The organism is Catellatospora sp. NPDC049133 (assembly GCF_040648455.1).
Lineage (GTDB): Bacteria > Actinomycetota > Actinomycetes > Mycobacteriales > Micromonosporaceae > Catellatospora > Catellatospora aurea.
Genome location: NZ_JBEZDT010000034.1, coordinates 6,052 through 60,502, shown reverse-complemented (window position 1 = coordinate 60,502; position 54,451 = coordinate 6,052). Strand labels below are relative to the sequence as shown.

Here is a 54,451-nt window from a genome sequence, read left to right as displayed (position 1 = left end):
CGACTACGCCGCACACCACCAGAGCCTGATCTCGCATCTGGCCACCGGCAGCGGCGCGGCCGACATCGAGGCCGTCGAGATCGGCTACCTGTCCAGCTTCACCGCCACCCCGAACCGCTTCCACAACCTGCTCGACCTGGGCGCGGGTTCGCTGGAGAACCAGTGGCTGCCGTGGAAGTGGCAGCAGGGCCTGTCGACCGACAAGAAGACGCTGATCGGTCTCGGCACCGACGTGGGCGGCATGGCCATGTGCTACCGCACCGACCTGTTCAAGGCGGCGGGCCTGCCCACCGCCCGCGACGAGGTGTCCAAGCTGTGGCCGACCTGGGAGGAGTACGTCGCCACCGGCAAGAAGTACAAGGCCGCCGCGCCGAAGTCGTACTTCATGGAGGCGTCGGGCAACATGTTCCGGGCCATGGTCGAGCAGGCCCCGACCGGCGTGTACGACGACGCCGACAAGCTCATCGTGGACAGCAACGAGTCCGTGAAGAAGGCCTGGGACCTGACCGTCGACGCGATCGCCTCCGACCAGTCCGCGAAGCTCGCGGCCTGGACGCCGGAGTGGAGCGCGGCGTTCGGCAAGGGCACCTTCGCCACCATCGTGTGCCCGGCGTGGATGACGGCGTACATCGAGACCAACGCCAAGGACGCGGCCGGCAAGTGGGACATCGCCGCGGTCCCGGGCGGGGCCGGCAGCATGGGCGGCTCGCACCTGGCGCTGCCCAAGCAGGGCAAGAACGCGCAGGCGGCGTACGACCTGATCAAGTGGCTGACCGCGCCGGAGCAGCAGAAGAAGATCTTCAAGGCGACCGGCAACTTCCCGTCGACCCCGTCGCTGTACACCGACCCGGACCTGACCGGGTTCAGCAAGCCCTTCTTCAACAACGCGCCGCTCGGCAAGATCTTCACGGCCTCGGCGCAAGCGGTGCAGCCGCAGCACCAGGGCCCGAAGCAGGGCGACGTGTTCAACACGATCGGCGCCGGGCTGGGCCGCATCGAGCAGGGCAAGCAGTCCGCCGACGACGCCTGGAAGCAGGTCCTGTCCGACGTGGCCAAGCTGGGCTGACGCGTTTCCACCGATTTCCGGGGGCCGGGCGGCGCACACCGATGCCCGCCCGGTCACCGGGCCCTTCAGGGAAGGGGAGCGCTCCGTGCGCACCTGGCTCTACAAGGCGGACACGCAGCTGTCCCCGTACGTCTACATCTCGCCGTTCTTCATCCTCTTCGCGGTCTTCGGCCTGTTCCCGCTCGGCTACACCGCCTGGGTGTCGCTGCACGACTGGAGCCTGCTCTCCGACGAGCACTCGTTCGTGGGCCTGGGCAACTACTCGGAACTGCTGGCCGACCCGTACTTCTGGAACGCACTGCGCAACACCCTGTCCATCCTGGCCCTGTCCACCATCCCGCAGCTGATCCTCGCGCTGATCCTGGCGCACCTGGTGAACCGGCCGCTGCGGGCCAAGACGCTGTGGCGGCTGGGCATGCTGCTGCCGAACGTCACCAGCGTGGTCGCGGTCGTGGTCATCTTCAGCCAGCTGTTCGGCCGCGACTTCGGCCTGATCAACTGGCTGCTGGAGAGCTTCGGCCTCGGGCGTATCGACTGGCAGGCGGGCGTCGCGTCCTCCCACGTGGCCATCGCCGCGATGATCACGTGGCGGTGGACCGGGTACAACGCCCTGATCTTCCTGGCCGCGATGCAGGCCGTGCCCAAGGAGCTGTACGAGTCGGCCACGCTCGACGGGGCGACCGCCGGCCAGCAGCTCCGGAAGATCACCATCCCGTCGATCCGGCCCACCATCATCTTCGTGGTCATCGTGTCGACGATCTACGGCCTGCAGGTCTTCGCCGAGCCCCAGCTGTTCGCCGGGGGCGGGCCCAACGGCATCATCGGCGGCCCCGACCGGCAGTTCCAGACCCTGACCCTCTACATGTACGAGCACGGCTTCAACCGCGGCTTCGAGTTCGGCTACGCCTCGGCCACCGCCTGGGTGATGTTCGGCCTGATCGTGCTCGCCGCCGCCGTCAACTACCTGATCACGCGCCGGATCCGGAGCTCCCGATGACACGCAGACTCGTCTACCTGACGCTGACCGGGGTCCTGATGCTGACCGCGTTCCCGCTGTACTTCAGCGTCGTCGTGGCCAGCCAGGACAACTCGGCCCTGGCGCAGGTGCCACCGCCGGTGCTGCCGGGCGCGAACCTGATCGAGAACATCAAGCGGGTCTTCGAGACCGTGCCGTTCGACCAGGCACTGCTCAACTCCGTGATCGTGTCGGGCATCAACACCGCGTCGGTGGTGCTGTTCTCGACGCTGGCCGGGTTCGCCTTCGCCAAGCTGAAGTTCAAGGGGCGCACCGCGCTGCTGCTGACCGTGGTCGGCACCATGATGGTGCCGATGCAGCTGGGCATCATCCCGCTGTTCATGCTGGTCACCAAGCTGGAGTGGCACGACACGCTGCTCGCGGTGACGGTGCCCGCCCTGGTCAACGCGTTCGGCGTGTTCTTCATGACGCAGTACCTGTCCGAGGCGCTGCCGACCGAGCTGCTGGAGGCCGGGCGCATCGACGGCGCGGCCACGCACCGGCTGTTCTGGCACGTGGTGCTGCCCGTCGCCCGGCCCGCCGCGGCCGTGCTCGGCATGCTGACTTTCCTCAACGTCTGGAACGACTACCTCTGGCCGCTGGTCGTGCTGGCCTCGCCGGAGAACCAGACGGTGCAGGTCGCGCTGTCCCAGCTACGGGCCGGCTACGTGCAGGACTACTCGCTGGCGCTGACCGGCACGATGCTGGCCACGCTGCCGCTGCTGCTCGTGTTCGGCCTGCTCGGCAAGCAGCTGATCGGCGGCATCATGCAGGGCGCGGTGAAGGGATGAGCACAGTGCGGGTGCAGGCATCGGCGGAGGCGCTGCGGTTCCCGGAGGGCTTCCGGTGGGGGGCCGCGACGGCGGCGTACCAGATCGAGGGGGCCGCGGCCGAGGACGGGCGCGGACCGTCCATCTGGGACAGCTTCGCCCGCCGGGACGGCCGGGTCTTCGCCGGGCACACCGGGGACGTCGCGTGCGACCACTACCGGCGCTACCGCGAGGACGTCGCGCTGATGGCCGAGCTGGGCATCGGCACGTACCGGTTCTCGATCGCGTGGCCGCGGGTCAAGCCCGACGGGACCGGGCCGGTCAACGTGCGCGGGCTGGACTTCTACGACCGGCTGGTGGACGAGCTGCTGGCGCACGGGATCGAGCCGATGGTGACGCTCTACCACTGGGACCTGCCGCTCGCGCTGCAGTCCCACGGGCGGGGCGGCTGGGGGGACCGGGACACCGCGGCGTACTTCGCCGAGTACGCCGCGGTGACCGCGTCCCGGCTCGCGGACCGGGTCGGCACCTGGACGACGCTGAACGAGCCGTGGGTCTCGGCGTTCCTCGGCTACGCCAGCGGCGACCACGCGCCGGGGCACACCGACAACCGGCAGGCCTTCCGGGCCGCGCACCATCTGCTGCTCGGGCACGGGCTGGCCGCGCAGGCGCTGCGCGCGGCGGGCGTACGCGAGCTGTCGCTCACCCTGAACCTGGCCCGGGTCAGCCCCGACGACCCGGGCGACCCGCACGACGTGGCAGCGGCCTGGCGCGTCGACGGGGTGCTCAACCGGATCTTCCTGGACCCGGTGCTGCGCGGGCGGTACCCGCTGGACATGCTGGGCCTGTTCGAGCGGTTCGGCGCGGCGGAGGCGATCGCCGACGGGGACCTCGCCGTCATCGGCGCGCCGATCGACCTGCTGGGCATCAACTACTACCAGCCCGCCCTGGTGCGGGCCCAGGTCGGCGCGGCGGCGCACCCGATGTACCCGGGCAGCGAGGGGGTGGCGTTCCTGCCGCAGCCCGGCCCGGTCACCGACATGGGCTGGACGGTCGACCCGAGCGGCCTGTCCGACCTGCTGCTGCGCCTGTCCAAGGAGTATCCGGGCACGCCGCTGATGGTGACCGAGAACGGCGCGGCGTACGCCGACGCCCGGGCCGGGGACCGGGTGGCCGACCCGGAGCGGATCGCGTACCTGGACGGACACCTGCGGGCCGTGCACGCGGCCCTGTCCGGCGGGGCGGATGTGCGCGGATACCTGGCCTGGTCGCTGCTGGACAACTTCGAGTGGGCCTTCGGCTACGACAAGCGCTTCGGTCTCGTCTACGTCGACTACGAGACTCAGCGGCGCTTCCCGAAGGACTCGGCGCTCTGGTATCGCGACGTCACCCGGGCCAACGTGCTCTGACGCGCAGCGGCGATCCCGCGCGGGAACGGTGCGACGACGTGTCGACCGGCCCGTGCGGGATCGCCGCGTCCGGCCGTCAGTAGACGGAGACGTTGTACTTGCCGAGTGCCTCCACCACGGGCTGGAAGTAGGTGATGCCGCCGGTCCGGCAGTTGCCGGAGCCGCCGGAGGTGAGGCCGAGCGCAGTGCTGCCGGAGTAGAGCGGGCCGCCGCTGTCGCCGCCCTCGGCGCAGATGTCGGTGCGGATCATGCCCTTGACCGTGCCCTCGGCGTAGTGCACTGTCGCGTTCAGGCCGGTCACCGTGCCCGAGCGGGTGCCGGTGGTGCTGCCGCGACGGGTCGCCGACTGGCCGACCACCGGGTTCGCGGCGGAGCTGAAGCCGCCGGTCTTGGTGACGGACGTGTTGGTGTACCGCACGATGCCGTAGTCGTTGCCCGGGAAGCTGGTGCCGGTCCGGTCACCGAGCTTGGTGGTGTGGGTGGCGTTGGAGAACCATTCGGTGGCCAGGTCGGTGCAGTGCCCAGCGGTCAGGAAGTAGTACGTGCTGCCGTTGCGCACGTTGAAGCCGAGCGAGCAGCGGTATCCGCCGCCGTAGATCGCGTCGCCGGCCCCGATGGTCGGTGTGAGCCGCCCGGCGACCGCCTGTAGTCGGGCCGCGCCGCCGGAGCGGGCGATCGCCTGCGCCAGGCCCGTGTAGCGCGCGCCGGTGACGGTGCTGTCGACGTCGACGACGATCTGGTTGCTCACCGGGTCGACGGACCAGGCGGTGCCGACCAGGCCGCGGTCCAGCGCCGCGATGAGCCGGTCGAGCTGCCGGGTGCTGCGGGTGACGAGGCGCGCCTGCGCGCCGGTGGCGCGTACCGCGTCGGCGGCCGCGGCGTCGGTGACGTTGACGACGGTGCGGCCGGTGGCGTCGATGTGGCTGCCGGCGCTGCGGTCGTCGCCCAGCGAGGCGGCGAGGGCGGCGCCGTCCACGGGGGACGGTGTCGCCTGGGCGGGTGCGGTGATCCCGACGAGGCCGGCTGCCACGGTGGCGGCAGTGGCGATCGCCAGGGCGATTCTGGTGGGTTTCACATGTCCTCCCCTGATGAGTTCCACCCGGTGGGGCGGATGCGCATCGATTGATGGACATGCTTGCAAGCTGATGGGCGGGTGCTCAACCGGCCTTCGGGGGGTACGCCGTCACGCCGCCCGCGACACGGGAGGTGTCACGGGCGACGTCGGGACCAGGTGGGCCGGTCGCGCCACGACGCCCGGCGCGGTGGTCCTTTTCCCAGGTGATCCCGGAGGTGAGGTTAAGAAGGTGCCCTTCCTCTACGTATGGCGATGGGAAGGTGCCCTTCCTTTGGCCTTATGCGTCGAAGATGAGGCAGGAGGAGGTGGCGTGGGCCAGGAGGCGGCCTCGGTCGTCGGTGAGCTGGGATTGCGCGAGGGCGGTGCGGCGACCGCGGGAGATGACCGTGCCCTCGCAGCGCAGCATGCCGGAGTCGACGCTGACGGGGCGGAGGAACTTCGTGGTCAGGTCCAGGGAGGTGTAGCCGACGCCGGCGGGCAGGGTGCTGTGCACGGCGCAGGCGGCGGCGGTGTCGAGCAGGGTGGCCAGGATGCCGCCGTGCACGCCGCCGAGCGGGTTGTAGTGGAACTCCTGGGCGCGCATGGTGACCACGACGCGGCCCTCCTCGGCCTCCAGGCCGTCCATGCCGAGCAGGTGCATCACCGGCGGCGCCGGGAGCTCACCGCGCGACATCGCCTGCAGCAACTCCAGGCCGCTGAACCGGCCCAGCTCGGCGGCGTTGCGGCGCGGGTCGGACCAGGAGAAGGTGCGCGTGCGCTCCGCGGTCGCCAGGGTCGCGGTCGGCTCGGTCTGGGTCTGGGTCATGGACTCAGCCTGGCAGGCGGTTGCTGAGTCTGTCAACGAGACTTAGCCTGGTGGGGTGAGACCTACCGCACTCGACTGGTCGGCCGAGAACTGCACCGTCGCCCGGGCCATGGCCGTGCTCGGCGAGCGCTGGACGCTGGTGGTGCTGCGGGAGGTCTTCAACGGCATCCGCCGATTCGAGGACATGCGCGAGCACAGCGGCATGCCCCGGCAGGTGCTGACCAACCGGCTCAACATGCTGGTCGAGCAGGGCGTGCTGCACCGGGTGCCGTACCGGGAGCCCGGCGAGCGCGAGCGCCACGAGTACCGGCTGACCGAGAAGGGCTTCGACCTGTATCCGGTGCTGGTCGCCGTACGGGAGTGGGGCGACCGGTATCTCGCCGATCCGGCGGGGCCGCCGGTGGACATGGTGCACCGGGACTGCGGGTCGGCCGTGCACGTGTCGCTGGCCTGCGCCGACGGGCACGAGGTGGGCTCGCCCCGGGAGGTGGTGACCCGGCCCGGGGCGGGGGCGATCCGGCGGGGGCGTACGCCCACCGCCGCGGAAGCGGCCTGATCCGGCCCGGCGGCGGACCGCGGCGCCCTCGCCCGTGCTCGCCGGTTGACCGGCGTCGGTGTGCCGCGACCGGTCTGCGACGACCTGGCATCGGGCTGGCCCCGCGCCGCGCGGGCTGGCAGCATGGCGCGGCGTGGAACGAGTGCTGATCCTGCCGCCGCGAGTGACCGAGACCGGGCTTGCCTTCTCCGACGCCGCGCGCCGGCGCGGCATGCGCGTCGAGACCCTGCACACCTGGCGGCTGCCCGAGCACCTGGCGGGGCACCCCGGTGCGCACCTCTATGCCGGGCCGCTGTTCGCCGACGCGGTCGGGGCGGAACTCGGCGCGGGGCTGCTGGAGCCTGATCAGGACTGGCTCGCCCGGCTGCCGCGCGAGGCGACCCGTCGCGAGATCGTGTTCACGACGCTCGCGCGGGCGCGCCTGCTGGACCGGCCCGCGTTCGTGAAGCCGCCGGACGACAAGAGCTTCCCAGCCGGGGTCTACGTGTCCGGGGCGGGCCTTCCCGGGCCGGACGTACTGGCGGACGACGCTCCGGTGCTGGTCAGTGACGTGGTGCGGTTCGAGGTGGAGTTCCGGCTGTTCGTGGCGGCGGGCCGGGTATGTGCCGTCAGCAGGTACGCCGTGGACGGGGAACTGGATCTCGCCGCGTACGCGGAGGACCCGCGGTGCGCGGAGGCGGCGGCTTTCGCGTCGGAGCTGTTCTCCGCGGGGATGCCTGAGCTGCCGAGCGCGGTGGTGGTCGACGTCGGGCTGCTCGCCGACGCGGGGACCGGGCGTCCGGAATGGGCGGTGATCGAGGCGAACGCGGCCTGGGCGAGCGGGCACTATGCGGCCGACCCGGACGGGGCGCTGGACGTCGTGCTCGCGGCGAGCCGCCCGGTGGCCGGGATCGCGCCGGATGACCGGCGTTTCCTGCGCCGCCTGTCGTCGGTGACGCGCTGATTCGCTCCGGTCGTCCGGCCCCGCGCCGTGCCTGGCCGGCGGGGCCGATACCGGTCAGGCGCGGGTGCTGCCGCCACACGGGGTGACGGTGATGGAGGTGAAGCCCTGCTGGGCGGTGGCGCCCTGAACGGTCACGGTGACGAAGATGTTGGTCGCCGCGCCGGTGAAGTGTTTCTTCTCCAGCTTGGGCAGGGTCGCGGTGTACCGGGCCATGGTGGCGTCGCGGGTCAGCGTGACCTCGCCGGTGTAGTTGCCGCCGGTCATCGCGTACCGCGCCATGGCGGTCACCGGCGTGCCGCCGTCGGCGATCTCCGCGGTCACCGCGACGGTCTGGGGCAGGGCACCGCCGCAGGTCGGGTTGCCGACGGCGGCCACATTGGACTCGACGCGGCTGATGGTGGCCCCGGCGGACGTCGTGGCGGCGGCCGGGCTCCCGGTGGGCTGCGCGGCGGCGGGCGAGGTGGCGACATCGGGCGCGGCCTGGTCGCGGGTCCACGAGTCGCCGACCCCGATGCAGCCCTGCAGGCTGAACATGGTCACCACCGCGAGCACCGCCGTCACCGGCGCACGGAATCTGATCACCGTCTGAGCTTAGCCAGGCTAACGGCGTTCGTGGGATCACCACCGCATCCGATCCCGCCACCGGGCTACCTGTCCGGACCTACCCGCCCCCGCTAAGTGATCATGAAGTTGTGGCAGCGACACGCCGTCGAACACGGCCATAAGTTCATGATCAACGCGACGGGTGGGGGTGGTGGGTGAGCCAGCGGGTGTAGGCGGGGGATTGGTGGGTGGCGTCGGTGTAGGACTCTTCGGCGTAGCGGATGAGGCGGGGGGCCACGCGGGCGGCGGGGGAGTCGGGGTGCCAGCCGAGGAGGTGGCGCCAGTGCAAGGGAGTGCCGGCCAGGGGGACGGTGCGCACGCCGGCGATCTCGCGGAAGGTGGGCTGGCACAGGGCCACGACGCTGCCGCCGCGGACCAGGTCGGAGCAGCCGCCGAGGTCGCTCTCGTGGATCGGGCTGGGGGTGAAGCCGGCCCGGGCGCAGGCGGCGGCGAAGCAGTCGGCGAAGCAGCCGTCGCCGGGAGTCGCCGCCCAGCGCGAGCCGGCCAGGTCGGCCAGCTCGATCTCGTCGGCGTCGGCGTACGGATGCGAGGCGGGCAGCAGCACGAAGACCGGCGCGGTCGCGACGGTGTGCCAGATCAGGCGGCCGTCGTCGGGCGGGCTGGTCTCGCCGCAGGCCCCGATGAACGCGAAGTCGAGCCGGGCGTCGGCCAGCATCGCCGCCAGCTCCGCCGACGACCATGACGGGTACGTGCTCAGCAACGCGCTGGGCTGCGCGGCGGCCAGCCGGTGCACGACACCGCCGATGAGCGGGCCGTTCACCGCGCCGATGCGGTAGCCGGGCAGTCCGTCGCCGCCGGAGTCGCGGGCCAGCCCGGCGAAGCGGGTCGCCTCGTCCTGCAACCCCTGCACCGCGGGCAGCAGCACCCGGGCGCGGGCCAGCACCAGCTCGCCGAGCGGGGTGGGGCGGGCGCCGCGGCGGTCGCGTTCGAACAGGCGGCCGCCGAAGGCCTGCTCGATGCGCTGCAACTGGGTGGTGAGGGCGGGCGCGGCCAGACCGAGGACCGCCGCCGCCTTGGTCACGCTGCCGGCGTCGGCTATCGCGCAGACCACCCGCAGGTGCCGCAGCTCCAACCTCACCCGCTGATGTTATGGCCGCACCGGCGGTCCGGGAAGGTGCTGGGCGCGATCACCCGATCGGCCGATATGGACGGAGATCGAAACACGTCGGTAGGGTCGATCCGCACGACGGCCCGGCCGGGCCTGGTCCAGGAGGTGGCGATGCGGCGCAGAGCGGCACTGATCGGGCTGCTCGGCGCCGAGCTGGTGTCGACCGTCGGCTCGCGCATGTCGTTCCTGGCCATTCCATGGCTGGTCCTGGTGACGACCGACGACCCGACGAAGGTCGGCGTGGTGGCGTTCGCCGAGGCGCTGCCGTACATCCTGGCCGGGATCTTCGGCACGCCGCTGGCGGACCGGTTCGGGGTGCGCGAGGTGTCCATCGGCACCGACCTGGGCAGCGCGCTGGTCGTCGGTGCGATCGCGGCATTCGGCGGCAGTGACTTCACCGTGCTGGTGGTGCTCGTCGCGACGCTGGGCGCGCTGCGGGGGGTGGGCGACAAGTCGAAGCGGGTGCTGCTGCCGCCGGTGGTGGAGGCGTCGGGCACGCCGATGGCGCGGGTCACCGCGGTCTTCTCCGCGCTCAACCGGATGGCGATGGTGATCGGCGCGGCGGTGGCCGGTGTGCTGATCGCCTGGCTCGGCCCGGTCGGCGCGATCTGGGCCGACGCGGCGACCTTCGCGGCCTGCGCGGGCGTCGTGGTGGCGCTGGTGCGCGTCACCCGGGAGCAGAACCACCCGGCCCGTGGCACGCAGGAGTCCTACTGGCAGGGGCTGCGCACCGGGTTCGGCTTCGTGCGGCGGGAGCGGCTGCTGCGCAGCCTGGTCGGCATGATGTTCGTGACGAACCTGTTCAACCAGGCCAGCGCGGTCGTGTTCATTCCGATGTGGGTACGCGAGCATCTCGGCTCGCCGGTGGCGCTGGGCTGGATCGGCGGGGCCTTCGCGCTCGGCGCGATCGCGGGCGGGGCGGCGTTCGCGGCGCTGGTGACGCGGCTGCCGCGCTACGCGACCCTCGTCATCGGATACTTCGTCGGCGGCGCGCCGCGCTTCCTGGTGCTGGCGCTCAGCGACGACCTGCGGGTGGCGCTGGCCGTGTCGTTCGTGTCCGGGGTGGCCATGTCCTCGGTGAACCCGACGTACGGGCTGCTGATGTTCGAGCGGGTGCCGCGGGCGATGCAGACCCGGGTGTTCGGGCTGACCGGCGCGATCACGTTCGGCGGCATCCCGCTCGGCGGCATGGTCGGGGCGTGGGCGGTGGAGACGCTCGGCCTGTCCGGCGGGCTGTGGCTGGCGGGGGCGGCGTACTTCGCGGCCACGCTGACACCGGTGGCCGGGTGGCGGCTGTGGCGGCAGATCGACGACATCAAGCCGGGTAGGGCCGCCCCGGACCTGCCCCTGTGGCAGGAGTACCTGTCCGAGCTGGGCCGCCGGATGGGCCTGGTGGACACCGGGCCGGCCGTGCCGGTGTCGGTGACGCTGGTGTACGCCGGGGGCGGCTGGACCGTCACCGCACGCCGGGGCAGGCGGCGGCTGGCACGGCCGTACGCCGTCACGTCCGCCGCGGCGCTCCAGCACGTCGCCGCGCTGGAGCTGCCCGAGGTGTACGAGACGGTGGAAGAGGTGCACCTGGCCCGCCGCCGGGACGCCGAGCGGCGGGTGGCGGTGGTGCGGGCGAACCTGCGCGAGCTCGAGTCGACGCTGACCGAGCTGCGGGCCGCGTCGGCTCAGTGGCCGTCCGGCCAGCCGGGGGAGCGGCCCAGGTAGGCGACGAGCCGGTCGCCGGGCGAGGCGTCCGCGGCCGGTTCGACCATGACGCCGAAGGCCTTGCTGGGGCGGTCGGTGGGCCAGCGCAGCGCGATCTTCATGGCCGACGCGCTCAGGTCAGGGTCGAGCGTGGCGTCCGCGCCGGTCGACTTGGCCACGTCCCAGGCGTGCACCAGGAAGTCGACGAAGTGCATGCCGAGCACCGTCTGCGCGGTGAAGGTCCCGTAGCCGTACACCTCGATCTTGCGGTCCAGCAGCGTCTTCGCGCTGAACGCCTTGGTGACCAGGGTGACGGAGTCGGCGAACGCCCGGCGCGGGTCGGCGGGCGGGGTCAGGTCGTCCCAGACGGCCGGATCGGTGGGCTTGCCGGCCGCCGCCGCGGCGAAGCCGCGATTGTGGCCGATCATGTGCCCGATCAGCTGGCCGAGGGTCCAGTCGCCGCACGGCGAGGGCCGGGCGAGATCGGCGCGCTTGACTCGGTTCACGGCCGAGGCGGCCGCGGCGAGCGCACGCCGGTCGAGGTCACGAAGGTCCATATCTCGCACCATAGTGGCGCAGCTCGGTGCGCTCCACCGCTCACACCGCCAGGCGGTAAAGCTGTCCGGACCGTCCAATCAGCTGAGTCGGCAGATATTGACTAGTGCAAACATTTCTTCGTAATTTGGGTGCCGCACACCCCCCACGACGGTGCGTGGCTCGCTGCCCGCCCAAGGAGGTTCTCCCCTGTGAAGCACCCCTCGACGCGGCGGGCGCTGCTCGCCGCGGCCCTGCTGGCCACGACCCTCGGCGTGCTGGCCGGGCCCGGTGGCGGGGCCACCGCGGGCGCGAAGGACGAGTGGGTCGGCTCCTGGTCTGCCGCGCCCACCGGGGCGGGCGCGGGCCTGTCCGGCACCGGCTTCGCCGACCAGACGATCCGCATGATCGTGCACACCTCGGTGGGCGGCAGCGCGGCGCGGATCCGGCTGTCCAACACCTTCGGCGCCGGCGCGGTGACCATCGGGCACGCCACCGTGGCCCGCCCCGACGCGGCCACCCCGGCGCTCACCGACGTGCTGCCCGCCAGCGTCGCCGAGCTGACCTTCAACGGCGCGCCCGGCATCACCATCCCCAAGGGCGGCCAGGTCGTCAGCGACCCGCTGCCGGTGGCCGTGCCCGAGCTGTCCGACCTGGTGGTCAGCATCTACCTGCCGGTCGCCACCGGCCCGGCGACCTGGCACTGGACCTCGCGGCAGGCGACGTACTACGGCAGCGGCGACACCGTCGCCGAGCCCACCGGCGCGACCCTGACCGGCACCCGCAACTCGTGGTTCTTCCTCACCGGCGTCGACGTGCTCAGCCGCAGGTCGCCGGGTTCGGTGGTGGTGCTCGGCGACTCGATCACCGACGGCAGCCAGTCCACGATCAACGGCAACGCCCGCTGGACCGACCGGCTGGCCGCGCGCCTGCTGGCCGGGCACGCCCCGCACACCGAGGTCGGCGTGCTCAACCAGGGCCTGGCCGGCAACGCGGTGAGCCACGACGGCACCGAGATCGGGTACGCCGAACTGGGCGTCAACGGCCTGGCCCGGCTGCAGCGCGACGTGCTCAGCCAGACCGGCGTGCAGACGGTCGTGCTCGCGCTGGGCATCAACGACCTGCAGATCTACGCCGACCCGGCCGACAAGGTGATCGGCGGGCTGCGGCAGCTCGCCGCCCAGGCCCGGCTGGCCGGGGTGGACGTGGTGATCTCCACGATCACGCCGTTCGAGGGCTTCTCGTCCTGGACGCCGGAGAAGGAGCAGAGCCGCCTGGCGATCAACGAGTACCTCCGCACCCACCGGGCCGAATTCACCGGCGTGGTCGACTTCGACCAGCTGCTGCGGGACCCGGCCGCGCCGTCGAAGCTGCGGGCGGAGTGGGACAGCGGCGACCACATCCACCCCAACGACGCCGGATACCAGGCCATGGCCGAATTCGTGCCGCTGTGGCTGCTGTCGTGAGCCGCCGCGCTCGCACCTAGATACATCGACGGCGGTTGACATCACGGGATCGGCGCGTGAGGCTGTGCGTGCCGATCCCGCATATCGGACACCAACGGGGTCGAGAGGAAGAGGCATGGCCGTCCACGACGATCGTCCGCTGCTGCTGATGGTCCGCACCGGCAAGCGCGAGTTCCGCGAGTACCTGCTCCGCTCGCTGGCCCCGGCCTACCGGGTGCACGTGTTCACCGGGGTCGCGCCGACCTGGGAGCTGGACTACGTCACCGGCGCGACCGAACTGGGCAGCCTGCTGGATGTGACGGCGATGGCCGAGGCCGCCCAGCGGCTGCCCGACGGCCCGGTCGCGGGCGTGTTCACCTGGGACGAGGCGCGCACGCTGCAGACCGCCGAGCTGGCCGTGGCGCTGGGACTGCCCGGCGACCCGGCGGTGACCGCGCGCTGCCGCGACAAGCTGCTGACCCGCCGCGCCCTGGCCGCCGCCGGGGTCGCCCAGCCCGCGTCGGTGCCGGTGGGCTCGCTGTCGCAGGCCTTCGCCGAGGCCGCCCGGATCGGCTACCCGGTCATCCTCAAGCCCAGCGACCTAGCGCTCAGCGTCGGCGTGATCAAGGTGGCGGGGCCTGAGGAGCTGGCTGCGGCGTACGAGTTCACCAGCGCGGTGCGGCACGGAGCGCTACCGGACTGGCGGCCGCAGGTGCTGCTGGAGGAGTACGTCGACGGCGAGGAGATCAGCGTCGACGCGGCGGTCCACGACGGTGTGGTGACGCCGCTGTGCCTGGCCCGCAAGGAGATCGGGCACCCGCCGTACTGCATCGAGATCGGGCACTACGTGCACGGCGACGACCCGCTGCTGCACGATCCGCAGCTGCTGGGGCTGCTGCAGGACGCGCACACGGCGCTCGGGTTCCGCGACGGGGTCACCCATACCGAGATCAAGCTGTCCTCGCGTGGGCCGCGCATCATCGAGGTGAACGGGCGGCTGGGCGGGGACATGATCCCGTACCTGGGCCTGCGCGCCACCGGCGTCGACGTGGCGCTGGCCGCCGCCGCCGTGGCCTGCGGGCTGCCCCCGGCCGCCGTACCCGACCGCAAGCTGGTGGCGGCGGTGCGCTTCTTCTACCCGGCGCGGCCCGGCACCGTCATCGAGACCCTGGCGTTCGACCGGGCCGGGCTGCCGAGCGCCGTGGACGAGCTCGCGCTGCTGGCCGAACCCGGCGACCGGCGCTCACCGCCGCCGCAGGGCACGGTCAACGGCCGGGTGGCGTACGCCACCGCCGTCGCCGCCACGGCGGCCGAGTGCGAGCGGGCGCTCGACGCCGCGGGCGCGGCGCTGCGGGTCAACGGCGAGCCGCCGGCCGAGCACGGCTGACGCGCCGGGTCACCACTCGTAGCCGAGGCGCTCCACGAGGTCGCCGTAGCGGGCCCGGAACGCGGCGAGGTGCTCGGCGGCGAGATGGTTGCGCCAGTCGCCGGCGACCCCGCGCCGGTAGTGGCTGTGCACGTCCTCCTGGCCCGGCTCGCGTCCCTTGGCCAGGCGGCTGAACGAGAACCGGGCGCAGGCGTCGGCCACGTACGCGCCGGGCAGGCGGCGCAGCGGCAGCCGGGGCAGCACGTGGCGCGGGTACGCCAGTGCCTTCGGGATGCCCCGGCGGGCGGCGACGTTCCAGCGGACCGCGGCCATCCGGGCCTGCTCCGGGCCGGAGCCCTCCGGCGTGAGCAGGTCCAGGTGGTGCAGGATCTGGGTCCAGGACTTCACCGGGTCGGTGATGGCGTCCTCCATGCGCACCTCCAGCACCCCCGGGCGGGCGTAGTCCCACTGCGCCATCGGGTCCAGGAACATGCCGCTGAACTCCACCTCGGCCAGCAGGCCGCTGGCCTCATCGAGGGCACGCAGATTGCGCCGGTGTGTCACCAGCTCGGGCCAGGGCACCCCGCCGACCACCTCGGGGTGGCTGTTGAGGTGGCTGAAGTAGCCGGAGACCACGATGTCGCGCGGGTCGCGGATGAGGTGGAACGCCCGCGTCTCGGGCAGCGTGTCGACCCATTCCGGCTTCGCGTTGGTCATGATCAGGAGATCGGGGCGGGTGGCCCGCACGTAGTCGCCGAGGCTGTCGTGGGGCGCCCACTGGTCCGGCACGTGAATCGTGTCGACCTTGAGGTTCAGCGCGAAGGCCGCCTCGTGCAGGATGGATCTGGCCCAGGTCGACGCAGACTTGTGGCGCGCGAAATACGCACGAAGCACCGGTTCACTCCCTGACGAAAGTCCTGATGGGACGCATTGTCGACGCGGCACGATAGCTGCGTTGACAATAAATACATCTATGCAGGAAGTGTTAACAGTGTCAAGAACGTGAATATGGTGCGGCGGTCAGTCCGGCGCCAGCCCGGCGGCCTTGAGGATCTTCTTGCGCTCCTTGGCGGTCAGCCGGTCCACGTAGACCGTGCCGTCCAGGTGATCGCACTCGTGCTGCAGGCACCGCGCGACCAGCTCCGCGCCCTCGATGCGCACCGGCTCGCCGTGCATGTCCACCCCGGTCACCGCCGCGACCGCCGTACGCGCCACCTCGCCGCGCTGGCCCGGCACCGACAGGCAGCCCTCCCCGGACACCGCCAGCTCGCGCGGCGGCGGGGGCAGCTCCAGGACCGGGTTGACTACGTGGGCCACCACGTTCGGACCGCCGGTCGTGTCGGGGCAGTCCATCACGAACACGCGCAGGCCGACGCCGATCTGGTTCGCGGCCAGGCCCACCCCGTTCGCCGCGTACATGCTGGCGAACATGTCGGCGACCAGCCGGTGCAGGTCCGGCCCGAAGTCGGTGACCTGCTCCGTGGGCCGGTGCAGCACCGGCGTGCCGTACATGGTGATGTCCCGGGCGACCCCGGCCCCGACGGCCTGCCCGCTCATGCCGCGGTCCCGGCGGGCGGCAGCTCCCCGGTCTCCCGGGTGCCGCCCGAGCACGGCGCGCCGACCTCGGGCGCGGCGTTGCGGCGGGCGGCGTTGATGAAGAAGTCGATGCGCGGGTCGTCCGCGCTGTCCACCTTGAGCTGGTAGCCCCAGGCCTGCAACGAGATCGCCTTGTCCTGGCTCGGGTACGGGCTCAGCATCAGGTAGTCGCGCCCGGACACCTTCGCCGCCAGCGCCCGGACGTCGCCGTCGCCGAGACCGGGCCGGTAGGTGATCCACACCGCGCCGTGCTCCAGGCTGTGCACGGCCCGCTCGCTGGCGATCGGCGCGTCGTAGACCGCCCCGGAGCAGTTCTGCCAGGTGCCGTTGTGCTGCCCGCCGACCGGCGGCTGCTGCGGGTAGACCACCGCACCCGGGGCGTGGTCCTGACTCAGCTCACCATCGGCCAGGTAGTTGCGCACCCCGTCGATCCCGGCGAGCTGCTGCTGCCACGTCCCGGTCGGCGCGACCGCGGTCGTCCCACCCGGCTTCTCGGTCCCGGCCCGCAGGTAGTAGAACAGCGCCCCGGCCACCCCGAGGCAGCAGCAGAGCAGCACGGCCACCCCGCCCGCGACCCACGCCCACACGGGCACCGCCGGCTTGCGCGGCGTGTTCGTGTAATCCACCATGGCGCGGCCTCCCCAGGAACTCGATTCGCCGCGCCGATCCTATCGACCCCCACCTAGCTGTGCGGAAAGGAAGGGCACCTGCACATCGCCATAGGTAATGGAAGGGCACCTTCCCAACCTCGCGGGGCAGGAGGGGCAGGTCAGGCGGTGGGGCGGATGTCGAAGCCGGACAGGCCCTCGGGGCTCTCCTCGAAGACCGCCACGTCGTCGACGATGGCCAGCTCGGGGCCCTGCCGGGTCCAGGCGACGAGGCGGTCACGCCGTCGGGCGTACCCTCGAAGACGGCCTCCACCGTGCGGTCGGGCCGGTTGCGGACCCACCCGGCGACGCCCGCCGCCCGCGCCTGCTGCCGGCAGGTGTCGCGGTAGTAGACGCCCTGCACCTCACCCGAGACCACAACCCGCCTGCGGATCATCCATCAACCGTAGACTGGCGGCATGGCCCGGCCAAACGAGGTCGTCGCGGCGGCGCTGCAGGAGTACGCCGATCTCATCGCGATCACCGGTGGTGACGCCTTCCGGGCCCGCACCTACGAGAAGGCCGCGCGGGGCGTGGCCGGTCACGCCACCGACGTGGCGACGCTCGACCTGAAGGGTCTGGAGCAGATCCCCGGCGTCGGCAAGTCGACCGCCGAGAAGATCGTCGAGTTCCTCGCCACCGGCCGGATGGCGGCCCTGGAACAGCTGCGGTCGAAGGTGCCCGCGGGCGTGCTGGAGCTGATCGCGATTCCGGGGCTGGGCCCGGCGAAGGCCATGGCGTTGCATCGCGAGCTGGGCGTCTCCTCGGTTGACGAGTTGGTGCACGCGATCGAGGCGGGACGGCTGAGCGGCCTGCGCGGGTTCGGGGCGAAGACCGCGGCGAACATCCTGCACGGCATCGAGGTGCTGCGGCACAGCGGCGGCCGGGTGCTGGTCTCCGCGGCGCTGGAGGTCGCCGAGGAGGTCATCGCGGCGCTGTCGGCGCTGCCGGGGTGTGAGAAGTGCACGTATGCCGGGTCGCTGCGGCGCGGGCGGGACAGCATCGGCGACGTCGACATCCTGGTCGCCTCCCGCGACTCGAAGCCGATCATGGCAGCGTTCACGGAGCTGCCGCTCGTCGGGGAGGTCATCGCGGGCGGCCCGGCGAAGACGTCGATCCGCACCACGACCGGGCTGCAGGTGGACCTGCGGGTGGTGCCGCCGGAGTCGTGGGGCGCGGCGTTGCAGTACTTCACCGGCTCCAAGGAGCACAACATCCGGGTACGCGAGATCGCCGTGCGCAAGGGCCTGAAGCTGTCCGAGTACGGGCTGTTCCGCGCCGAGGACGACACGCTGCTCGTCTCGGAGACCGAGGAGGAGGTGTACGAGCGGCTCGGCCTGCCCTGGATCGCGCCCACCCTGCGCGAGGACCGCGGCGAGGTGGCCGCCGCCCGCAACGGCACCCTGCCGGACCTGGTCACCGAGGCCGACATCCGGGGCGACCTGCACACGCACACGAACCTCACCGACGGGGTGTCCACGCTGGAGGAGATGCTGGCCGCGGCACGGGCGCGCGGCTACCGCTACTACGCGGTCACCGACCACGCCAAGAACATGCCGATGCAGCGGATGACCGACGCGAAGATGCTCGCCCAGCGCAAGAAGCTGCGGGCGCTGGCCGGGGACGGCAAGATGGCGCTGCTGCACGGCAGCGAGCTGAACATCGACCCGGACGGCGCGGTGGACTGGGACGCGGACTTCCTGGCCGGGTTCGACATCTGCGTCGCCTCGGTGCACTCGCACTTCACGCAGACCCCGGCGGAGCTGACCGAACGGTTCGTGAGGGCGTGCGAGAACCCGTACGTCAACATCATCGGGCATCCGACGACGCGGCTGATCGGGCGGCGCAAGTCGGTCGAGCCCGACTGGGACGCCGTCTTCGACGCGGCCGCGGCGACCGGCACCGCGATGGAGGTGAACGCGTTCCCGGACCGGCTCGACCTGCCCGACGAGCTGATCATGCGGGCGCGCGAGCGCGGGGTGAAGTTCGCGATCAACACGGACTCGCACTCCACGGTGCACCTGGACATGCTGCGCTTCGGCATCGCGATCGCCCAGCGCGGCTGGCTGACCCCCGCCGACGTCATCAACACCTGGACGCTGACCAGGCTGAAAGCCTTCATCGCCGCCAAACGCCGAGGCGCCTGACCGGCGACAGCCACGGACCAGCCGCCGACTAGCACTGCCACCTGCGCCGTCATCGGCAAGAGGTTAAGAAGGTGCCCTTCCTCAACGAAAAACGATAAGAAGGTGCCCTTCCTCCGGTCAGGTGAGGTGGTCCGTTAGCCAGGTGGTGAGTTTGGTCCAGGCTTGGGCGGCGGCGGGGGCGTTGTAGCGGGCACCGGTGTCGTTGAAGAAGGCGTGGTTGACGTCGGGGTAGGTGACGATCTCGTACGTCAGGCCGGCCTTGCGCAGGGCGTCGCGGGCGGCGTCGCGGCTGGCGTTGACCCGGTCGTCGAGCTGGGCGTACACGCCGAGCACGGCGGCCTGGGGGGAGCCGGACAGGGAGGCGTCCGCGGGGAACGGGCCGTAGAAGGGGACGGCTGCCGACAGGCGGGGTTCGCCCGCGGCCAGCAGGGACCAGACCATGCCGCCGCCGAAGCAGAAGCCCGTCGCGCCGACGGTGTGCCCGGGGTTGCGCCGGAGCAGCTCGTCGATGCCGGCTCGCATGTCGGCGATGAACCGGGCCGGCGGGGCGGCGTTGAGCGCGGCGGTGGCCTGGGCGGGGTCGGTGAACGTCGCGGTGCCGCCCTCCTCGGAGAGCAGGTCGATGGCGAGCGCGGACCAGCCCGCCGCGGCCAGCCGGCCCGCGATCGAGGCGATGTGCTCGGTCAGGCCTTTGTTCTCGTGGACCACCAGCATCGACCCCTTGGGGGTGGGCGCGGCGGCCCAGCGGCCTTGCAGTTGCCCGTTCGGGCCGGGGAAGGTGATCGGCGTGGTGGGTGCGGGGCTGGGACCGGCCGGGCCGGTGATCGTGGGCGTCGGCGCTGCCTGCGGAGGTGTGGTGGTGCCGCGCTGTGCGTCGCACGCGGCCAGCAGCGGGGTCGCGACCGCCGCGCCGACGCCGAGCAGGCCCAGGCGGCGTAGCGCCTCGCGGCGGGAGATCAGACCGTCGGCGTAGTCGACGACGACCTCGCTCGACAGATATTCGCCCAACTCAGACATGTCTCATTCATACTCCCCCGACCGGGCGGGGTGCGGGAGCCGGGCCCCGCGCACGCGGCGCGGGGCCCGGCCGAGGCCGCCGGCGAGCGGATCAGCGCTCGTCGAGGCTGTCGACGATGTTCTGTCGCCAGGTGGCGTGGTAGTCGACGAGCGGGTCGAACTTCGGGCCGGTCCTGGGCGGGGTCAGGCGCAGCCGGTCGTCGAGGCTGATGCTGCGCCGGCCGACGGCCCACGCGGTGACCGGGTCGAACAGGATCTCGATCGCCGAGTTCCCGTCGGTCTGGCGGATCGCGACCAGCTCGATGTCATCGATCATGACCGTGCCGGCGGTGAGCCCGTCCATGCCCTGGAACGCGCGCAGCAGCGCGGCCCGCAGTTGCGGGCTGAGCAGGATGTCGCAGCTCTGGTAGAGGTAGGTCATGGCGTCCCAGAGCTGATGGTCCTTGGTAAACGTCTCGTTGTCGGGGACGTCGGCCCGCAGCAGGGCCAGCAGCGCCTGCGGTTCCGTTGTCAGTCCGGCAAGCCACTGCGGGGTCGGCGACGCGATGCTCGGGCCGTTGTCGCGCAGGAAGTTGCGGGCGTGCTCCAGGTCGCCCTCGCGGTCGGCGCGCCCGCTGTCGAACATGTTCTCGTCGCCGTTCAGCACCTTCAGCGGGATCATGCCCTGCGGGTCCAGCCACAACTCGCGCGGCTGGAACTCCACCGTCCCGGTCCAGCCGTCGGTGAGGTGGACGGCCCAGCCCTCGATGAGCACATGTACGAACTGCCCTGCTCGCAGGTCTACGGTCTGGGCGCGCGCGGCGGTGCGGGCGAGCTCTTCCAGCGCCGTGATCGCCTCCGGGGTGGTCCGCGTCAGCGCGGGGTTCGTGCCCCGCGCGGTGGGCAGCGGCTGGTGGGAGGCCTCGACCAGGGCGATGTTCGGGGTGGCGAACCGGTGGCCGCCGACGCCGCCGATGGTCACCGCGCCGAGCGCGACCGCCGTCACGGTCAGGCCCGCGGCTACCGGGACCAGCCATCGGGCCAGCCGCCGCGGAGCCCGGCCGCGTGCGGCGGCCTGCCGGGCGCTGAGCAGGTACCAGGTGCGGGAGACGGACTCGTCGGACGGGTCGGGCGAGCCCGGGGGCAGGTCGCGGACCGCGGTGAGGTCGGCGTCGGTGCGGGTCATCGGGAACCTCCGGGGGCGGCGAGCGCGGACTTGATCTTGGTGCGGGCGCGGTGCAGCGCCGACTGCACCGAGCCCAGCGGGATGCCGAGCGCCTGGGCGATCTCGGCGTACTCCAGCTCGGCGACGGCGAACAGCAGCAGCACCTCGCGCTGGCGGCGGGGCAGCTTGGCCAGGGCCGTCGCGACGCGGGCCACGGTGCGCTGCGCGTCGACGCGCTCCGCGGAGCGGGCGTCCGGCGCTACCTCGTCAGCGGCGTGGGACTGGGCCGCGGCCACGGCGCGCAGCGCTCGGACCTCGGTGCGGCGGTGGCGGCGCAGTAGGTTGCCGCAGATGCCGTACAGCCAGGGCAGCATCGCGCCGCGGGTGCTGTCGTACTGGTGGCGCTGCTCGTACGCGACGAGGAAGGTCTGCGCCACGACGTCCTCGGCGACCTGCTCGCCGACCCGCTGGGCCGCGTAGCGGAGCAGGTCACGCGCGTACGCGTCGAACATCGCGCCGAGGTCCGCCGGGTCGGGCGGCACCGCGGTCTCGGCCGGCGGGGCGGCACCCCGCGGCGGGTCGTGCTGGGTCGTCACGGTCATGCCAGTACTTGCCCGCACGTGTCGGCCATGTTCCCCGATTCCCCTCCAAGCGGTCGGCGCGGGCCGCGCACTTGCGTGGCCGAGATCGCCTCCGTGCTCCAGCCGCATCCGGTTGCCGGGACGGCGAGGTTACCGGGTCCACGCGGGTCCGCGCTCGCCCGGTTTCGCGGCGCGTTTTCCGGACGACTGTCGTGTTTCCATGGACCGGCGGACGGGCGATGCGGGAGGCTGGACGGCATGAGTGCGGACGAGCGGGTATTCGTCATCGTCGGTGCGTCGCTGGCCGGGGCCAGGGCCGCCGAGGCGCTGCGGGCCGAGGGGTTCACCGGCCGGGTGCTGCTGATCGGGCAGGAGGAGGAGGTGCCCTACGAGCGCCCTCCGCTGTCCAAGGGTTTCCTGCAGGGCAAGGACCCGCGCGAGAAGGCGTACGTGCACCCGCGCGAGTGGTATGCCGAGCAGGGCATCGAACTGATGCTCGGCCGTCGCGCGCTGGCGGTGAACCCGGCCGCCCGCACGGTGACGCTCGACTCCGACGAGCAGGTCTCGTACGACAAGCTGCTGCTGGCCACCGGCTCGAAGGTGCGCACCCTCGACGTGCCGGGCGCGGACGTGTCCGGGATCCACTACCTGCGCGCCTACCCGGACTCGGAGGCGCTGCGCCGGGCGCTGACGGTCGATCCGCGGCCCCAGGTCCTGGTCGTCGGCTCGGGCTGGATCGGTATGGAGATCGCGGCCGCGGCCCGGGGCTACGGCTGCCCGGTCACCGTCGTGACACCTGACCGCGCCCCGCTGCGGCACGTGCTCGGCGACGAACTGGCCGCGCTGTTCCGGGCGCTGCACGAGGCCAACGGGGTCGAGTTCCGGTTCGGCACCGGGGTGCGCGAGTTCGGCAGTCTGGACGGCGCGGTGCGCAGCGCGGTGCTCGACGACGGCAGCGAGCTGGCTGCCGACCTCGTGGCCGTCGGCGTCGGCATCCGGCCCGCCACCGAGCTGGCCGAGCAGGCGGGACTGGCGGTGGACAACGGCGTCGTCACCGACGCGGGCCTGCTCACCTCGGATCCGCACATCTACGCCTGCGGCGACGTGGCCTCGTCCCTGAACCCCCTGCTGGACAGACATCTGCGGACGGAACACTGGGCCAACGCCCGCGCCGGCGGCAAGGCGGCGGGCAAGGCGATGGCCGGTCAGGAGGTGTCCTACGCCCAGGTGCCGTACTTCTTCACCGACCAGTACGACCTGGGCATGGAGTACTGCGGCTGGGCAGGCCCCGGCGACTATGCGCGGGTCGTCTTCCGCGGCGACCCGTCCCTGCGCGACGGCAAGGCCCCCGAGGTGATCGCCTTCTGGCTCACCGACGACGACCGCGTGGTCGCCGCCATGAACATCAACATCTGGGACGTCCAGGACGACCTCGCAGCCCTGGTCAAAGCCGGCTTCGCCGGCACCCCCGCCGACCCCGCCCGCCTCACCGACCCGTCCGTCCCCCTCCCCGCCACCCTGCGTTGATCATGAACTTATGGCACGGGTCGGCGGCGTGTCGCTGACCTAACTTCATGATCATCGCGGCGGCCGTAGCATCTGTCCGATGGGGACGCGGCTGATCTTCGTGCGGCATGGGGAGTCGGTGCACACGGTCGAGCGGATCGTGGGCGGGCGTGCGGGGTGCCGCGGGCTGACGGAGCGGGGGCACGAGCAGGCGGCGGTGGCGGCGCGACGGCTGGCGGACGAGGTTTCGGGGCCGGTCGCGGTGTATTCGTCGGTGCTGCGGCGGGCGGTCGAGACGGCGGCCCCGATCGCGGCGGCGCTGGGGGTGGAGCCGGTCACCGACTGCGGGCTGTGCACCTGGCACTATCCGGCGTACGCCGACGGGCGGCCGCTGGCCGTGCTCAAGGGCGCCGAGCTGCCCGGCGGAGGTGTGCACCGGCCGTTCCAGCGGGAGAACGAGAGCTGGGCGGAGCTGGTGGTGCGCACCGGGCGGGCGATCATGGACATCGCGTACCGGCACGCGGGCGAGACGGTGGTGCTGGTCGGGCACAGCGAGACGGTCAACAGCTCGTTCCACGTGCTGGGGATGCAGCCGCTGCTGCGCGCGTTCGACACCGCGGTCGCGCCGGGCTCGCTCACGGAGTGGACCACCGACGGCGACCCGGCCACCTCGCCGCCCACCCGCTGGACCCTGCGCCGTTTCGCCGCCTGACCGGCGCGGCCCGTGACGACATGGCCGGTGGCCCGCGTTTCCGCAGGCCACCGCCCATGTGATGTTAAGAAGGGCACCTTCTACAACGCGGAGCGTTGTGAAGGTGCCCTTCCTTGCCTCAGTCGCGGGGGTAGTCGAAGTTCTCCGGGGTCCACTGCTTCTCTTCGACGAGGACCAGCCAGTTGCCGGAGTTGTCGCGCATCACGGCCTCGACGCCGTACGGGCGGTCGGCCGGCTCCTGGAGGAACACCACGCCCTTGGCGCTGAGCTCCTCGAACGTCTTGCGGCAGTCGTCGACGCTCAGGCCGAGCCCGCCCATCTCGCCCTTCTCCAACTGGCGGCGTACGAAGTCGGCGGCGTCGGCGTCCAGCGGCGGCCCCGGCGTCATCAGCGTGACCTGGAGTTCGGGCTGGCTGGGGTGGCGGACGGTCACCCAGCGGAAGCCCTCGCCCATGGTGATGTCGGTGCCGGGCTGGAAGCCGAGCACGTCGACGTAGAAGTCGCGGGCCTTGTCCTGGTCGAGGCAGTACACCGTGACCAGCGAGATGTTTGTGATCATGTTGGCAAGCCTAGGACTCGGCGCTGAGCTGGGGCTTCTCCGAGATTGCACTGTCTCGCTGGTTCCGGTTCGGGTGGCCGGTGGTGCCACCGAGGTCGAAGACGCCCCGCATGAACAGATAGCAGCCAGGCACGTGCGGCCCGCCCCGGGCGGCCCACCGGTCGCGGTAGCCCGTCGGGGTCTCCCCGGTCAGCGCCGAGAACCTGGTCGAGAACGAGCCGAGGCTGGCGAACCCGACGATCATGCACACCTCGGTCACCGTCAGGTTGGCCAGGCGCAGCAGGTCCTGGGCCCGCTCGATGCGGCGGCGGGTGAGGTAGCGGATCGGGGTCTCCCCGTACGCCGCCTCGAAGCAGCGGACGAAGTAGAACTTCGACACCCCGGCGACCCGGGCGAGCCGGTCCAGGTCGAGCGCTTCGGCATAATGGCGGTCGATGTGGTCGCGCGCCCGTCGCAGGTGGGGAAGCAGTTCCACCGCCACCGGCCGGTTCAGCCTCGCCATGGGTCCGAGCCTAGAGCGGGCCGCCGACGAAACCGGTCCGATCGCGGGGGCGGGCCTGTCGGTGGGCTCGCGGGGCAACCATGGGCTCCGCAGCGTGGTGGGATCCGGGCGAGATGGCAGACTCGCGCGATGACCGACGGACTGGTGCTCCCCGAACTCGACGCGGGCCCGTTCCTGCTGCGCGCCTTTCGGCCCGGCGACCTGCCGTTGCTGGAGGAGGCCGCGGCGGACCCGTACATCCCGGTGATCAGCTCGGTGCCGGTGCCGTACACCGAGGCCGAAGGGCTGGCGTTCGTCCGGCGGCAGCACGACCGCGCCCGCGAGTGTGTCGGGTACTCCCTGGCGATCGCCGACCGAGCCGAGGGCCGGGCGGTCGGCCAGATCGGGCTGTGGCTCACGGAGATCGGGGAAGGCCGCGCGGCGACCGGGTACTGGATCGCGCCCTCGGCGCGCGGGCGCGGGGCGGCCGGGCACGCGCTGGCGGCGGTGGCCCACTGGGCACTGGCCGACCTGGCGATCCCGCGGGTGCACCTGCACGTGGAGCCGTGGAACACCGCTTCGATTCGCACCGCGGAGCGGGCCGGGTTCCGCCGCGAGGGCCTGCTGCGCAGCTGGATGGAGCTGGGCGGTGAGCGGCGGGACATGCTGCTGTATGCCCGCTTGGCCGCCGATGGTCAGGCCGCGTCCACGCCCTGACCGAAGAGGCCGCTCGGGCTCAGCCGTTGAGGGCGTCGAGCAGCAGGTCGCGGGCGGTGGCGTCGAAGGCGACGAGGCGGATGCGCGCCACGCGAGTCGGGGTGGACCGCAGGGTCGTGACCGCGATGCGGGCCGCGCGCTCGGCGGGGAAGCCGTACACGCCGGTGGCGATCGCGGGGAAGGCGATGCTGTCCGCGCCCAGCTCGTCGGCCACTTCGAGGCAGCGGCGGTAGCAGGAGGCGAGGGTGTCGTCCTCGCCGTACGTGCCGCCCTCCCAGACCGGGCCGACCGTGTGGATCACGTGGCGGACCGGCGGATCCAGGTCGAACGCGGGAGTGGCCTTGGCGTCACCGGGGTCGCAGGGCGCGATCGCCCCGCCGGCGCGGGCCAGTCCGGGCCCGGCCGCGCGGTGGACCGCCCCGTCCACCCCGCCGCCGCCCAGCAGCGACTCGTTGGCCGCGGTCACGATGGCGTCGACGTCCTCGGCGGTGATGTCGCCGAGCACGACCTCGATGACGGTCATGCCGTCGATGATGTCACCGGAAGTCGGCGGGTGCCGCGCGGTATCGTCGCCGGATGGCCGCACCCCCGCAGCGATGGCCGCTGGCACCCCGTGAGCTGGACGAACCGCATCCGTCCCGGCTCCGCGAGGATCACCCGGAGCGGGCCGAGATCCTGGCCCGGCATACGGAGGCGCTGCGCGAGGGCTCGCCGGGTTACCTCGATCCGTCGTCCGGGCTGTTCGTGCTCAGCGCCGGCTTCCTTGCCAAGCGCGGTTTCTGCTGCACGCGGGGGTGCCGGCACTGCCCGTACGTGACCTGATCGGCAGGGCCTGGAGCGGGCCGGTCGGCGGGACGGACGCCGGGCGGCGGTTCGGCTAGCCTGCGGTTCGTGATCGAGGTGCGGCGAGCGGTGACGGGGGACGGGGCGGAACTGGTCAGGCTGCGGGCGGTGATGCTCGGCGCGATGGCGGGGCAGCCGGTCGAGCCGGGGCCGTGGCAGCGGGAGGCCATGGCGCTGCTGCGGGCGCGGCTGGAGGAGCCGGATCCGGTCATGGCGGCGTACGTGGTGGACGTGCCGGGTGGGGCGGGGCTGGCGGCGTGCGCGGTGGGCACGATCGATCTGCGGCTGGGCGGGCCGGGCAACCCGTCCGGGCGGACCGGGTACGTGTACAACGTGGTGACCGACGAGGCGTACCGCCGCCGGGGTTTCTCGCGGGCGTGTATGGAGGCGTTGCTGGGCTGGTTCGCCGAGCGCGGGGTGGCGACGGTCGACCTGCGGGCCACGGCCGACGGTGCGCCGCTCTACCGGGCGCTGGGGTTCGCGCCGGTTTCGCACACCGCGCTGCGGCTGGCCGTCGGGCGGCGGTGAGCTCGGCCGAAGCCCGCGCCGCGCATGGTCGGTCGGGGGACGCGCCGGAAACCGCCGGGTGTGATGATGACGCCAGATCTCAGCCGCGCCGGCGGCCGGGTCCCACGAGGTCCCCGGACGCGGCGTACCCACGCTGGGCACGACCTGGAGGCGTCAGGCGGGACCTGTCTCTGCATGGTGAGACAGGTCCCGGACTGTAAGCCCGTCGTTGCGCCATCCCGCCGCAGACCGGCCCGCATGCCGGGTTAATAAGGTGCCCTTCCTCTACGCATTTGGTTGGGAAGGTGCCCTTCCTTTGGGGGGAGGTTGAGGCGGCCGGTGAGGGTGGCGCGGAGGCGGAGCGTGGTGCCGGGGGGAGGGCTGGTGGGCAGGGTCGTGGCGGGGGCGGCGATGTCGAGGGCGATGGCGGGGTGGACGCTCAGGCGCAGCCAGTGGAAGGGTTCGCCGGTCAGGGTGTTGGTGCGTAGTTCGGCGAGGCGGACGGTGCCGTGCAGGCGGGCTCGGGGGGTCGGTGTCCAGGCCGGGTCGGCCTGGTGGGGACGGGTGAGGTCGTCGCAGACGAGGCCGGGCGGGGTGGGGCCGTCCGGGGTGGGCGGCGGCTGCGGTTCGAGGGATTCGGCCAGGGCGGACAGGGTGACCTGACCGCGCGGGAGGGCGCCGCCGGCGACGTGCAGGGCGGTGTGGTCCTCCAGGTGGACCGCGACGGGGCAGAGCAGGCCGCCGTCGGTCTCGTCGAGCAGGTCCATGACCGCGGTGCGGTCGTCGATCAGGCGGATGTTCTCGCAGGCCACTGCCACCGCGCCGCCGGCCAGTGAGGGCTGCATGTGGTGGATGCGGCCCCAGCGGGCCCGGGCCACCACCCGGGCGCCGGAGGCGTCGGTCCATACGTGGTCGCAGAAACGGCGGGAGTGGGGCACCGCCACGCCGTCGGTGACGACCGCCATGGTGAACCGCCGCAGGCCCTCTCGGGCGAGGTCGACGCCTATCGAAGCGAAAAGGCCTGTCACCTTGCCCTCCCCATCAAGGTCGGTCGGCCTTCCAACGTACCCCGCAACCGAGGGCTGTCCCGTTGAACGCGCCACGGTACGGTGGGCACTCGGCGCACGCGGGAGACGGAGGCAGAGATGTTCTGGTGGAGGAGGCGAAAGTCGGCCGCCGGCAAGTGGATTGTCGTGGTCAGCCGCGTTCGTCCGCTTGACCCGAATGGTGGCGGACGGGACGAGCTGCGCTGGCCGGAGCAGCGCGATGCCGAACACACCACCGAGTCCCGCGACGCCGCGGACAGCCTCGCGGGTCGGCTGACCGCCGCGGACGGCGTGCAGCAGGGCCAGCACCGGGTGAAGGTCCTCTTCACCGGTCACTGACCTGAACGGACACTCGGACAGCTCGTCCGGAAACGACCTTTTGCCCGTTTTGGAGTGACGGTGGCCGGCCGGGCCGCCGTCACTGGTCGGCGGGGCGCAACCGCCGCGGATCGGGATCGCGTTCGGGGAACCGCTGCAGGTACTCCAGCTCCAGCTCGCGGCTGCGCTGATCATGGTTGGCCAGCGCGTGGTCGGAGCCGTGCACGAACGTGTCGTGCCGCGTACGGTGCAGCGACGCCAGCTCGCGGGACAGCTCGTGGTTGCTCAGCGCGGCGGCGGGTATGCCGCTGCGGTCGGCCACGTCGGACCTCATCATGCACCTCCGGGTGGGTCAACCGGGCCGAACGGGCACGTCCGGCTCGGTACGATCACAGTGGGCATGTACCCACCGGTCGCGGTGGCTCACCTCTCCAGTCTGGCCTGCTCGGGTGGGCCGCACCGGCCGAACCGGGGCACGCCGGCCGAACGAGGCCGAATGAGGGGGTGCGCTGATGACGGTGCGGACCGTGCGCGAGGTGATGTCCGCGCCGGTGATCAGTGTGGGCACCGCGACGCCGTACAAAGAGATCATCGACCTGCTGGCCGAGCACGGGATCAGCTCCGTGCCGGTGCTGGACCCCGGCGGCCTGGTGGTCGGCATCGTCTCCGAGGCCGACCTGCTGCACAAACTGGCGCTGTCCGGCGAGGAGCCGCAGCGGCACCTGTTCGAGCGGCGGCGGCGCGCGGTCGCCCGCGCCAAGGCCGAGGGAGACCAGGCCGAGGACCTGATGACCAGCCCGGTGATCACGGTCGCGCCGGACGCCTCCGTCGTCGCGGCCGCCCGCCGCATGGAGGACGAGCAGCTCAAGCGGCTGCCGGTGGTGGACGCCGAGGGCATGCTGGTCGGCATCGTGTCGCGGCGCGACCTGCTGCGCACGTACCGCCGCTCGGACGAGGCGATCCGGCACGACGTCGTGCACGACATCATCCAGGGCATGCTCTTCGTGCAGCCGCCGGAGATCGACGCGACCGTGGACGAAGGCGTGGTGACCTTGACCGGCGGCACCGGCCGGCGCAGCTCGGCCCAGATCGCCGAGCGCCTGGTGCGCGGCGTGCCCGGCGTGATCGACGTGGTCAACGCGCTGACCTATGAGTACGACGACACCCCGCGCCTGGACAAGCGCTACGAGTTCAACGCAGAGGTGGATGGGCCCGAACGTCCCCGCGACGGCACGCTGGGGATCGTCGAGTAGGCAGGATCGAAGGAGCGGGAGGCCCGATGCCGATCCAGCGGGAGATGCGCAGCAAGCTGCGCTACCAGTCGAGTCAGACCAAGGAGCAGCTGCTCGGGATGGCCAAGAAGCTCAACGTCACCGGACGCTGGCACATGACCAAGGCCGAGCTGGTGCGGGCCATCGAGAAGGCGAACAACACGGCACGCCGCCACCGCGGCGACCAGGACTGATCAGGAGGACCACGGCCGGTGCTGATTCCGCTCGTTCCGGGCGACCTCGCTCCGGGCTCACCCGTGCTGGCCGAGCTCGCGCAGCTGTACGCCGGCAACGCCGCCTTCCACCGCCTCAGCGGCGAGTTCGGGCCCGACCCGGAGACCGTCAGCCCCGCCGAGGTGGCCGGCGCGCTCTCCGGTGAACTGGCGATGCCCGGCGTCGAGGTGCTCCTCGTGCGTGTGTCCCACCCCGAAGCCGCCCCCGACGCCGCCACCGAGCAAGGCGGCGCGGTCGAGGACGGCGGCGAGCCGCTGGCCGGTGTCGTGGCGCTGCTGGACACGCACCCGGTCGACGGCTTTCCGTGGATCGGGCTGCTGATGGTCGACGCGCGGCGGCAGGGCCGCGGGCTGGGTCGAGACGTGGCCGAGGAGGTCCACGAACGGCTGCGCCGCGCGGGCAGGCCCGGGGTGCGGCTGGCGGTGCTGGTGAACAACCCGGCCGCGCTCGCGTTCTGGAGCAGGCTGGACTACACCGAGATCGACCGCCGACCGGACCTCCAAGCCGGCCGCGACTGCGTCGTGATGCACCGCGACCTGTGACCCCGGCGCGCGACTAGGCTGTCGAGGTGCAGCAGCGAATCCTCGGCCGGACGGGCCGGAATGTGAGCGTGGTCGGGCTCGGCGCATGGCAGCTCGGCGCGGACTGGGGCAGCGTCAGTGAGGACGACGCCCTGGCGGTGCTCGCCACCGCCGTCGACGCGGGTGTGAACTTCATCGACACCGCCGACGTGTACGGCGACGGCCGCAGCGAGACCCTGATCGGAAGGTTCCTGCGCGAACGCGGACCCGACCACGGGATCACCGTGGCCACCAAGATGGGACGCCGGGTCGCCCAGGAGGCCGCCAACTACAACATGGACAACTTCCGGGCCTGGAACGACCGGTCCCGGGCCAACCTCGGGGTGGACACGCTGGACCTGGTCCAACTGCACTGCCCGCCGACCGCGGTCTACTCCGACGAGGCCGTCTACGACGCGCTGGACACCCTGGTCGAGGAGAAGCGCATCGCCGCGTACGGCGTGAGCGTGGAGACCTGCGAGCAGGCGCTGACCGCGATCGCCCGGCCGCACGTGGCGTCCGTGCAGATCATCTTCAACGCGCTGCGGCTCAAGCCGCTGGAGCGGGTGCTGCCCGCCGCTGCGGCCGCCGGGGTGGGCATCATCGCCCGGGTGCCGCTGGCCAGCGGACTGCTGTCGGGGCGCTACGACGAGCACACCACGTTCGCGGCGGACGACCACCGCACCTACAACCGCCACGGCGAGGCGTTCGACGTCGGCGAGACGTTCTCCGGCGTCGACTTCGCCACCGGCCTGGCCGCGGTGCGCCGCCTCGCCCCGCTGGTGCCGTCCGGCGCGACCATGGCCCAGTTCGCGCTGCGCTGGATCATCGACCAGCCCGGCGTCACCGTGGTCATCCCCGGTGCCCGCAACCCCGAGCAGGCCCGCGCCAACGCCGCCGCCGCCGACCTGCCCGCCCTGCTGCCCGACCAGCTCCGCGTCGTCACCGAGGTCTACGACGACCTCATCCGCCCCCAGATCCACCACCGCTGGTAGCCAGGAAAAGGAAGGGCACCTTCTTGACGCTCCGCGTCGCAGAAGGTGCCCTTCCCCTCCTTACGGGGCCGCGACCTGCGGGAATGGGCCGCGTGGCGGCCGGTGGCGCTGTTGCGGCAGGGCGGCCGAAATCGCCCCGTCTCAGTGCCCCGGTGCGAGGGGCAGCCGGAGCACGTTCCAGGACAGGGGCGGCAGGACGGCCGTGAGGCGTCCGTTCTCGACTTCGGGTGCGCCCAAGATTCGGGGGGTCACCCGGTTCGGCGCGGTCATCGTGTTCACCGCCGAGGGATCGTCGTCGGCGAGCACCGAGTGGACGGCGGGACCGGCCACGGCGAAGCCGCCCAGGTGCACCGTCAGCGGCAGGTCCGCCGCCGGGTCGCGGTTGACGGCGAAGACGGTGAGCACGCCGTCCTCGCCGTGCACGGCCGTGGCGTGCAGCAGCGGCACGTCGCCGAACTTCGGGGTCTCGTACGTCGGCGACTCGGTGTGCAGGCGCAGCACCTGCCCGCGGCCGTACCGGGCGGCCTGGGCGAACGGGTGGAAGACGGTCTGCCGCCAGGCGGGCCCGCCGGGCTCGGTCATGATCGGGGCGATGACGTTGACCAGCTGCGCCAGGCAAGCCGCGGTGACCCGGTCGCAGTGGCGCAGGAGAGTGATCAGCAGGGTGCCGAACACGACGGCGTCGGTGACCGTGTACACGTCCTCCAGCAGCCGCGGCGCGCGCGGCCACTCGCCCTGGCCGGGCCGCTGCCGGGACATGTACCAGATGTTCCACTCGTCGAACGACAGGGACAGCCGCTTCGCCGAGCGGTGCCGGGCGCGGGCCGCGTCGCACAGCGCGGTCACGTCGGTGATGAACCGCTCCATGTCGCAAGCGCTGGCCAGGTAGGACGCGGGGTCGTTCGCCTCGGGGTCGTAGTAGGCGTGCAGGGAGATGTAGTCGACCTGGTCGTACGCGTGCGCGAGCACCGTCGACTCCCAGTCGCCGAACGTCGGCATGCCCGACCCGGAGCTGCCGCAGGCGATCAGCCGCACCGACGGGTCGATCATCCGCATCAGCCGGGCGGTCTCGGCGGCCAGGCGGCCGTACTCCTCGGCGGTCTTGTGCCCGACCTGCCACGGCCCGTCCAGCTCGTTGCCGAGGCACCACAGCCGGATGCCGTACGGCTCCGGCGCGCCGTGCGCCCCGCGCAGGTCCGACAGCGTGGTGCCACTCGGGTGGTTGCAGTACTCCAGCAGGTCGGCGGCCTCGGCCGGTCCCCGGGTGCCGAGGTTGACCGCCATCATCGGCTCCAGCCCGGCGGCCCGGGTGAACGCGGTGAACTCGCCGAGGCCGAACCGGTTGGTCTCGATCGTGCGCCAGGCCGGGTCGAGCCGGCGCGGGCGCAGGTCCGCCGGGCCGACGCCGTCCTCCCAGCGGTACGCCGACACGAAGTTGCCGCCCGGGTAGCGGACCATGGTCACGCCCAGTTCGCGGACCAGGGCCAGCACGTCGGTGCGCAGGCCGGCGGCATCGGCGGCCGGGTGGTCGGGTTCGAACAGTCCGGTGTACACGCACCGGCCCAGGTGCTCGACGAACGAGCCGAACAGCATCGGGTCGATCTCACCGACGGTGAAGTGCGGGTCGAGGAAGACTACGGCGGAACGGGGTGGCGGCATGACGGCCAGCTTCGCGTACCCGGCGCGCGCCGTCCACAGCCGCGAAACTATCGGTCCGGCCTGCCCCGGGCACCGGGGGCGACAGCGCGGCTCCTATGGACGTTGGCCTATCTCGTCGAAGATCTGTGAGTCAGATTCGATGAGATAGGCCAACCTCTGTGGAAGGCGCGGGCCGGTGCGGGCGGGGGTTCAGTCGCGAGGGCGAGGGCTGGGGCGGCGGCGCAGCCCGGCGACGGCTCCGGCGGCCTGTGCCTTCAGGCGGGCGCCCTCCAGGCGGCGGGACAGCGCGGCGGCCAGCCACAGCGCGCCCGCGCCGAGCAGGAGCACGGTCAGGCCGGTGAGCACCAGCGTCGACGTGGGCGGCCCGGAGGTGCCGGTGCGAGGCAACTCGTCATCGCCGCCGCCACCGCCGTTGTCGTCACCGTCGTCATCGTCATCGTCATCGTGGTGAGCCCCGGAGACGCCGGTCGTCGGGGTCGACGAGTCGGTGGGGCCGTCGGACGGCCACTCGGACGGCGCGGCGGACGGTGCAGTGGACGGCGCGGTGGACGGGTCGGTGGGGGCTGTGGACGGGCTGTGCCCACCGGGCCCGGTCGGCGTCGCCGAGTGGGTGCCGTATCCGCGGTGCTTGGCGCGGTCGTCGGGGCCGGCGGTGCCGGGCGTGACGAACAGGAACATCACCGAGGCGACCACCATCGCGGTGACCGCGGTCGCGACGGCGGCGAGCCAGGCCAGGCGGGACTGCTCTCGGGACATACGCATGGGTCGTCCTTCTCTGGCCGTCCGGGCGGGCGGCGGGTAGGAGGGCTGGCCGGGCTGCGGCACCACCTGGTCAACGCGTTTCTCCTGTCCCGGATACGTGTGATCAGGGATGGAACAGCCTGAAACAGGCACATTTCGTCTCGGCCTCGCGGCCGTTTCCCTGCCGGTATGTCCTGAGTTGAGCCCGCGGAGCAAGGGGGACTCATGGCGGCGGATCCAGCGCAGGTGGCACGTCGGCGGCTTCGTCCCGGGCCGGTGCTGGCGGTTGTCGCCGGGCTGGCCGGCGTGGGGCTGGCTACCTGGTGGGCGACCGGCGGCACGTCCGGCCCGGCGGCCGGGTTCGGGGAGGACGGCCACGACCACGGCCCGCTGCTGGGGCGGCTGACGGCCGAGTTCACCGGACTGGTCGGGCGGCAGGAGCTGACGCCGGGCTTCGCCGCACTGGCCATGCTGGTCGCCCTGGCCCTGGGTGCGGGGCACGCGCTCGCCCCGGGGCACGGCAAGCTGCTGATGGCGACGTACCTGGTGAACGAGCGGGGATCGCTGCGCCAGGCGGTGTCGGTGGCGGGCACGGTCGCGCTCACCCATACCGCAGGGGTGCTGGTCCTGGGGTTGGTCCTCGCGGCCGGGCTGCATTTCGTCCCGCACCGGGTGTACACGTTGCTCACCGTGCTGAGCGGCGCGCTGGTCGTCACCGTGGGGCTGTCGCTGCTGCGCCGGGCCTGGCGCGACCGGGACCGCCCCGGCGCGCCCGCGCACGCCGACCACGCGCCGGGCGGGCATGCGCACGACGGGCACCACGGCGGCTGCGCCGGACACGGGGCACGGCCGGCCGGGCGCGGGATCGTCGCGATGGGACTCGCGGGCGGGCTGATGCCGAGCCCGTCGGCGGTGGTGGTGCTGCTGGGCGCGGTCGCGCTGGGGCGGGCCTGGTACGGCGTGCTGCTGGTGGCGGCGTACGGCGCGGGCATGGCGCTGTCGCTGCTGGGCATCGGCCTGCTGCTGACCCGGCTGCGCGACCGGTGGGAGCGGGCCCCCCGCGCCTGGATGGCGCATCGCGCGTGGCGGCTGCTGCCGCTGGTCACCTCGTCCGCGGTGATCCTGGTCGGGGTGGGCGTGGCGACCACGGCGCTGCTGGCCTGACCGTCGTTTGTAGAACATCGTCAATCTGGCATGGACATTAACAGTTAAGAGAGTTAATAATCAGGGCCATCCATCCTTAGGAGGGCCCGTGACCAGAAGACCACTAGCACTCTCCGCCGCCCTGTCTCTGCTGGTCGCGGTCGGCGTCCTCGCCGTCGCCACCCCGGCCTCGGCGGCCAACCTGCTGGCCAACCCCGGTTTCGAGACCGGCACGCTGTCCCCGTGGAGCTGCACCGGCGGCCTCGGCTCCGTGGTCGGCACCCCGGTCCGCTCCGGCACCAAGGCGCTGCAGGGCGCGGCGTCGTCCTCGGACAACGCCAAGTGCAGCCAGACCGTCGCGGTGCAGCCGAACACGGCGTACGCGCTGACCGGCTGGGTCCGCGGCAACTACGTCTACCTCGGCATCGACGGCGGAGCATCCACCTGGACCCCCGGCGCGGCCACGTTCACACAGCTCACCGTCAACTTCACCACCGGCGCGTCGCAGACCAGCGTGGTCGTGTACACGCACGGCTGGTACGGCCAGGGCACCTACTTCGCCGACGACATCAGCCTCGACGGCCCCGGCGGCACGGGCGTGCCCGGGGTGCCCGGCAACCCGTCGGTCGGCACGATCACCAACACCTCGATCGCCCTGTCGTGGGGCGCGTCCAGCGGCACGGTGACCGGCTACCGGGTGTACGAGGGCACGACGGTGCGGGCCACCGTGACGGGCACCTCGACGACGATCACGGGCCTGGCGGCGTGTTCGGCGCACAGCTACACGGTCGCGGCGTACAACTCGACGGGCGAGTCGGCCAAGACCTCGGCGGCGAGCGCGACCACCACCGGCTGCACCTCGGTCCCGCCGACCCCGGGCGGCCTGGCCGTCGGCACGGTCACCAACACCTCGATCGCGCTGTCCTGGAACGCCTCCTCCGGCGCGACCGGCTACCGGGTGTACGAGGGCACGACCCAGGTCGCCACCGGCACCGGCACCACGGCCACGGTCAGCGGCCTGGCCACCTGCTCGGCGCACGCCTACACGGTGGCGGCGTACAACGCCTCCGGTGAGTCGGCCAAGAGCGGGGCGGTCAGCGCGACGACCTCGGGCTGCGTCAACACCGGGCTGCCCAAGCACGCGCTCATCGGCTACCTGCACGCCAGTTTCGCCAACGGGTCCGGGTACATGCGGATGGCCGACGTGCCGTCCTCGTGGGACATCATCAACCTGGCCTTCGGCGAGCCGACCTCGGTGACCTCGGGTGACATCCGGTTCCGGCAGTGCCCGGTGGCCGAGTGCCCGAACGTGGAGAGCGAGGCCGACTTCATCGCCGCCATCCGGGCCAAGCAGGCCCAGGGCAAGAAGGTGCTGATCTCCATCGGCGGCGCGAACGGGCAGGTCCAGCTCACCTCGACCGCGGCCCGGGACACGTTCGTCAGCTCGGTCAGCGCCATCATCGACAAGTACGGCCTGAACGGCCTCGACATCGACTTCGAGGGCCACTCGCTGTACCTCAACGCCGGTGACGGCGACATCCGCAACCCGACGACCCCGGTCATCGTGAACCTGATCTCGGCACTGCGCACGCTGAAGGCGCGGTACGGCTCGGGCTTCCTCCTGACGATGGCCCCGGAGACGTTCTTCGTGCAGCTCGGGTACCAGTTCTACGGCGGCACGTGCAGCGGCTGCGACAACCGGGCCGGGTCGTACCTGCCGGTCATCTACGCGCTGCGCAACGACATCACGGTGCTGCACGTGCAGGACTACAACTCGGGTCCGATCATGGGGCTGGACAACCAGTACCACAACATGGGCGCGGCGGACTTCCACATCGCCATGACCGACATGCTGGCCGCGGGCTTCCCGGTGGCCAACACGGGCGTCACGTTCCCCGCGCTGCGCGAGGACCAGATCGCGTTCGGCGTGCCGGCCGCGGTCAGCGCCGGTGGCGGATACACCACCCCCGCCCAGGTCCAGCAGGCCGTCAACTGCCTGGTCAAGAACCAGAACTGCGGCGGCTACACCCTGCGCGGCGGCACCAGCCCTGACTTCCGCGGCCTGATGACCTGGTCCATCAACTGGGACCGCTACTACAACTGGGAGTTCAGCAACTCCCACGAACCCTTCCTCAACGCCCTCCCGTAACCCCCGCTCCACCCCGAGCCCCGCCGCGGCTCCTCAGCCACGGCGGGGCTCGTTCTCGCACCGCGTTGATCATGAACTTATGGCACGGCTCGTCGGCGTGCCGCTGCCACAACTTCATGATCGCCGCGGTGTGCGGGTGCGGTGGTCAGTCGAGGAGGTGGAGGCGTTTCATGTCCATGCCGCCTAGGCCGCGTGGTATGTCGGGATCCGAGTGCAGGTCCTTGCCGGCGCTGACGGCGTCGCTGGTACTGGTGCGCTCGTGCTCGCTGGCGAAGTCGGCCTCCTCGGCGAGTACCTCGTCCAAGCTCAACGATTCGCGCAGTTCAGGCTGCATGTGGTCATTGTCCGCCCGTCCGATGGTTCGAGATCCCCCGATCGGGGAATCCCACAGTCGGCCCCGCCCCATCCGCCTGGCATTGATCATGAAGTTAGGGCAGCGACACGCCGTCGAACCTTGCCATAAGTTCATGATCAACGTGAAAGAACGGGGTGGGGGTGCGGTTGGGGGAGTAGGTTGGGCGGTCTCACGGGCCGGTGGTGGAAGACGGGGGGTGAGTGCGGTGGTGCAGGTGGTGCGGGACGCGGGGGTGCGGATCGCGGATCGGGCGGAGGCCGAGGGGTACGTCGCCAAGGTGTGCTTCAAGACGGGGCCGCCGGGGCGGGTGGGCATCGAGCTGGAGTGGACCACGCACCACCTGGACGATCCGGCGCGGCCGGTCGATCCGGGGGTCCTCGGCTCGGCGCTGGGCGAGCACGCCCCGCGCAGTCTGGTGCCGGACAGCCCGCAGAACCCGCTGCCGTACGGCGGCCGGGTCACCCTCGAACCGGGCGGGCAGGTGGAGATCTCCACCGATACCAGCGACTCCCTCGCCGGGCTGCTCGACGCCACCATGGCGGATCTTCAGCAGCTGACCGGCCTCCTCGACCGCGCGGGCCTGGCACTGGACGGGCAGGGCTGCGACGCCCATAGGCGGCCGGGCCGGATCCTCGACACGCCGCGGTACGCCACCATGGAGCGCGTCTTCGACCGCTTCGGCCCGTACGGCAGGCAGTGGATGTGCGGGACCGCGAGCGTGCAGGTGTGCCTCGACGCGGGCCTGCCCGAGCGGGTCGCCCCGCGCTGGCGGGCGCTGCACGCGGTGGGCCCGGCGCTGGTCGCCGCGTTCGCCAACTCGGCGCGTTCCGCGGGCACCGACACCGGCTGGGCGTCGGCCCGGATGCGGGCCTGCCTGGCCGCCGACCCGATGCGCAACGGGCCGCCCGCCGACGACGCCGATCCGGTGGCCGGCTGGGCGCGGCGCGTGCTGGACACACCCGTGCTGTGCGTACGCCGCGACGACGGCTCGTGGGACGTCCCGCCCGGGATCACCTTCGCGGACTGGATCGGCGGCGCGATGACGCCCGCACCGACCTATGCGGACCTCGACTACCACGTGAGCACGATGTTCCCGCCGGTACGCGCCCGCGGCTACTTCGAGGTGCGCTACCTGGACATGCAGTCCGGTCCGGACTGGGTGGCCCCGGTCGCGGTGCTGGTGGCGCTGTTCGCCCGGGAGGAGACCGTCGACGCGGCGGCGGCGCTGGCCGCGCCGGCGGCGGGGCGCTGGGTGCAGGCGGCCCGGCACGGCCTGGCCGATCCGGCGATCGCCGCAGTCGCCCCGCGCCTGCTGGACCTGGCCTGCGCCGCGCTGGAGCACACCGACCTGCCGCCCGCGACCGTCGAGGCGGTGACGGCCGTGGTGGAGCGGCGGCTGCGCGAAGGAGGACTGAGATGAGCACCGGACTGCGGGAGCGGGCCGCCGCCGAACTGACCCGGACCCGGCAGCGCAGCGTCGGGCTGACCGACGCGGTGGACGACGACGACCTGGTGCGCCAGCACTCCCGGCTGATGTCGCCGCTGGTCTGGGACCTGGCGCACATCGGCAACCAGGAGGAGCTGTGGCTGGTGCGCGACGTGGGCGGCCGCGAGCCGGTCCGCGCCGACATCGACCAGCTCTACGACGCGTTCAAGCACCCGCGCGGCGAGCGCCCGCAACTGCCGCTGCTGGGACCCGCGCAGGCACGGGCGTACGTGCGCACCGTGCGCGAGAAGGTGCTGGACCTGCTCGACTCGGTGGAGCTGGAAGGCCGTCCGCTGGTGGAGCAGGGTTTCGCCTTCGGAATGATCATCCAGCACGAGCAGCAGCACGACGAGACGATGCTGGCCACCCACCAGCTGCGCACCGGTGACCCGGTGCTGGTCGCCGTCCCGCCGCCGCGCTCGCGGGCGATCGTCGCGGGCGAGGCGCTGATCCCCGGTGGCGCGTTCGAGATGGGGACCTCGCTGGAGCCCTGGGCGCTGGACAACGAGCGGCCCGCGCACGCCGTCGACGTGCCGCCGTTCTTCATCGACCGCGCCCCGGTCACCAACGCGCAGTACCAGGCGTTCATCGACGCGGGCGGGTACGAGGACCCGCGCTGGTGGGCCGGGCGGGGCTGGGCGCACCGCCAGGAGGCGGGGCTGACCGGCCCGGCGCACTGGCACGGCGACGGCACGTACACCCGGTTCGGGCGGCGGGAGCCGATCGTGGGCGACGAGCCGGTGGTGCACGTTGACTGGCACGAGGCGAGCGCGTACGCCGCGTGGGCCGGGCGGCGGCTGCCCACCGAGGCCGAGTGGGAGAAGGCGGCCCGCTTCGACCCGGCGACCGGGCGCTCGCGCCGTTACCCGTGGGGCGACGACGACCCGACGCCCGAGCACGCGAACCTCGGCCAGCGGCACCTGTCGCCCGCGCCGGTCGGCGCCTACCCGGCCGGGGCCTCGCCCGCGGGCGTGCACCAGCTGATCGGCGACGTGTGGGAGTGGACGAGTTCGGCGTTCGGCGGCTACCCGGGGTTCCGGGCGTTCCCGTACCGCGAGTACTCCGAGGTCTTCTTCGGCGACGACTACCGGGTGCTGCGCGGCGGCTCGTTCGGCACCGACGCGGCGGCCGTCCGGGGCACGTTCCGCAACTGGGACTACCCGATCCGGCGGCAGATCTTCAGCGGGTTCCGCTGCGCCCGCGACCCGCGTCCCGGGGAGCTGGCCGGCTGATGTGCCGCCACCTGGTCTATCTCGGTCCGCCGGTGCCGCTGGCGGCCCTGCTGGTGGAGCCGCCGTACGGGCTGCAGCACCAGTCCTGGGCGCCCCGCGACATGCGCGGCGGCGGGACGATCAACGTGGACGGTTTCGGGGTGGGCTGGTACACCTCCGCCGGCCCGGTGCGCTACCGGCGCGCGGTGCCGATCTGGACGGACCGCAACTTCGCCGCGATCGCCCGGGTCACCATCACCGGCTCCCTGCTGGCGGCGGTGCGCTCGGCGACGCCGGGCCTGACGGTCACCGACGACGCCTGCGCCCCGTTCAGCGGCGACGGCTGGTTCTTCAGCCACAACGGGTTCGTCGCGGGCTGGCCGGACACGGTGGCCAAGCTCGCCGAGCGGCTGCCGGTGACGGACCTGATGACGATGGACGCACCCACGGACGCCGCGTTCGTGTGGGTGCTGGTGCGCAATCGGCTGCGCGCCGGGTACGGCCCGGCGGACGCGTTGCGCGCGACGGTGGCGGAGGTGAGCGCCGCCGCACACGGCTCCCGGCTGAACCTGCTGCTCACCGACGGCGACAAGGCGTACGCGACGACCTTCGGGCACGCGCTGGCGGTCCACCACTCGCCCGGGCGGGTGGTGGTCGCCTCCGAGCCCTTCGACGACGACCCCGGCTGGGTGCAGGTGCCCGACCGCCGACTGGTGGTGGCGCACCCGGCCTCGTACACCGTGGAGGAATTATGAAGCTCGACGTGTACCTCACACCCGACGACCTGAGCGAGCAGTTGCGCGAGGACGCCCGCGAGGGGCTGACCTCGTCGCCGAAGTGGCTGCCGCCGAAGTACTTCTACGACGCGTACGGCAGCGACCTGTTCGAACGCATCACCAAGCTGCCCGAGTACTACCCGACCCGGGCCGAACGCGCCGTGCTGGCCGAGCATGCCGCCGACATCGCCCAGGAGACCGGCGTGAAGACGCTGGTGGAGCTGGGTTCGGGCTCGTCGGACAAGACCCGGCTGCTGCTGGACGCGATGCACGACACGGGCACGCTGGCCCAGTTCGTGCCGCTGGACGTGTCGGAAACGGCGCTGCGCTCGGCCGCCAAGGCGATCGACGGCGACTACCCCGACCTGGAGGTGCACGGCATCGTCGGCGACTTCAGCCACGACCTGCACCGCATCCCCGAGGGCGGCCGCCGGATGGTGGTGTTCCTGGGCGGCACCATCGGCAACCTGCCGCCGCTGGAGCGGGCCGCCTTCCTGGAGGAGCTGCGCGATGTGCTGCACGAGGGCGAGTGGCTGCTGCTCGGCACGGACCTGGTCAAGGACCCGCAGACGCTGGTCGCGGCGTACGACGACGCGGCGGGGGTGACCGCGGAGTTCAACCTCAACGTGCTGCGGGTGCTCAACCGCAACCTGGGTGCGGATTTCGACCTGACCGCGTTCGAGCACGTGGCGCTGTGGGACCCCAAGCACAACTGGATCGAGATGCGGCTGCGGGCCACCCGGGACATGCGGGTGGAGGTGCCCTCGCTCGACCTGGACGTGGACTTCAAGGCGGGGGAGGAGCTGCGCACCGAGGTTTCGGCGAAGTTCGACCGGGTGCGGGTGGAGGCGGAGCTGTCCCGGGCCGGTTTCCAGGCGGCGCGCTGGTGGACCGACCCGCAGGGCCGCTTCGCGGTGACGCTGGCGCGGGCGGTGGAGTAGCCGGTTCGGCCCCTGCGCCGCTGTGTTGGTGGTGAGATGTCGGGTATGGGGGATCTGCGGCCCCGGCTGCCCGGCGAGGCCGCCGAGAAGCCCCGCCTGACCTGGTTCGACTTCGTCATCACCGCCGTCGCGCTGATCGTCGGCCAGCTTGACGAACTGGTCGGGGCCAGCTCACCGGGGCTGCTCGGCCGGTCCGTCGCCGCCGAGGTGCTCACTCTCGCCGCCGGGCTGTCCCTGCTCGCCCGGCGGCGCTGGCCGCTGGCCACCATGTTGTTCACGGCGGTCTGCCACCTGCTCGCGTTCACCCCGTTCGTGTTCGCGGTGATGATGTACACGATGGGTGTCATCACCCGGCGCTGGTGGCAGCTGGGCGTGCTGTCCGTGTTCGGAGTGGGCGTTCAGGCGCTGTCGGCGGTCGAGGGTCTGGACCCCGACGTGCGCGCCTGGGCGTACACCCTGTCGTTCGCGCTCGGCCCGCTGCTGCTGGGCTGTGCCGCGGGGGTGCGCCAGGACCTCGTGGTCAGCCTGCGGGAGCGGGCCGGGGATCTGGAGCGCGAACGGGACATGATGGCGCAGACCGCGCGCCGCGCCGAGCGCGCCCGGATCGCCCGCGAGATGCACGACGTCGTGGCGCACCGCGTGAGCAACATCGTCGTCACGGCGACGGCGCTGCAGGCCGTTCCCGAAGCCCAGACCCCGCGCGTGCGCCCGGAGGTGGACCGGATCCGGGACGAGGGCCGCGCCGCGCTGACCGAGCTGCGCGGCCTGCTCGGGCTGCTCAACGCCCGCGACGCGGCCGGTGAGCGGGCCCCGCTGGCCCCGCAGGCCACCGCTCGCGACCTGCCCGCTCTCGTCGAGCGCATGCGCGGTGTGGGCCGGATGCCGGTCGAGCTGGACGTGACCGGCTTCCCCGAACTGCTGGCCGACCAGACCCAGCGGGCGGTGTACCGGGTGGTGCAGGAGTCGCTGACCAACGCGGTCAAGCACGCGCCGGGCGCGGCGGTGCGGGTCGGGGTGCGGTGCGCCGCCGACGGCGTGCACGTCACCGTGGACAACGACCGGCCGCCGGGCGTGCGGGATGTGGATCTGCCCAGCTCGGGGCACGGGCTGATCGGGCTGAGCGAGCGCGTGGACCTGCTGGGCGGCGAGTTCGCCGCGTCGCCGCTGCCCGACGGTGGATTCCGGGTGAGCGCGGTCATCCCGCCCGCCGGGCGGCCGAGATCCCAGCCGCCGGCCGGTGTCGCGGCGCAGACGCAGCTCACCGGGGGAGAGAACAGCTCATGATCAAGGTAATGATCGTCGACGACAACGACATCGTCCGGCGGGGACTGCACACCATCATCGACGCCGCCGACGACCTACGGGTGGTGGCCGACGCGGGCGACGGGCGCAGCGCGATCGAGGCGGCCCGGCGGGCCAGGCCCGACATCGCGCTGGTCGACATCCGCATGCCGGGCATGGACGGGCTGACCGCCACCCGCGAACTGCTGGCCCTGGACCAGCCGCCCCACGTGATCATCCTGACCACCTTCAACACCGACGAGTACGTCGACGAGGCGATCCGGTCCGGCGCGGCGGGTTTCCTGCTCAAGGACTCCCCGCCGGACGAGCTGCTGCGGGCGCTGCGGGCGGTGCACTCCGGCCACGCGATGCTCGACCCGGCCGTCACCCGGCAGGTCATCGACGCGATCGCCGACCAGGCGCCGCGGCTGACGGCGCAGGAGAAGGCGCAGCTGGACTCGCTGACCGCGCGGGAGGTGGACGTGCTGCGGCTGGTGGGGCGGGGGCTGTCCAACGCCGACATCGGGGCGGAGCTGTTCATGACCGAGGGCACCGTGAAGGGCTACGTCAGCGCGATCCTGGCCAAACTGGCGGCGGACAACCGCGTCCAGGCCGCCCGGCTGGCCTACCGGGCCGGCCTGGACAACTCCTGAGCTCGCCCCGGGGCGTTCTCCCCCGTCGAGAACGCCTGAACCGGGCGGCCTCCTCACCAAGATCGTTCGACTTGCCAGGCAGGTGGGCGAATGCGCGCTCAAGATACGCACAGGTGCCCGGCAAGTCGGATGACCTCGACCGGCCGCGCGGCCGCACCGGGCGAAGGGGGCCGGGTGCGTGGGGTGTGGGGCTGGTGGCGAAACGGGCAGAGCGCGCTGTGGCGGGCGTTACGCCGCGAATATTTCATCACGCGTTGACTTAGCGAGGGGAGGGCGCGTTAAGCTTGCGTTAACGCATTAGTTGCGAAGGCGCAAACAAATGGGGGTCGCCGTGGAGCCGCAGCTCGACCAGCTCGCCCAGGACATCGGGCTGTTCCGGCGTGCGCTCATCCCCGACTTCTTGCTCGGCCTGGTCCGCAGGATGGGCGACGAGGAGCCCAACCTGCTGCAGATGGCCACGCTCTACGTGCTCGACAGCGGCCCGGAGCCGACCGTGCGCGACCTCGCCGAGCAGCTCGGCCGCTCGATGTCGGTGACCAGCCGGCTCGTCGACCACATGGTGCGGCGGGACTGGATCGAGCGGACGGAGGACCCGGCCGACCGCCGGGCCAAGCGGCTGCGGATCACCCCGGCCGGCCGCGACTTCCTGCGCGCCTTCGAGCGAGTGCGGGCGCAGGCGCAGCAGCAGCTGATGACGTACCTGACCGACGACGAGCAGCGCCAGGTGAGCGAGGCGATGGCGCTGCTCGGCAAGGCCTCGAGGAGGCATCTGGATGAGCGAGCGCAGGGAGCAGATCATGTCGGCTGAGTCCCGTGGCGGCGACGAGCGCGGCGAGGTGACGGCATGAGCGCGACGCTGAGCCCGGCGACCGACCTCGTGCTCGACTTCGCCGACATCGACGCCGGGATGCTGGCGGTGGTCGGCGGCAAGGCCGGCAACCTGGGCGTGCTGACGCGGGCCGGGCTGCCGGTGCCGCCGGGCCTGTGCCTGACCACGGAGGCGTACCGGGTGGTCGCCGGCACGGCGCACCTCGACGAGATCCACGAGGCGCTGGCCCGCACCGCCCCGACCGACGTGCCCGCGCTGACCGCGCTGGCCGGCCGGGCGCGGGAAGCGCTGCTGGCGGCCCCGATCCCGGCGGACATCGCCGCCGCGGTCGCCGCCGGATACGCCCGGCTGGGCGACGACGTGCCGGTGGCGGTGCGCTCCTCGGCGACCGCGGAGGACCTGCCGTTCGCCAGCTTCGCCGGCCAGCAGGACACCTACCTGAACATCGTCGGCGAGGACGCGGTCGTCGACGCGGTACGCCGCTGCTGGGCGTCGCTGTGGACCGACCGGGCCGTGGTCTACCGGGCCACGAACCACATCGACAACCGCACGGTACGGCTGGCCGTGGTCGTGCAGCGCATGGTCGACTCCGCGGTGGCCGGGGTGCTGTTCACGGCGAACCCGGTGACCGGGCAGCGCCGCCAGGCCGTCGTCGACGCCGGCCCCGGCCTCGGCGAGGCCGTCGTCTCCGGCGCGGTCAACCCGGACCACTTCGTGGTGGACACGGCGAACGCGGCCATCCTCGACCGGCGGCTGGGCGACAAGCGGCTGGCCATCCGGTCGCTGCCCGGCGGCGGCACCGAGCACGTGACCCTGCCCGCGGGCGGCGACACCGCCTGCGTCACCGACGCGCAGGTGCTCGCGCTGGCCGCGCTGGGCGACCGGGTGGAGGCGCACTACGGCGCGCCGCAGGACACCGAGTGGGCCATCGACGGCGACGGGGCGCTGTGGCTGACCCAGGCTCGTCCCATCACGACACTGTTCCCACTGCCCGAGCACGCACCCGCGCCCGGCGCGGACACCCGGGCCTACTTCTGCTTCAGCGTGGCCCAGGGGCTCTACCGCCCGATCACGCCGATGGGCATGGCCGCGTTCCGGGTGCTGGCCTCGTCTGCCTCGCGCCTGTTCGGGTTCGGCGTCGCCGACCCGCTCGCCGGGCCCGCGGTGTTCGCACCCGCCGGCCAGCGCATCTTCATCGACGTCACCACCGCCGTACGCAGCAGCATGGGTCGCACCCTGCTCCCGAAGATCCTCGGGGTGATGGAGGCCCGGTCCGCGGCGATCTTCCTGAACCTGTTCGACGATCCCCGGTTCTCGAACACGCGCCCCTCGCGGCTGCCGTTCATCCGCCGGGTCGGCGCGGTGGCCGCGCAGCACCGGGTGCCGCTGAAGCTGGTCGGGGCACTGGTCAAGCCGCAGCGCGGGCTGGCCGCGGTGGACCGGGTCGGTGTGGAGCTGGAGAGCCGGCTCGCCGGGCCGGAGCGGGCCTCCGCCGCGCAGCGCCTGGACTTCGTCGAGACCGTGCTCGGCACCGAGGTCGTTCCGCTGCTGCCGCGGGTCATGCCGGTGGCCGCGGCCGGTTTCGCCGCGCTGGGCATCGCCGACAAGCTGCTCGGGCCCGATGCCGCCGTCGGTGACGTGCAGGCCGTGCTGCGCGGCATCCCGCACAACGTCACCACGGACATGGACCTGGAGCTGTGGCACCTGGCGGTCCGGTTGCGCGCCGACGAGGCCACCGCGCGGCTGTTCGCGTCGGCGAAGGTGGACGAGCTCGCGCACCGGTACGGCGCGGGCGCCATGCCCGCCGCGGCGCAGGCCGGGATCGCCGAGTTCCTGGCCCGGTACGGCCACCGCGCCGTCGCGGAGATCGACATGGGTATGCCGCGCTGGTCCGACGACCCGCGCTACATCCTCGGCGTGCTCGCCAACTACCTGCGGATGGACCCGGCCGACGGGGCCGCGCTGACGCCCGACCGGCTGTTCGCCCAGGGCGCGGCCGAGGCCGAGGCGATGGTCGAGACCCTGGCCGGGCGGGCCGCCCGGCGCAGCCGCCTGCGCGGCAAGGTGGTGCGGACGATGCTCGGCCGGGCACGGCTGCTGGCCGGGGTACGCGAGCTGCCGAAGTACTACATGGTGCGGATCATCGCCGCCTGCCGGCGGCAGGTCGCCCTGGTCGGGGCGGAACTGGCCAAGGAGGGGCGGCTCGAGCAGGCCGACGACGTGTTCTTCCTCGACCTCGCCGAGGCCCGCGCGGCACTGTCCGGAACGGACCAGCGCGACCTGGTGCAAGGGCGCCGCCGGGCGTACGACGAGGAGCTGCGCCGCCGCCACATCCCGCGCGTGCTGCTGTCCGACGGCACCGAACCGCAGGCGAAGCCGACCGCGGGCAGCGCCGACGGGGCGCTCGTGGGCACGCCCGCCTCGGCCGGCCGGGTGACCGGGACCGCCCGGGTGATCCTCGACCCGGTCGGGGCGCACCTGGAGCCCGGCGAGATCCTCGTCGCGCCGTCCACCGACCCCGGCTGGACCCCGCTGTTCCTCACCGCGGGCGGCCTGGTCATGGAGATGGGCGGGGCGAACTCGCACGGGGCCGTGGTCGCCCGCGAGTACGGCATCCCCGCCGTGGTCGGCGTCCCCGACGCCACCCACCTCATCACCACGGGCCGGCAGATCATCGTCGACGGCGCCGCCGGCACCATCACCCTCACCTGACCACCCTTCCCCTCCCCGGCGGCGGCCCGACACCCCACGGGCCGCCGCCCCGCCACCTGCCGCGACTCTTAAAGACTTGCGGCATTGGCGGGGCGAGGAGGCCGCGACTCTTCAAGAGTTGCGGCAGGAGGGCAGGCAGGGTGGCGGGTCGCGGTCATTGGCCGAGGGCGCGTTGGAGGGCTCGGTAGATCTTGCCGAAGCGGGCGGCGTCGTCGATGCGGAGCAGGAGGACCTGGGTGCCCCCGATCTCGGCCCAGGCCTCGTAGATGGCGTTGCCGCGGTCGTAGCTGTCGTCGACGCGGTGCAGCGCCCACTCCCACAGCAGCGGCACCAGTCCGAGTGCCAGCAGCAGCACCGCGACCAGCAGCAGGGTGTCCCGCGGGAACGGCAGTCTGCCGAGCGCGGCGGCGACGCGGGATTCACCGTATGCGGCTGCGATCAACCCGACCAGCGCGATGAACCCGGCGAAGGCGGACAGGATCATCAGGAGGTTGAGGATCCCGCGGCCGGCCGTGCGGCGGCGTATCCGCCAGTCCGGGCGCTCCTGGCGGTGCCAGACGTAACGCAGCTCGGAAAGGCGGAACCGGCGGTCCTCGACCTGGACATACGTCGAGGTCACCGCCACCGTCTCATCACGATAGTAGGTGATCACGACCCCTCCGACGCTTCAGCGTTGTCTTAGGATCGCGCAGAGTGACCAAGTCGTCCGTGAGTGAATCCACGGCCCTCTTGATCATCCGACTTGCCAGGCACCCGTGCGTATCTTGGGCCCGCTTTCGCCCATCTGCCTGGCAAGTCGGGCGATCATGGCCGGGTGGCGGCCCTCGTGCGGCGGCCTGGTGCGGGGCCGACATACTGGGATGATGTTCACCCTGGACGAAGCGCGGACCCGGCTCGCCGCGCTGATGCCGCAGCTCGAAGAGCTCATCGGTGTACGGGCCGACCTCGCCGAGCTGCGCGCCGATCTGGACACCGGCGGGCACAGCGAGCTGGGTGGGCTGGCCGAGGCGAAGGCCCTGGAGGCGCGGCTCTACGCCGCGCTGGAGGAGATCGCCGACCAGGACATCGAGGTCAAGGGCTTCGCCCCGCTGCTGCTGGACTTCCCGGGTGAGCTCGACGGCCGCGCGGTGCGCTGGTGCTGGCTGGAAGGCGACGAGGGCATCGACTGGTACCACCGCAGCGACACCGGTTTCGCGGGCCGCCGCCCCTGCTGAACCCCCGGTCAGCCGACGCGGTGGGCGCGGGCGGGCATCTGCGATTGAGGGCGCAGCAGCAGCCCGGCCTGGGCGGCGGGGAGCGGGCGGGACAGCAGGTAGCCCTGGCCGAGGCGGCAGCCCAGCGAGCGCAGGGCGGTGCGCTGGTCCTCGGTCTCGATGCCCTCGGCGATGGCGACCAGCCCGAGCGAGTCGGCGATGGCCAGGATGGCCCGCACGATGCTCAGGTCGAGGTGACCGCCGCCGGGTCCGGTGACGCCGCTGACGAAGGATTTGTCGATCTTCAGGATCTCGATGGGCAGCCGTTTGAGGTAGCTCAGGTTCGAGTACGCCGTGCCGAAGTCGTCGAGCACCAGGTGCACCCCGGCCGCGCCGAGCGCCCCGGCGTACTCGGTGACCTCGTGGCGCAGGTAGCTGTGTTCGGTGATCTCCAGCCAGATGTCGGCGGGGTGCAGCCCGGCGGCGCGGATGACGTCGAGCGTGCGCTCGGCGGCCTGGGGCTGGTGCAGCTGCACGGGGGAGAGGTTGACGCTCATGCCCAGCCCGCGGCCCTCGGGCAGCCGGTGCCACTGGGCGAGCTGGCGGCACGCCTGGGCCAGCACCCACTGGCCGATCTCGACGATGGCCCCGGTCTCCTCGGCCAGCGGGATGAACACGTCCGGCGGCACGGTGCCGTGGTGCGGGTGGGTCCAGCGCAGCAGCGCCTCGAAGGCGACGATGGCGCGGCTGTCGAGCGCGAAGATCGGCTGGTACGCCAGGTGCAGCTGGCCGCGGGTCTGTGCGAGCAGCAGCTCGGCGCGCAGGTCGAGCCGGTCGCGGGAGCGGTGCGAGGCGTCCTCGTCGAACACCTCGACCTGGCCGCTGCCGCGGGCCTTGGCGACGTACATGGCGGCGTCGGCGTCGCGCAGCATGGTGCTGGGGGTGGCCTTGCCGCGTACGCCGAGCACGCCGCCGATGCTGGCGGAGACGTGCACCTGCTCGCCGCAGACCACGAGCCGGTCGTCGAGGTCGGCGCAGACCCGGGCCCCGATCTCGGCGACCTCGGACAGCTGCTTGACCCGGTCGAGCACGATCACGAACTCGTCGCCGCCGAAGCGGGCGAGCAGATCGTCGGGGCGCACGCTGCCGCGCAGCCGGTCGGCGACCTGCATCAGCAGCTCGTCGCCCGCCTCGTGGCCGAACAGGTCGTTGACCGACTTGAAGCCGTCGAGGTCGCAGAAGAGCACGCCGACGCGGGTCGGGTCGTCGGCGGACAGCAGGGTGTCCAGGTGAGACACCAGCGCGCTGCGGTTGGCCAGCCCGGTGAGCGGGTCGCGGGTGACCCGCTCGGCGAGCGCGTGGTACAGCTCGGCGTTGGTGAGCGCGACGCCGATGTAGTTCGCGAGGATCGTCATGATTTCGAGGGTGCCCTGCGCGAACGGGCGGGCCCGCTCGCGTCCTGCGTACAGCAGCGCGGTGGCGCCGTTCTCCCGGGCGACCGCGACCTTGAGCACCTCGGGCAGCCCTGAGTCGCAGGCGGGCAGGTCGTCGAGGCTCTTCGCGGGGACGGGCCACGCCGCGGTGATCTCCGGCGTCAGACCGCGGTGCGCGCGCAGCCGCCCCTCGCCTCCCTCGACGGTGACCACCCAGGCCCGGTCCGCGCGGGTGAGCTGCAACAGCAGCCCGGCGGCCTCGTCGAGCAGCGGCTGCACCTCCAAGTGCCGGGCCAGCAGGTGGCCGTAGTGGGCGAGCTGCTCGATGATCGCGTGGTGCTCGCGCTCGTCCAGCGCCATGCGCAGGCGGACCGCGACCGAGGTCAGCATGCGCAGGTCGGCGACGGCGAACGGCTGGTCGAGGCTGCGGAACAGGATGAGCAGGCTGTCGGCGTAGCGCTGGGCGGACAGCGGGATCCAGGCGGCCGACCGGATGTCCAGGCCCGCCATCGAACCGGGCACGTCGTCGCCGCGTACGTCGCCGTGCAGGGCGGTCGGCTCGGCGGTGGCCAGGGTGTGGCGCGCGGCCTCGCCCACCGGCCAGCCGTCGGTGTACGCCGGGTCGTCCTCGGGCAGCCCGCACGACCCGGACACGAGGAGCCGGTCCCCGGCCACCTCGGCCATGCAGACGACGTCGGCGAAGAAGGCGTCGGACAGCACGTTCAGCATGTCGCCGATGAGTTCCGCCGACTCGGTCGGGCGGCCCAGCAGGTCCAGCAGCTGGATGAGGCGGGTGGTGTCGCGGTAGGCGTCGCGGGCCGCGTCGACGGCTTCGGCAAGCTGCCGTCTGAGCTGCTCGGTCTCGCTGTCGGCGGGCACGGCGGCGGTCACAGCGCGATCGCGGTCAGTGTCGCGTTGTGGTATCCGGCGACGCGGGTGGTCCGGGCGAACTCGCCGTAGGTGTAGAAGCCGAACGTGGCCACGTCGCCGGCCGCGTCCTGGATCAGCGCCGCCTCCTCGGCCCCCTGCTCGGCGAGCACGTCGAGCCGGGCCACGCAGCTGAACGCGAGCAGCACCGACGCGTCGCGGCCGGCCAGGCTCTGCCGGACCACGTCGCCGGTGACGCGCAGCAGGTCCTCGGCCTTGCAGGAGACGATCTGCACCGGGGCGTACAGCGGCAGCGGGCTGAACGTCCTGAGCTCGCCGTCCTCGTCGATGTACGCGCCGCGCACGAGCTTGCTGCCGTCAGGCTGGATGAGCCCGAAGGCGTACGCGGACAGGTAACCGGGCGCGGGTTTTATCAGGCCGGGCCGTTCGAAGTCGACCTCGTCGTGGAAGTGCTCGCGGAACACCTCGACGGCGGGGCGGCCGGCGATCTCCTGGATGACCAGGCCGTCGGACTTGGTGACCAGCAGCGGCAGGCCCACGTCGTGCCAGCCGTGCTCGGCGACCACGGCCAGCGGCGTCGGGGAGGCGATCCAGACGGCGGTGGCCCCGCCGTCGGTGAGCACGTTGTCGTTCTCGAACACGCAGGTGCGGATGAGCAGCCGGTCGTCGCCGGCGCTGCCGCCGACCACGGGCACCGGCGCGCCGACCACCTTGTGCACCCCGTTGAGCAGTTCCTGCTGGTGCCCGGCCAGGCCGGTGGTGAGCAGCAGCACGGCGGCGTGCGCGGACGGCTCCGGCCCGGCGGCCGTGCGGGCGGCCCGCGCCAGCCGCTGCCCGGCGTCGTCGCCGTTCTCGGTGACGCCGGTGACCGAGGCGGTGCCGAAGCGGTAGGGCCCCGCGGACAGCGCGAGCACCGACACCCCGAGGCCGGGGTCGATCAGCCTGCCGTCGTGGAACTGCCCGCTGGTCGTCGCGCCGACCAGCGGCGCCTTGCCGGTCGCTCGGCGGATCGTGTGCAGCAGGGCGATCAGGTCGTAGGAGACGGAGGCGTACACGATGATCAGTTCTGGTGGGGTGCCGTTCAGGCCCGCCAGGGCCTCGGCGGCGGCGGCGCGCCCGGCGGTGACCGCGTCGGCCGCGTCGCTGTAGCCCACCCCCACGTTCAGCGGCTCGGTGGCAGGCGTGACGGCGACGGGCCGGGGCGCGGGTATGTCGGCAGGCATGATCACTCCTGGCACCCGACGGAGGGCCTCGCGGGCCGCCTGACCTGGCACTTCACAAAGCGACCATAACTCGCTAACCGGGCGGTACGCCAAAGATCAGGTCTCACGGCAGCGCCCCCGACAGGGCCACGATCAGCGGCCCGAGCAGCGGCAGCAGCACGGCCGAGAAGGCATAGACGATGGTGTACGACAGCAGCGGTGTGGTGTTGCCCGCCGCCTCCCGCACCGCGTCCACCGCCGGGGTGCTGCACTGCTGGCCCGCGATGGACCCGGCGACCAGCGGCGCGGGCAGCTTCATCAACCGGCTGCCCACCCACAGGCTCAGCAGCGCCGGGACCGCCGTGACCAGCACCGCCACCACCGGAAGCAGCAATCCGTAGCGCTTCATCAGGGAGATCGCGGCGGGGCCGGCGCTGAGCCCGACCGCGCACACGAACGTGGCCAGACCGAACTGCTGGATCACCTGGGCCGCCGCCGGGTGGTACTGCCCGTACGTCGGGTGCCGCGCCCGCAGCCAGCCGAAGAACAGCCCGCTGAACAGGCAGCCACCGCCGATGCCCAGCGCCAGCGGCACCCCGCCCACCGGCATGGCGAGCTTGCCGACCAGGATGCCCACCACCACCCCGAGCGCGATGAAGCTCAGGTCTGCCTTGACCGCCGGGTTGATCCGCACCCCGAGCAGCGGGGTGTACGCGGCCAGGTCGTGCGTCGCGCCGGTGAGCCGCACCGTGTCGCCGGTGGTGATGTCGGTAGACGGCTTGATCGGCAGGTCGTGCTCCATCCGGGACAGCCCGGTGACGAACACGCCCCGTGGCGGGACCTGCTGGTGCAGCTGCTCCAGGGTCCAGCCGCGGTAGCGCGGGTCGGTGATGACGACCTCGACCACGTCCAGGCTCAGCGGGTCGCCGCCGGTGCCCAGCGTCTCCGGCCCGATCAGGCGCTCCGCGTGGATCAGCGTCTCGCGGTGGCCGACCACGACCAGCCGGTCCCCGTGCTGCAGCACCGTGGCCGGTTCGAGCGGGGTGATCTCGCCGCCGCGGCGCAGCCGCTCCACCGCCGCGCCGTCGCCCAGCTCCTCGGCCAGCTGCGCCAGGGTGCGTCCGTGGGCGGCGGACACCACGTACACCCGGCCCACCACACCGGGCACCGCTCTTCTCGTGCTCTCCGAACGCTCGGGCTCGCCGCCGAGCTTGCGCCACAGCGCGTTCGCCTGCTCGCGCAGGTCGACGCGCATCAGCATGGGCACGAGCTGGCTGGTGAACATGATGAGCGTGACCAGGCTGAAGATGTAGGCGATCGAGTACGAGGTGGCCAGGTTGGACTGCAGCTCGCGGACCCGCTCCGGGCCCACGGGCAGCGCGCCGATCGCCTCCCCGGCGGTGCCGAGCACCGACGACGACGTCGTGCCGCCGGCCAGCAGCCCGGCCGCGGTGCCCTGGTCCAGCCGGAACGCCAGCGTCGTCAGGCACACCAGGGCGACCAGGGTCACCACCTGGATCACCGTGAACACGGCGTACCGCAGCGCCCGGCGGTTGAGGTGGGCGAAGAACGACGGCCCGGCCAGGTAGCCCAGCGTGAAGATGAACAGCGCGAAGGCGACGTTGCGCAGCTCAGGGCTGAGGGTGACGTTCAGCAGGCCGACGGCGAGCGCGACCAGCAGCGTGCCGGCCACCCCGCCGAGAGTGATCTTCCAGAAGCGCACCCGGCCCAGTGCGAAGCCGGCTGCCAGGCAGGTGAACAGCGCCAGCCCCGGGGTGCTGCGGAGCAGGTCGCCCAGCCAGTCGAGCACCGCGCACCCCCGCCCATGAGTTCACCTCATATTAGGACAAAGGGTGTGGTCGGCTACGGCATCTCCACGGTCTCGGCTCGCATGATCTCCGCGAACGCGGCCGCCAGGTATTGCTCCAGCCGCCGTCCCGAGACCGTCAGCAGGTAGGCCAGCAGCACCGGCGCGTGCCAGGCGAGCCTGCGCGGGTCGGGCCGGGGTGCCCCGTCCTCCTGCTGGTGCACGCCCAGCGCGCCGGTCAGCACGGTGACCAGGGTGTCCACGTCCAGGTCGGCGGTCCACGACAGGGTGTCGCGCACGCACTGCTCCAGCACGTCCTGGATGTCCTCGCCGGCCAGCCCGTCGGGGTGCAGGTCCTCCAGCAGCGCACGGACCACGCTGCCGAGCACCAGCCCGACGTGCTCGGAGTCGGCGGCCGCCAGCCGGTCGGCCGCCTCGTTCAGCGCCTCGGCGTCGCGCGCCCGCGCCGCGTCCACCGCGTCGACCGCCGCCTGCGCGATCCCGCGCGCCACCGCCGGCAACCGCCGCAGCTCCCCACTCAACATCCCCGGATACTCCCACGCCCCACCGACCACCCCGCCAACCCGGCCCCGGCCAACCCGTCCCGCCCCGCGGCCGCAGGCCGCCCCTCGTGCCGCAACTTTTAAGACTCGCGGGCGGGGGGGTTTTACGAGGGCCGCCGTGAGTATAAAATTAGTCC

55 protein-coding genes and 3 pseudogenes (1 of these 58 cut by a window edge) are annotated in these 54,451 nt (G+C 72.4%); 32 read left to right on the top strand and 26 right to left on the bottom strand.

Annotated features, from left to right (window positions below; all coding sequences use genetic code 11):
* The 4 genes from AB0B35_RS31925 to AB0B35_RS31910 all read left to right on the top strand — a co-directional run.
* On the top strand, positions 1-1,066 hold the 3' portion of the coding sequence (locus AB0B35_RS31925; RefSeq protein ID WP_361052467.1) for an extracellular solute-binding protein. 203 nt of this gene lie to the left of the window's left edge; the window shows 1,066 of its 1,269 coding nt (coding positions 204-1,269); its start codon lies off the left edge, out of view; its stop codon occupies positions 1,064-1,066.
* 85 nt (positions 1,067-1,151) lie between these two features.
* Positions 1,152-2,063 (top strand): sugar ABC transporter permease, encoded by a 912-nt coding sequence (locus tag AB0B35_RS31920; RefSeq protein ID WP_239167136.1) that lies wholly within the window; start codon positions 1,152-1,154, stop codon positions 2,061-2,063.
* The gene (locus AB0B35_RS31915; RefSeq protein WP_361052463.1) at positions 2,060-2,872 is read left to right on the top strand and encodes a carbohydrate ABC transporter permease; all 813 of its coding nucleotides are present in this window, start codon (positions 2,060-2,062) and stop codon (positions 2,870-2,872) included. The genes AB0B35_RS31920 and AB0B35_RS31915 overlap by 4 nt, the downstream gene beginning before the upstream one ends.
* The gene (locus tag AB0B35_RS31910) at positions 2,869-4,260 is read left to right on the top strand and encodes a GH1 family beta-glucosidase (protein ID WP_361052460.1); all 1,392 of its coding nucleotides are present in this window, start codon (positions 2,869-2,871) and stop codon (positions 4,258-4,260) included. Before AB0B35_RS31915 ends, AB0B35_RS31910 begins: the two co-directional genes overlap by 4 nt.
* A 76-nt stretch (positions 4,261-4,336) precedes the next feature.
* On the opposite strand, the gene AB0B35_RS31905 is transcribed toward AB0B35_RS31910, so the two are convergent.
* Both AB0B35_RS31905 and AB0B35_RS31900 read right to left on the bottom strand, forming a co-directional pair.
* Entirely contained in the window at positions 4,337-5,335 is a 999-nt protein-coding gene (locus AB0B35_RS31905) for a S1 family peptidase (protein WP_361052457.1), read from the bottom strand.
* A 277-nt stretch (positions 5,336-5,612) separates the two neighbouring features.
* Positions 5,613-6,140 carry a PaaI family thioesterase gene (locus tag AB0B35_RS31900; protein WP_361052454.1) on the bottom strand — a complete coding sequence of 176 codons (528 nt, stop codon included), beginning with the start codon at positions 6,138-6,140 and terminating at the stop codon, positions 5,613-5,615.
* 55 nt (positions 6,141-6,195) lie between these two features.
* Here AB0B35_RS31900 and AB0B35_RS31895 point away from each other — a divergent pair, with 55 nt between their 5' ends.
* Positions 6,196-6,696, top strand: a complete 501-nt coding sequence (locus AB0B35_RS31895) for a helix-turn-helix domain-containing protein (RefSeq protein WP_361052452.1) — start codon at positions 6,196-6,198, stop codon at positions 6,694-6,696.
* Between the two features lie 133 nt (positions 6,697-6,829).
* A complete protein-coding gene (locus tag AB0B35_RS31890; RefSeq protein ID WP_361052449.1) occupies positions 6,830-7,639 on the top strand; it encodes an ATP-grasp domain-containing protein in 810 nt (269 codons plus the stop codon).
* A gap of 54 nt (positions 7,640-7,693) precedes the next feature.
* Here AB0B35_RS31890 and AB0B35_RS31885 read toward each other — a convergent pair whose 3' ends face one another.
* Both AB0B35_RS31885 and AB0B35_RS31880 read right to left on the bottom strand, forming a co-directional pair.
* On the bottom strand, positions 7,694-8,221 hold the full coding sequence (locus AB0B35_RS31885; protein ID WP_361052446.1) for a hypothetical protein: 528 nt from the start codon (positions 8,219-8,221) through the stop codon (positions 7,694-7,696).
* A gap of 151 nt (positions 8,222-8,372) precedes the next feature.
* Complete coding sequence (locus tag AB0B35_RS31880) at positions 8,373-9,341, bottom strand: LysR family transcriptional regulator (protein WP_361052443.1); 969 nt, start codon at positions 9,339-9,341, stop codon at positions 8,373-8,375.
* A gap of 141 nt (positions 9,342-9,482) precedes the next feature.
* On the opposite strand from AB0B35_RS31880, the gene AB0B35_RS31875 reads away from it, so the two are divergent.
* Entirely contained in the window at positions 9,483-11,087 is a 1,605-nt protein-coding gene (locus tag AB0B35_RS31875) for an MFS transporter (protein ID WP_361052441.1), read from the top strand.
* On the opposite strand, the gene AB0B35_RS31870 is transcribed toward AB0B35_RS31875, so the two are convergent.
* Positions 11,048-11,623, bottom strand: coding sequence for a TIGR03086 family metal-binding protein (locus AB0B35_RS31870; protein WP_361052438.1), 576 nt, complete (start codon positions 11,621-11,623; stop codon positions 11,048-11,050). The genes AB0B35_RS31875 and AB0B35_RS31870 overlap by 40 nt on opposite strands.
* A 189-nt stretch (positions 11,624-11,812) precedes the next feature.
* On the opposite strand from AB0B35_RS31870, the gene AB0B35_RS31865 reads away from it, so the two are divergent.
* Together AB0B35_RS31865 and AB0B35_RS31860 are read left to right on the top strand one after the other, a co-directional pair.
* On the top strand, positions 11,813-13,066 hold the full coding sequence (locus tag AB0B35_RS31865; RefSeq protein ID WP_361052435.1) for an SGNH/GDSL hydrolase family protein: 1,254 nt from the start codon (positions 11,813-11,815) through the stop codon (positions 13,064-13,066).
* Between the two features lie 115 nt (positions 13,067-13,181).
* Positions 13,182-14,432: an ATP-grasp domain-containing protein gene (locus tag AB0B35_RS31860; RefSeq protein WP_361052433.1), complete on the top strand. Its 1,251-nt coding sequence runs from the start codon at positions 13,182-13,184 to the stop codon at positions 14,430-14,432.
* Positions 14,433-14,441: 9 nt separating this feature from the next.
* On the opposite strand, the gene AB0B35_RS31855 is transcribed toward AB0B35_RS31860, so the two are convergent.
* The 5 genes and pseudogenes from AB0B35_RS31855 to AB0B35_RS31835 form a co-directional block, all read right to left on the bottom strand.
* Positions 14,442-15,305 (bottom strand): hypothetical protein, encoded by an 864-nt coding sequence (locus AB0B35_RS31855; RefSeq protein ID WP_361052430.1) that lies wholly within the window; start codon positions 15,303-15,305, stop codon positions 14,442-14,444.
* A 126-nt stretch (positions 15,306-15,431) separates the two neighbouring features.
* Positions 15,432-15,968, bottom strand: a complete 537-nt coding sequence (gene def / locus AB0B35_RS31850) for a peptide deformylase (protein WP_361052427.1) — start codon at positions 15,966-15,968, stop codon at positions 15,432-15,434.
* A complete protein-coding gene (locus tag AB0B35_RS31845; RefSeq protein ID WP_361052425.1) occupies positions 15,965-16,636 on the bottom strand; it encodes a DUF3105 domain-containing protein in 672 nt (223 codons plus the stop codon). Before AB0B35_RS31845 ends, def begins: the two co-directional genes overlap by 4 nt.
* 140 nt (positions 16,637-16,776) lie before the next feature.
* Entirely contained in the window at positions 16,777-16,956 is a 180-nt protein-coding gene (locus AB0B35_RS31840; RefSeq protein ID WP_361052574.1) for a hypothetical protein, read from the bottom strand.
* Positions 16,953-17,051: pseudogene (locus tag AB0B35_RS31835) on the bottom strand (acylphosphatase); the annotation flags it as partial. The gene AB0B35_RS31840 and the pseudogene AB0B35_RS31835, both read right to left, overlap by 4 nt.
* 22 nt (positions 17,052-17,073) lie before the next feature.
* On the opposite strand from AB0B35_RS31835, the gene polX reads away from it, so the two are divergent.
* A complete protein-coding gene (polX, locus tag AB0B35_RS31830; protein WP_361052422.1) occupies positions 17,074-18,801 on the top strand; it encodes a DNA polymerase/3'-5' exonuclease PolX in 1,728 nt (575 codons plus the stop codon).
* A gap of 117 nt (positions 18,802-18,918) precedes the next feature.
* Here polX and AB0B35_RS31825 read toward each other — a convergent pair whose 3' ends face one another.
* The 3 genes from AB0B35_RS31825 to AB0B35_RS31815 all read right to left on the bottom strand — a co-directional run bounded on the left by AB0B35_RS31825 (position 18,919) and on the right by AB0B35_RS31815 (position 21,564).
* Complete coding sequence (locus AB0B35_RS31825; protein WP_361052419.1) at positions 18,919-19,818, bottom strand: dienelactone hydrolase family protein; 900 nt, start codon at positions 19,816-19,818, stop codon at positions 18,919-18,921.
* Between the two features lie 91 nt (positions 19,819-19,909).
* Positions 19,910-20,983: a hypothetical protein gene (locus tag AB0B35_RS31820; RefSeq protein ID WP_361052416.1), complete on the bottom strand. Its 1,074-nt coding sequence runs from the start codon at positions 20,981-20,983 to the stop codon at positions 19,910-19,912.
* Entirely contained in the window at positions 20,980-21,564 is a 585-nt protein-coding gene (locus AB0B35_RS31815; protein ID WP_361052413.1) for an RNA polymerase sigma factor, read from the bottom strand. The genes AB0B35_RS31820 and AB0B35_RS31815 overlap by 4 nt, the downstream gene beginning before the upstream one ends.
* 237 nt (positions 21,565-21,801) lie before the next feature.
* Between AB0B35_RS31815 and AB0B35_RS31810 the strand changes: the two genes are divergently transcribed.
* Both AB0B35_RS31810 and AB0B35_RS31805 read left to right on the top strand, forming a co-directional pair.
* Complete coding sequence (locus tag AB0B35_RS31810) at positions 21,802-23,070, top strand: FAD-dependent oxidoreductase (RefSeq protein ID WP_361052410.1); 1,269 nt, start codon at positions 21,802-21,804, stop codon at positions 23,068-23,070.
* A gap of 79 nt (positions 23,071-23,149) precedes the next feature.
* Positions 23,150-23,761, top strand: coding sequence for a histidine phosphatase family protein (locus tag AB0B35_RS31805; RefSeq protein ID WP_361052407.1), 612 nt, complete (start codon positions 23,150-23,152; stop codon positions 23,759-23,761).
* A 118-nt stretch (positions 23,762-23,879) separates the two neighbouring features.
* Here the strand turns inward: AB0B35_RS31805 and AB0B35_RS31800 are convergent, their stop codons facing one another.
* Positions 23,880-24,320: a VOC family protein gene (locus AB0B35_RS31800; protein WP_360528432.1), complete on the bottom strand. Its 441-nt coding sequence runs from the start codon at positions 24,318-24,320 to the stop codon at positions 23,880-23,882.
* 10 nt (positions 24,321-24,330) lie between these two features.
* Positions 24,331-24,822, bottom strand: coding sequence for an AraC family transcriptional regulator (locus AB0B35_RS31795; RefSeq protein WP_361052404.1), 492 nt, complete (start codon positions 24,820-24,822; stop codon positions 24,331-24,333).
* Between the two features lie 129 nt (positions 24,823-24,951).
* Here AB0B35_RS31795 and AB0B35_RS31790 point away from each other — a divergent pair, with 129 nt between their 5' ends.
* Positions 24,952-25,518 carry a GNAT family protein gene (locus tag AB0B35_RS31790; protein ID WP_361052401.1) on the top strand — a complete coding sequence of 189 codons (567 nt, stop codon included), beginning with the start codon at positions 24,952-24,954 and terminating at the stop codon, positions 25,516-25,518.
* 19 nt (positions 25,519-25,537) lie between these two features.
* On the opposite strand, the gene AB0B35_RS31785 is transcribed toward AB0B35_RS31790, so the two are convergent.
* A complete protein-coding gene (locus AB0B35_RS31785; RefSeq protein ID WP_361052398.1) occupies positions 25,538-26,041 on the bottom strand; it encodes a macro domain-containing protein in 504 nt (167 codons plus the stop codon).
* Positions 26,042-26,094: 53 nt separating this feature from the next.
* Between AB0B35_RS31785 and AB0B35_RS31780 the strand changes: the two genes are divergently transcribed.
* The gene (locus AB0B35_RS31780) at positions 26,095-26,340 is read left to right on the top strand and encodes a DUF5522 domain-containing protein (RefSeq protein WP_361052395.1); all 246 of its coding nucleotides are present in this window, start codon (positions 26,095-26,097) and stop codon (positions 26,338-26,340) included.
* A 69-nt stretch (positions 26,341-26,409) separates the two neighbouring features.
* Entirely contained in the window at positions 26,410-26,889 is a 480-nt protein-coding gene (locus tag AB0B35_RS31775) for a GNAT family N-acetyltransferase (protein WP_361052392.1), read from the top strand.
* Between the two features lie 245 nt (positions 26,890-27,134).
* Here the strand turns inward: AB0B35_RS31775 and AB0B35_RS31770 are convergent, their stop codons facing one another.
* A complete protein-coding gene (locus AB0B35_RS31770) occupies positions 27,135-27,896 on the bottom strand; it encodes a hypothetical protein (RefSeq protein WP_361052390.1) in 762 nt (253 codons plus the stop codon).
* A 117-nt stretch (positions 27,897-28,013) separates the two neighbouring features.
* Between AB0B35_RS31770 and AB0B35_RS31765 the strand changes: the two genes are divergently transcribed.
* Positions 28,014-28,253: a hypothetical protein gene (locus AB0B35_RS31765; RefSeq protein ID WP_361052387.1), complete on the top strand. Its 240-nt coding sequence runs from the start codon at positions 28,014-28,016 to the stop codon at positions 28,251-28,253.
* A 79-nt stretch (positions 28,254-28,332) separates the two neighbouring features.
* On the opposite strand, the gene AB0B35_RS31760 is transcribed toward AB0B35_RS31765, so the two are convergent.
* The gene (locus AB0B35_RS31760; protein ID WP_239167130.1) at positions 28,333-28,566 is read right to left on the bottom strand and encodes a DUF6158 family protein; all 234 of its coding nucleotides are present in this window, start codon (positions 28,564-28,566) and stop codon (positions 28,333-28,335) included.
* 178 nt (positions 28,567-28,744) lie between these two features.
* Between AB0B35_RS31760 and AB0B35_RS31755 the strand changes: the two genes are divergently transcribed.
* The 4 genes from AB0B35_RS31755 to AB0B35_RS31740 are packed head-to-tail and all read left to right on the top strand — an operon-like array spanning position 28,745 to position 31,292.
* Positions 28,745-29,485: a CBS domain-containing protein gene (locus AB0B35_RS31755; RefSeq protein ID WP_361052384.1), complete on the top strand. Its 741-nt coding sequence runs from the start codon at positions 28,745-28,747 to the stop codon at positions 29,483-29,485.
* Between the two features lie 26 nt (positions 29,486-29,511).
* Positions 29,512-29,697 carry a hypothetical protein gene (locus AB0B35_RS31750; RefSeq protein ID WP_360528465.1) on the top strand — a complete coding sequence of 62 codons (186 nt, stop codon included), beginning with the start codon at positions 29,512-29,514 and terminating at the stop codon, positions 29,695-29,697.
* An 18-nt stretch (positions 29,698-29,715) separates the two neighbouring features.
* Positions 29,716-30,279: a GNAT family N-acetyltransferase gene (locus tag AB0B35_RS31745; RefSeq protein WP_361052381.1), complete on the top strand. Its 564-nt coding sequence runs from the start codon at positions 29,716-29,718 to the stop codon at positions 30,277-30,279.
* A 26-nt stretch (positions 30,280-30,305) separates the two neighbouring features.
* Entirely contained in the window at positions 30,306-31,292 is a 987-nt protein-coding gene (locus AB0B35_RS31740) for an aldo/keto reductase (protein ID WP_361052379.1), read from the top strand.
* A gap of 141 nt (positions 31,293-31,433) precedes the next feature.
* Here the strand turns inward: AB0B35_RS31740 and AB0B35_RS31735 are convergent, their stop codons facing one another.
* Together AB0B35_RS31735 and AB0B35_RS31730 are read right to left on the bottom strand one after the other, a co-directional pair.
* Positions 31,434-32,951, bottom strand: a complete 1,518-nt coding sequence (locus tag AB0B35_RS31735) for an alpha-N-arabinofuranosidase (RefSeq protein WP_361052376.1) — start codon at positions 32,949-32,951, stop codon at positions 31,434-31,436.
* Between the two features lie 189 nt (positions 32,952-33,140).
* The gene (locus AB0B35_RS31730) at positions 33,141-33,713 is read right to left on the bottom strand and encodes a hypothetical protein (RefSeq protein ID WP_361052374.1); all 573 of its coding nucleotides are present in this window, start codon (positions 33,711-33,713) and stop codon (positions 33,141-33,143) included.
* A gap of 204 nt (positions 33,714-33,917) precedes the next feature.
* Between AB0B35_RS31730 and AB0B35_RS31725 the strand changes: the two genes are divergently transcribed.
* From AB0B35_RS31725 to AB0B35_RS31715, 3 genes and pseudogenes are all read left to right on the top strand, one after another.
* Positions 33,918-34,856 (top strand): sulfite exporter TauE/SafE family protein, encoded by a 939-nt coding sequence (locus AB0B35_RS31725; RefSeq protein WP_361052371.1) that lies wholly within the window; start codon positions 33,918-33,920, stop codon positions 34,854-34,856.
* 88 nt (positions 34,857-34,944) lie between these two features.
* A pseudogene (locus tag AB0B35_RS31720) lies at positions 34,945-35,643 on the top strand (carbohydrate binding domain-containing protein); the annotation flags it as partial.
* Between the two features lie 318 nt (positions 35,644-35,961).
* Positions 35,962-36,984 (top strand): annotated as a pseudogene (locus AB0B35_RS31715) (chitinase); the annotation flags it as partial.
* Between the two features lie 145 nt (positions 36,985-37,129).
* Here AB0B35_RS31715 and AB0B35_RS31710 read toward each other — a convergent pair.
* A complete protein-coding gene (locus AB0B35_RS31710; RefSeq protein WP_360528485.1) occupies positions 37,130-37,318 on the bottom strand; it encodes a hypothetical protein in 189 nt (62 codons plus the stop codon).
* Between the two features lie 226 nt (positions 37,319-37,544).
* Here AB0B35_RS31710 and AB0B35_RS31705 point away from each other — a divergent pair, with 226 nt between their 5' ends.
* From AB0B35_RS31705 to AB0B35_RS31670, 8 genes are all read left to right on the top strand, one after another.
* Positions 37,545-38,759 carry a glutamate-cysteine ligase family protein gene (locus AB0B35_RS31705; RefSeq protein ID WP_361052369.1) on the top strand — a complete coding sequence of 405 codons (1,215 nt, stop codon included), beginning with the start codon at positions 37,545-37,547 and terminating at the stop codon, positions 38,757-38,759.
* Positions 38,756-40,057 (top strand): ergothioneine biosynthesis protein EgtB, encoded by a 1,302-nt coding sequence (gene egtB, locus AB0B35_RS31700; protein WP_361052366.1) that lies wholly within the window; start codon positions 38,756-38,758, stop codon positions 40,055-40,057. The genes AB0B35_RS31705 and egtB overlap by 4 nt, the downstream gene beginning before the upstream one ends.
* Positions 40,057-40,791, top strand: coding sequence for an ergothioneine biosynthesis protein EgtC (egtC, locus tag AB0B35_RS31695; protein WP_361052363.1), 735 nt, complete (start codon positions 40,057-40,059; stop codon positions 40,789-40,791). Before egtB ends, egtC begins: the two co-directional genes overlap by 1 nt.
* The gene (gene egtD, locus AB0B35_RS31690) at positions 40,788-41,753 is read left to right on the top strand and encodes an L-histidine N(alpha)-methyltransferase (RefSeq protein ID WP_361052361.1); all 966 of its coding nucleotides are present in this window, start codon (positions 40,788-40,790) and stop codon (positions 41,751-41,753) included. The genes egtC and egtD overlap by 4 nt, the downstream gene beginning before the upstream one ends.
* Before the next feature lie 45 nt (positions 41,754-41,798).
* Positions 41,799-43,037 carry a histidine kinase gene (locus AB0B35_RS31685; RefSeq protein WP_361052358.1) on the top strand — a complete coding sequence of 413 codons (1,239 nt, stop codon included), beginning with the start codon at positions 41,799-41,801 and terminating at the stop codon, positions 43,035-43,037.
* A complete protein-coding gene (locus AB0B35_RS31680) occupies positions 43,034-43,687 on the top strand; it encodes a response regulator transcription factor (RefSeq protein WP_361052355.1) in 654 nt (217 codons plus the stop codon). Before AB0B35_RS31685 ends, AB0B35_RS31680 begins: the two co-directional genes overlap by 4 nt.
* Before the next feature lie 319 nt (positions 43,688-44,006).
* On the top strand, positions 44,007-44,495 hold the full coding sequence (locus AB0B35_RS31675; protein WP_361052352.1) for a MarR family transcriptional regulator: 489 nt from the start codon (positions 44,007-44,009) through the stop codon (positions 44,493-44,495).
* 36 nt (positions 44,496-44,531) lie between these two features.
* Positions 44,532-47,228 (top strand): PEP/pyruvate-binding domain-containing protein, encoded by a 2,697-nt coding sequence (locus AB0B35_RS31670; RefSeq protein WP_361052350.1) that lies wholly within the window; start codon positions 44,532-44,534, stop codon positions 47,226-47,228.
* 154 nt (positions 47,229-47,382) lie between these two features.
* Here AB0B35_RS31670 and AB0B35_RS31665 read toward each other — a convergent pair whose 3' ends face one another.
* Positions 47,383-47,880 carry a DUF6232 family protein gene (locus tag AB0B35_RS31665; RefSeq protein WP_361052347.1) on the bottom strand — a complete coding sequence of 166 codons (498 nt, stop codon included), beginning with the start codon at positions 47,878-47,880 and terminating at the stop codon, positions 47,383-47,385.
* A gap of 211 nt (positions 47,881-48,091) precedes the next feature.
* Here AB0B35_RS31665 and AB0B35_RS31660 point away from each other — a divergent pair, with 211 nt between their 5' ends.
* Positions 48,092-48,442, top strand: a complete 351-nt coding sequence (locus AB0B35_RS31660; protein WP_361052344.1) for a DUF2203 domain-containing protein — start codon at positions 48,092-48,094, stop codon at positions 48,440-48,442.
* An 8-nt stretch (positions 48,443-48,450) separates the two neighbouring features.
* On the opposite strand, the gene AB0B35_RS31655 is transcribed toward AB0B35_RS31660, so the two are convergent.
* From AB0B35_RS31655 to AB0B35_RS31640, 4 genes are all read right to left on the bottom strand, one after another.
* Positions 48,451-50,745: a bifunctional diguanylate cyclase/phosphodiesterase gene (locus AB0B35_RS31655; RefSeq protein ID WP_361052341.1), complete on the bottom strand. Its 2,295-nt coding sequence runs from the start codon at positions 50,743-50,745 to the stop codon at positions 48,451-48,453.
* Positions 50,742-51,965, bottom strand: coding sequence for an FIST N-terminal domain-containing protein (locus AB0B35_RS31650; protein ID WP_361052338.1), 1,224 nt, complete (start codon positions 51,963-51,965; stop codon positions 50,742-50,744). Before AB0B35_RS31650 ends, AB0B35_RS31655 begins: the two co-directional genes overlap by 4 nt.
* 103 nt (positions 51,966-52,068) lie before the next feature.
* On the bottom strand, positions 52,069-53,754 hold the full coding sequence (gene aspT / locus AB0B35_RS31645) for an aspartate-alanine antiporter (protein WP_361052335.1): 1,686 nt from the start codon (positions 53,752-53,754) through the stop codon (positions 52,069-52,071).
* Positions 53,755-53,807: 53 nt separating this feature from the next.
* Positions 53,808-54,296, bottom strand: a complete 489-nt coding sequence (locus tag AB0B35_RS31640) for a hypothetical protein (RefSeq protein ID WP_361052333.1) — start codon at positions 54,294-54,296, stop codon at positions 53,808-53,810.
* Positions 54,297-54,451: the final 155 nt, after the last annotated feature.

What these genes read in the sequence shown, in the direction of transcription:
- AB0B35_RS31915 (WP_361052463.1), top strand. Translation starts at nt 2,060, where the DNA reads ATGACACGCAGACTCGTCTACCTGACGCTGACCGGGGTCCTGATGCTG.
- AB0B35_RS31910 (WP_361052460.1), top strand. Translation starts at nt 2,869, where the DNA reads ATGAGCACAGTGCGGGTGCAGGCATCGGCGGAGGCGCTGCGGTTCCCG.
- AB0B35_RS31900 (WP_361052454.1), bottom strand. Translation starts at nt 6,140, where the DNA reads ATGACCCAGACCCAGACCGAGCCGACCGCGACCCTGGCGACCGCGGAG.
- AB0B35_RS31875 (WP_361052441.1), top strand. Translation starts at nt 9,483, where the DNA reads ATGCGGCGCAGAGCGGCACTGATCGGGCTGCTCGGCGCCGAGCTGGTG.
- AB0B35_RS31870 (WP_361052438.1), bottom strand. Translation starts at nt 11,623, where the DNA reads ATGGACCTTCGTGACCTCGACCGGCGTGCGCTCGCCGCGGCCGCCTCG.
- AB0B35_RS31860 (WP_361052433.1), top strand. Translation starts at nt 13,182, where the DNA reads ATGGCCGTCCACGACGATCGTCCGCTGCTGCTGATGGTCCGCACCGGC.
- def (WP_361052427.1), bottom strand. Translation starts at nt 15,968, where the DNA reads ATGAGCGGGCAGGCCGTCGGGGCCGGGGTCGCCCGGGACATCACCATG.
- AB0B35_RS31845 (WP_361052425.1), bottom strand. Translation starts at nt 16,636, where the DNA reads ATGGTGGATTACACGAACACGCCGCGCAAGCCGGCGGTGCCCGTGTGG.
- polX (WP_361052422.1), top strand. Translation starts at nt 17,074, where the DNA reads ATGGCCCGGCCAAACGAGGTCGTCGCGGCGGCGCTGCAGGAGTACGCC.
- AB0B35_RS31825 (WP_361052419.1), bottom strand. Translation starts at nt 19,818, where the DNA reads ATGTCTGAGTTGGGCGAATATCTGTCGAGCGAGGTCGTCGTCGACTAC.
- AB0B35_RS31820 (WP_361052416.1), bottom strand. Translation starts at nt 20,983, where the DNA reads ATGACCCGCACCGACGCCGACCTCACCGCGGTCCGCGACCTGCCCCCG.
- AB0B35_RS31815 (WP_361052413.1), bottom strand. Translation starts at nt 21,564, where the DNA reads ATGACCGTGACGACCCAGCACGACCCGCCGCGGGGTGCCGCCCCGCCG.
- AB0B35_RS31810 (WP_361052410.1), top strand. Translation starts at nt 21,802, where the DNA reads ATGAGTGCGGACGAGCGGGTATTCGTCATCGTCGGTGCGTCGCTGGCC.
- AB0B35_RS31805 (WP_361052407.1), top strand. Translation starts at nt 23,150, where the DNA reads ATGGGGACGCGGCTGATCTTCGTGCGGCATGGGGAGTCGGTGCACACG.
- AB0B35_RS31800 (WP_360528432.1), bottom strand. Translation starts at nt 24,320, where the DNA reads ATGATCACAAACATCTCGCTGGTCACGGTGTACTGCCTCGACCAGGAC.
- AB0B35_RS31795 (WP_361052404.1), bottom strand. Translation starts at nt 24,822, where the DNA reads ATGGCGAGGCTGAACCGGCCGGTGGCGGTGGAACTGCTTCCCCACCTG.
- AB0B35_RS31790 (WP_361052401.1), top strand. Translation starts at nt 24,952, where the DNA reads ATGACCGACGGACTGGTGCTCCCCGAACTCGACGCGGGCCCGTTCCTG.
- AB0B35_RS31785 (WP_361052398.1), bottom strand. Translation starts at nt 26,041, where the DNA reads ATGACCGTCATCGAGGTCGTGCTCGGCGACATCACCGCCGAGGACGTC.
- AB0B35_RS31780 (WP_361052395.1), top strand. Translation starts at nt 26,095, where the DNA reads ATGGCCGCACCCCCGCAGCGATGGCCGCTGGCACCCCGTGAGCTGGAC.
- AB0B35_RS31765 (WP_361052387.1), top strand. Translation starts at nt 28,014, where the DNA reads ATGTTCTGGTGGAGGAGGCGAAAGTCGGCCGCCGGCAAGTGGATTGTC.
- AB0B35_RS31760 (WP_239167130.1), bottom strand. Translation starts at nt 28,566, where the DNA reads ATGAGGTCCGACGTGGCCGACCGCAGCGGCATACCCGCCGCCGCGCTG.
- AB0B35_RS31755 (WP_361052384.1), top strand. Translation starts at nt 28,745, where the DNA reads ATGACGGTGCGGACCGTGCGCGAGGTGATGTCCGCGCCGGTGATCAGT.
- AB0B35_RS31750 (WP_360528465.1), top strand. Translation starts at nt 29,512, where the DNA reads ATGCCGATCCAGCGGGAGATGCGCAGCAAGCTGCGCTACCAGTCGAGT.
- AB0B35_RS31735 (WP_361052376.1), bottom strand. Translation starts at nt 32,951, where the DNA reads ATGCCGCCACCCCGTTCCGCCGTAGTCTTCCTCGACCCGCACTTCACC.
- AB0B35_RS31730 (WP_361052374.1), bottom strand. Translation starts at nt 33,713, where the DNA reads ATGCGTATGTCCCGAGAGCAGTCCCGCCTGGCCTGGCTCGCCGCCGTC.
- AB0B35_RS31725 (WP_361052371.1), top strand. Translation starts at nt 33,918, where the DNA reads ATGGCGGCGGATCCAGCGCAGGTGGCACGTCGGCGGCTTCGTCCCGGG.
- AB0B35_RS31710 (WP_360528485.1), bottom strand. Translation starts at nt 37,318, where the DNA reads ATGCAGCCTGAACTGCGCGAATCGTTGAGCTTGGACGAGGTACTCGCC.
- egtB (WP_361052366.1), top strand. Translation starts at nt 38,756, where the DNA reads ATGAGCACCGGACTGCGGGAGCGGGCCGCCGCCGAACTGACCCGGACC.
- egtC (WP_361052363.1), top strand. Translation starts at nt 40,057, where the DNA reads ATGTGCCGCCACCTGGTCTATCTCGGTCCGCCGGTGCCGCTGGCGGCC.
- egtD (WP_361052361.1), top strand. Translation starts at nt 40,788, where the DNA reads ATGAAGCTCGACGTGTACCTCACACCCGACGACCTGAGCGAGCAGTTG.
- AB0B35_RS31685 (WP_361052358.1), top strand. Translation starts at nt 41,799, where the DNA reads ATGGGGGATCTGCGGCCCCGGCTGCCCGGCGAGGCCGCCGAGAAGCCC.
- AB0B35_RS31680 (WP_361052355.1), top strand. Translation starts at nt 43,034, where the DNA reads ATGATCAAGGTAATGATCGTCGACGACAACGACATCGTCCGGCGGGGA.
- AB0B35_RS31675 (WP_361052352.1), top strand. Translation starts at nt 44,007, where the DNA reads ATGGGGGTCGCCGTGGAGCCGCAGCTCGACCAGCTCGCCCAGGACATC.
- AB0B35_RS31670 (WP_361052350.1), top strand. Translation starts at nt 44,532, where the DNA reads ATGAGCGCGACGCTGAGCCCGGCGACCGACCTCGTGCTCGACTTCGCC.
- AB0B35_RS31660 (WP_361052344.1), top strand. Translation starts at nt 48,092, where the DNA reads ATGTTCACCCTGGACGAAGCGCGGACCCGGCTCGCCGCGCTGATGCCG.
- AB0B35_RS31650 (WP_361052338.1), bottom strand. Translation starts at nt 51,965, where the DNA reads ATGCCTGCCGACATACCCGCGCCCCGGCCCGTCGCCGTCACGCCTGCC.
- AB0B35_RS31640 (WP_361052333.1), bottom strand. Translation starts at nt 54,296, where the DNA reads ATGTTGAGTGGGGAGCTGCGGCGGTTGCCGGCGGTGGCGCGCGGGATC.